General features: G+C 68.4%; 54 protein-coding genes (1 of these 54 only partly in view). 35 read left to right on the top strand and 19 right to left on the bottom strand.

The window, feature by feature from the left end; genetic code table 11:
- Positions 1-1,384: the 3' portion of an NAD(P)/FAD-dependent oxidoreductase gene (locus tag I1A62_RS19555; RefSeq protein WP_192581983.1), read on the top strand. The gene continues 239 nt to the left of window position 1, outside the view; 1,384 of the gene's 1,623 nt are visible here — the last part of the coding sequence; the start codon falls outside the window, past its left edge; its stop codon occupies positions 1,382-1,384.
- A 91-nt stretch (positions 1,385-1,475) separates the two neighbouring features.
- On the opposite strand, the gene I1A62_RS19550 is transcribed toward I1A62_RS19555, so the two are convergent.
- Positions 1,476-1,982, bottom strand: coding sequence for a hypothetical protein (locus tag I1A62_RS19550; protein WP_219459479.1), 507 nt, complete (start codon positions 1,980-1,982; stop codon positions 1,476-1,478).
- A 227-nt stretch (positions 1,983-2,209) separates the two neighbouring features.
- Between I1A62_RS19550 and I1A62_RS19545 the strand changes: the two genes are divergently transcribed.
- The 5 genes from I1A62_RS19545 to I1A62_RS19525 all read left to right on the top strand — a co-directional run bounded on the left by I1A62_RS19545 (position 2,210) and on the right by I1A62_RS19525 (position 7,461).
- The gene (locus I1A62_RS19545; RefSeq protein WP_124393923.1) at positions 2,210-3,370 is read left to right on the top strand and encodes a Rieske 2Fe-2S domain-containing protein; all 1,161 of its coding nucleotides are present in this window, start codon (positions 2,210-2,212) and stop codon (positions 3,368-3,370) included.
- A 28-nt stretch (positions 3,371-3,398) separates the two neighbouring features.
- Positions 3,399-4,580 (top strand): acyl-CoA dehydrogenase family protein, encoded by a 1,182-nt coding sequence (locus tag I1A62_RS19540; RefSeq protein WP_095862312.1) that lies wholly within the window; start codon positions 3,399-3,401, stop codon positions 4,578-4,580.
- A 37-nt stretch (positions 4,581-4,617) separates the two neighbouring features.
- Positions 4,618-5,523: a biphenyl-2,3-diol 1,2-dioxygenase gene (gene bphC / locus I1A62_RS19535; RefSeq protein ID WP_219459478.1), complete on the top strand. Its 906-nt coding sequence runs from the start codon at positions 4,618-4,620 to the stop codon at positions 5,521-5,523.
- A 172-nt stretch (positions 5,524-5,695) separates the two neighbouring features.
- Positions 5,696-6,487 carry an IclR family transcriptional regulator gene (locus I1A62_RS19530; protein WP_219459477.1) on the top strand — a complete coding sequence of 264 codons (792 nt, stop codon included), beginning with the start codon at positions 5,696-5,698 and terminating at the stop codon, positions 6,485-6,487.
- 20 nt (positions 6,488-6,507) lie between these two features.
- Entirely contained in the window at positions 6,508-7,461 is a 954-nt protein-coding gene (locus tag I1A62_RS19525; protein WP_219459476.1) for an alpha/beta hydrolase, read from the top strand.
- On the opposite strand, the gene I1A62_RS19520 is transcribed toward I1A62_RS19525, so the two are convergent.
- On the bottom strand, positions 7,458-8,195 hold the full coding sequence (locus tag I1A62_RS19520; protein ID WP_219459475.1) for a PadR family transcriptional regulator: 738 nt from the start codon (positions 8,193-8,195) through the stop codon (positions 7,458-7,460). The two genes, I1A62_RS19525 and I1A62_RS19520, sit on opposite strands and share 4 nt — an antisense overlap.
- 129 nt (positions 8,196-8,324) lie before the next feature.
- Between I1A62_RS19520 and I1A62_RS19515 the strand changes: the two genes are divergently transcribed.
- The 5 genes from I1A62_RS19515 to I1A62_RS19495 all read left to right on the top strand — a co-directional run bounded on the left by I1A62_RS19515 (position 8,325) and on the right by I1A62_RS19495 (position 12,562).
- Positions 8,325-8,840: a flavin reductase family protein gene (locus tag I1A62_RS19515; protein WP_124393929.1), complete on the top strand. Its 516-nt coding sequence runs from the start codon at positions 8,325-8,327 to the stop codon at positions 8,838-8,840.
- Between the two features lie 144 nt (positions 8,841-8,984).
- Positions 8,985-10,661, top strand: a complete 1,677-nt coding sequence (locus I1A62_RS19510; protein WP_219459474.1) for an FAD-binding protein — start codon at positions 8,985-8,987, stop codon at positions 10,659-10,661.
- A complete protein-coding gene (locus I1A62_RS19505; RefSeq protein WP_005251194.1) occupies positions 10,662-10,916 on the top strand; it encodes a hypothetical protein in 255 nt (84 codons plus the stop codon).
- 12 nt (positions 10,917-10,928) lie between these two features.
- A complete protein-coding gene (locus tag I1A62_RS19500; protein WP_219459473.1) occupies positions 10,929-11,729 on the top strand; it encodes a mycofactocin-coupled SDR family oxidoreductase in 801 nt (266 codons plus the stop codon).
- Positions 11,730-11,731: 2 nt separating this feature from the next.
- Complete coding sequence (locus I1A62_RS19495) at positions 11,732-12,562, top strand: mycofactocin-coupled SDR family oxidoreductase (RefSeq protein ID WP_124393932.1); 831 nt, start codon at positions 11,732-11,734, stop codon at positions 12,560-12,562.
- A gap of 66 nt (positions 12,563-12,628) precedes the next feature.
- Here the strand turns inward: I1A62_RS19495 and I1A62_RS19490 are convergent, their stop codons facing one another.
- The gene (locus I1A62_RS19490; RefSeq protein WP_219459472.1) at positions 12,629-14,128 is read right to left on the bottom strand and encodes an MFS transporter; all 1,500 of its coding nucleotides are present in this window, start codon (positions 14,126-14,128) and stop codon (positions 12,629-12,631) included.
- A gap of 300 nt (positions 14,129-14,428) precedes the next feature.
- On the opposite strand from I1A62_RS19490, the gene I1A62_RS46405 reads away from it, so the two are divergent.
- The 8 genes from I1A62_RS46405 to I1A62_RS19455 all read left to right on the top strand — a co-directional run bounded on the left by I1A62_RS46405 (position 14,429) and on the right by I1A62_RS19455 (position 24,691).
- Entirely contained in the window at positions 14,429-14,554 is a 126-nt protein-coding gene (locus I1A62_RS46405) for a hypothetical protein (RefSeq protein ID WP_257890843.1), read from the top strand.
- Between the two features lie 37 nt (positions 14,555-14,591).
- Positions 14,592-16,436, top strand: a complete 1,845-nt coding sequence (locus I1A62_RS19485) for a glycoside hydrolase family 15 protein (RefSeq protein WP_257890955.1) — start codon at positions 14,592-14,594, stop codon at positions 16,434-16,436.
- Positions 16,433-17,962 (top strand): alpha-amylase family glycosyl hydrolase, encoded by a 1,530-nt coding sequence (locus tag I1A62_RS19480; RefSeq protein WP_219459470.1) that lies wholly within the window; start codon positions 16,433-16,435, stop codon positions 17,960-17,962. Before I1A62_RS19485 ends, I1A62_RS19480 begins: the two co-directional genes overlap by 4 nt.
- Entirely contained in the window at positions 17,959-20,673 is a 2,715-nt protein-coding gene (locus I1A62_RS19475; RefSeq protein WP_219459469.1) for a glucosidase, read from the top strand. The genes I1A62_RS19480 and I1A62_RS19475 overlap by 4 nt, the downstream gene beginning before the upstream one ends.
- A 43-nt stretch (positions 20,674-20,716) precedes the next feature.
- Positions 20,717-21,199, top strand: a complete 483-nt coding sequence (locus I1A62_RS19470) for a nuclear transport factor 2 family protein (protein WP_219461275.1) — start codon at positions 20,717-20,719, stop codon at positions 21,197-21,199.
- Positions 21,199-21,960 (top strand): SDR family NAD(P)-dependent oxidoreductase, encoded by a 762-nt coding sequence (locus I1A62_RS19465; RefSeq protein ID WP_206009561.1) that lies wholly within the window; start codon positions 21,199-21,201, stop codon positions 21,958-21,960. The genes I1A62_RS19470 and I1A62_RS19465 overlap by 1 nt, the downstream gene beginning before the upstream one ends.
- A gap of 272 nt (positions 21,961-22,232) precedes the next feature.
- On the top strand, positions 22,233-23,099 hold the full coding sequence (locus I1A62_RS19460) for a TauD/TfdA family dioxygenase (RefSeq protein WP_087558032.1): 867 nt from the start codon (positions 22,233-22,235) through the stop codon (positions 23,097-23,099).
- Between the two features lie 56 nt (positions 23,100-23,155).
- Positions 23,156-24,691, top strand: a complete 1,536-nt coding sequence (locus I1A62_RS19455; protein WP_124393938.1) for a phospholipase C — start codon at positions 23,156-23,158, stop codon at positions 24,689-24,691.
- A gap of 4 nt (positions 24,692-24,695) precedes the next feature.
- Here the strand turns inward: I1A62_RS19455 and I1A62_RS19450 are convergent, their stop codons facing one another.
- Both I1A62_RS19450 and I1A62_RS19445 read right to left on the bottom strand, forming a co-directional pair.
- On the bottom strand, positions 24,696-25,673 hold the full coding sequence (locus tag I1A62_RS19450; RefSeq protein WP_124393939.1) for a Gfo/Idh/MocA family protein: 978 nt from the start codon (positions 25,671-25,673) through the stop codon (positions 24,696-24,698).
- 109 nt (positions 25,674-25,782) lie between these two features.
- Positions 25,783-27,201: an amino acid permease gene (locus I1A62_RS19445; RefSeq protein WP_219459468.1), complete on the bottom strand. Its 1,419-nt coding sequence runs from the start codon at positions 27,199-27,201 to the stop codon at positions 25,783-25,785.
- Between the two features lie 279 nt (positions 27,202-27,480).
- On the opposite strand from I1A62_RS19445, the gene shiA reads away from it, so the two are divergent.
- Positions 27,481-28,836, top strand: a complete 1,356-nt coding sequence (gene shiA, locus I1A62_RS19440) for a shikimate transporter (RefSeq protein ID WP_124393941.1) — start codon at positions 27,481-27,483, stop codon at positions 28,834-28,836.
- A gap of 25 nt (positions 28,837-28,861) precedes the next feature.
- Positions 28,862-29,740, top strand: a complete 879-nt coding sequence (locus I1A62_RS19435; RefSeq protein ID WP_219459467.1) for a shikimate dehydrogenase — start codon at positions 28,862-28,864, stop codon at positions 29,738-29,740.
- Positions 29,741-29,744: 4 nt separating this feature from the next.
- On the opposite strand, the gene I1A62_RS19430 is transcribed toward I1A62_RS19435, so the two are convergent.
- Positions 29,745-30,524, bottom strand: coding sequence for an IclR family transcriptional regulator C-terminal domain-containing protein (locus I1A62_RS19430; protein WP_219459466.1), 780 nt, complete (start codon positions 30,522-30,524; stop codon positions 29,745-29,747).
- Between the two features lie 42 nt (positions 30,525-30,566).
- Positions 30,567-31,967: a DUF2252 domain-containing protein gene (locus I1A62_RS19425; RefSeq protein ID WP_219459465.1), complete on the bottom strand. Its 1,401-nt coding sequence runs from the start codon at positions 31,965-31,967 to the stop codon at positions 30,567-30,569.
- Positions 31,968-32,129: 162 nt separating this feature from the next.
- On the opposite strand from I1A62_RS19425, the gene I1A62_RS19420 reads away from it, so the two are divergent.
- From I1A62_RS19420 to I1A62_RS19410, 3 genes are all read left to right on the top strand, one after another.
- Positions 32,130-33,206, top strand: coding sequence for a sorbosone dehydrogenase family protein (locus I1A62_RS19420; RefSeq protein WP_219459464.1), 1,077 nt, complete (start codon positions 32,130-32,132; stop codon positions 33,204-33,206).
- Positions 33,207-33,284: 78 nt separating this feature from the next.
- Entirely contained in the window at positions 33,285-33,749 is a 465-nt protein-coding gene (locus tag I1A62_RS19415; protein ID WP_307720204.1) for a hypothetical protein, read from the top strand.
- A complete protein-coding gene (locus I1A62_RS19410) occupies positions 33,722-34,765 on the top strand; it encodes an IS3 family transposase (protein WP_257890617.1) in 1,044 nt (347 codons plus the stop codon). The genes I1A62_RS19415 and I1A62_RS19410 overlap by 28 nt, the downstream gene beginning before the upstream one ends.
- Positions 34,766-34,804: 39 nt before the next feature.
- On the opposite strand, the gene I1A62_RS19405 is transcribed toward I1A62_RS19410, so the two are convergent.
- The gene (locus I1A62_RS19405) at positions 34,805-35,131 is read right to left on the bottom strand and encodes a hypothetical protein (RefSeq protein WP_124393945.1); all 327 of its coding nucleotides are present in this window, start codon (positions 35,129-35,131) and stop codon (positions 34,805-34,807) included.
- Between the two features lie 120 nt (positions 35,132-35,251).
- On the opposite strand from I1A62_RS19405, the gene I1A62_RS19400 reads away from it, so the two are divergent.
- On the top strand, positions 35,252-36,103 hold the full coding sequence (locus tag I1A62_RS19400) for a spermidine synthase (RefSeq protein ID WP_219459463.1): 852 nt from the start codon (positions 35,252-35,254) through the stop codon (positions 36,101-36,103).
- Here the strand turns inward: I1A62_RS19400 and I1A62_RS19395 are convergent.
- From I1A62_RS19395 to I1A62_RS19380, 4 genes are read right to left on the bottom strand one after another with little or no spacing between them, the layout of a single operon-like run.
- Entirely contained in the window at positions 36,100-37,488 is a 1,389-nt protein-coding gene (locus I1A62_RS19395) for a GntP family permease (RefSeq protein ID WP_218270246.1), read from the bottom strand. The genes I1A62_RS19400 and I1A62_RS19395 overlap by 4 nt on opposite strands.
- A 29-nt stretch (positions 37,489-37,517) precedes the next feature.
- Positions 37,518-38,147, bottom strand: a complete 630-nt coding sequence (locus tag I1A62_RS19390) for a bifunctional 4-hydroxy-2-oxoglutarate aldolase/2-dehydro-3-deoxy-phosphogluconate aldolase (protein WP_124393948.1) — start codon at positions 38,145-38,147, stop codon at positions 37,518-37,520.
- Positions 38,144-39,763, bottom strand: coding sequence for an amidohydrolase family protein (locus I1A62_RS19385; RefSeq protein ID WP_124393949.1), 1,620 nt, complete (start codon positions 39,761-39,763; stop codon positions 38,144-38,146). Before I1A62_RS19385 ends, I1A62_RS19390 begins: the two co-directional genes overlap by 4 nt.
- 22 nt (positions 39,764-39,785) lie before the next feature.
- Positions 39,786-41,108 (bottom strand): amino acid deaminase, encoded by a 1,323-nt coding sequence (locus I1A62_RS19380; RefSeq protein WP_219459462.1) that lies wholly within the window; start codon positions 41,106-41,108, stop codon positions 39,786-39,788.
- Positions 41,109-41,329: 221 nt separating this feature from the next.
- Between I1A62_RS19380 and I1A62_RS19375 the strand changes: the two genes are divergently transcribed.
- Genes I1A62_RS19375 through I1A62_RS19365 form a run of 3 tightly spaced genes read left to right on the top strand, consistent with a single transcriptional unit; the run spans position 41,330 to position 43,540 of the window.
- Entirely contained in the window at positions 41,330-42,343 is a 1,014-nt protein-coding gene (locus tag I1A62_RS19375) for a sugar kinase (protein ID WP_219459461.1), read from the top strand.
- Positions 42,340-43,089 (top strand): IclR family transcriptional regulator, encoded by a 750-nt coding sequence (locus tag I1A62_RS19370; RefSeq protein ID WP_219459460.1) that lies wholly within the window; start codon positions 42,340-42,342, stop codon positions 43,087-43,089. Before I1A62_RS19375 ends, I1A62_RS19370 begins: the two co-directional genes overlap by 4 nt.
- 46 nt (positions 43,090-43,135) lie before the next feature.
- Entirely contained in the window at positions 43,136-43,540 is a 405-nt protein-coding gene (locus I1A62_RS19365; protein WP_219459459.1) for a RidA family protein, read from the top strand.
- Positions 43,541-43,544: 4 nt separating this feature from the next.
- On the opposite strand, the gene I1A62_RS19360 is transcribed toward I1A62_RS19365, so the two are convergent.
- A complete protein-coding gene (locus I1A62_RS19360) occupies positions 43,545-44,885 on the bottom strand; it encodes a TrkA family potassium uptake protein (protein ID WP_124393954.1) in 1,341 nt (446 codons plus the stop codon).
- Positions 44,886-45,112: 227 nt separating this feature from the next.
- Between I1A62_RS19360 and I1A62_RS19355 the strand changes: the two genes are divergently transcribed.
- Positions 45,113-45,562, top strand: coding sequence for a PPOX class F420-dependent oxidoreductase (locus I1A62_RS19355; RefSeq protein WP_219459458.1), 450 nt, complete (start codon positions 45,113-45,115; stop codon positions 45,560-45,562).
- A gap of 53 nt (positions 45,563-45,615) precedes the next feature.
- The gene (locus I1A62_RS19350) at positions 45,616-46,098 is read left to right on the top strand and encodes a hypothetical protein (RefSeq protein WP_124393956.1); all 483 of its coding nucleotides are present in this window, start codon (positions 45,616-45,618) and stop codon (positions 46,096-46,098) included.
- An 85-nt stretch (positions 46,099-46,183) separates the two neighbouring features.
- Here the strand turns inward: I1A62_RS19350 and I1A62_RS19345 are convergent, their stop codons facing one another.
- From I1A62_RS19345 to I1A62_RS19320, 6 genes are all read right to left on the bottom strand, one after another.
- The gene (locus I1A62_RS19345) at positions 46,184-46,417 is read right to left on the bottom strand and encodes a hypothetical protein (RefSeq protein WP_219459457.1); all 234 of its coding nucleotides are present in this window, start codon (positions 46,415-46,417) and stop codon (positions 46,184-46,186) included.
- A gap of 110 nt (positions 46,418-46,527) precedes the next feature.
- Positions 46,528-47,283 (bottom strand): AIM24 family protein, encoded by a 756-nt coding sequence (locus I1A62_RS19340; protein WP_087555178.1) that lies wholly within the window; start codon positions 47,281-47,283, stop codon positions 46,528-46,530.
- A complete protein-coding gene (locus I1A62_RS19335; RefSeq protein WP_124393958.1) occupies positions 47,280-47,978 on the bottom strand; it encodes an AIM24 family protein in 699 nt (232 codons plus the stop codon). Before I1A62_RS19335 ends, I1A62_RS19340 begins: the two co-directional genes overlap by 4 nt.
- Positions 47,979-47,983: 5 nt before the next feature.
- Positions 47,984-48,607, bottom strand: coding sequence for an AIM24 family protein (locus I1A62_RS19330; RefSeq protein WP_009475139.1), 624 nt, complete (start codon positions 48,605-48,607; stop codon positions 47,984-47,986).
- 79 nt (positions 48,608-48,686) lie between these two features.
- The gene (locus I1A62_RS19325; RefSeq protein ID WP_219459456.1) at positions 48,687-49,829 is read right to left on the bottom strand and encodes a DUF475 domain-containing protein; all 1,143 of its coding nucleotides are present in this window, start codon (positions 49,827-49,829) and stop codon (positions 48,687-48,689) included.
- A 117-nt stretch (positions 49,830-49,946) separates the two neighbouring features.
- The gene (locus I1A62_RS19320; protein WP_087555181.1) at positions 49,947-50,522 is read right to left on the bottom strand and encodes a TerD family protein; all 576 of its coding nucleotides are present in this window, start codon (positions 50,520-50,522) and stop codon (positions 49,947-49,949) included.
- 258 nt (positions 50,523-50,780) lie between these two features.
- On the opposite strand from I1A62_RS19320, the gene I1A62_RS19315 reads away from it, so the two are divergent.
- The 5 genes from I1A62_RS19315 to I1A62_RS19295 are packed head-to-tail and all read left to right on the top strand — an operon-like array spanning position 50,781 to position 56,402.
- Positions 50,781-51,902 carry a hypothetical protein gene (locus I1A62_RS19315; protein ID WP_219461273.1) on the top strand — a complete coding sequence of 374 codons (1,122 nt, stop codon included), beginning with the start codon at positions 50,781-50,783 and terminating at the stop codon, positions 51,900-51,902.
- A 12-nt stretch (positions 51,903-51,914) separates the two neighbouring features.
- Positions 51,915-53,141, top strand: coding sequence for an HpcH/HpaI aldolase/citrate lyase family protein (locus I1A62_RS19310; RefSeq protein ID WP_219459455.1), 1,227 nt, complete (start codon positions 51,915-51,917; stop codon positions 53,139-53,141).
- Positions 53,138-54,421, top strand: coding sequence for a phosphoribosyltransferase family protein (locus I1A62_RS19305; RefSeq protein ID WP_219459454.1), 1,284 nt, complete (start codon positions 53,138-53,140; stop codon positions 54,419-54,421). The genes I1A62_RS19310 and I1A62_RS19305 overlap by 4 nt, the downstream gene beginning before the upstream one ends.
- Entirely contained in the window at positions 54,418-55,527 is a 1,110-nt protein-coding gene (locus I1A62_RS19300; RefSeq protein WP_219459453.1) for a cysteine protease StiP family protein, read from the top strand. Before I1A62_RS19305 ends, I1A62_RS19300 begins: the two co-directional genes overlap by 4 nt.
- Positions 55,524-56,402 (top strand): HAD family hydrolase, encoded by an 879-nt coding sequence (locus tag I1A62_RS19295; protein ID WP_219459452.1) that lies wholly within the window; start codon positions 55,524-55,526, stop codon positions 56,400-56,402. The genes I1A62_RS19300 and I1A62_RS19295 overlap by 4 nt, the downstream gene beginning before the upstream one ends.
- Positions 56,403-56,438: the final 36 nt, after the last annotated feature.

Raw genomic sequence — 56,438 nt, 5'->3', positions numbered from 1 at the left:
GCCCGAGATCCTGGCGTACATCGATCACGTCGCGGACCGGTTCGACCTCCGCGACCGTTTCCTGTTCGGCACCCGCGTGACGTCCGCGGAACTGGACGAGGAGACGCTGCGGTGGGAGGTGCGCACCGACCGCGGCGACGTCCTGTCCGCCCGGTACTGCGTCTTCGCGACCGGGGCGCTGTCCACCGCGAACATGCCGAACATCCCGGGCCGCGAATCCTTCACGGGCGACACGCATCACACCGGTCACTGGCCGCACCAGGGGGTCGACTTCACCGGCCGGCGGGTCGGGATCATCGGCACCGGTTCCTCGGGCATCCAGTCGATTCCCGAGATCGCCGAGCAGGCCGATCACCTGTACGTGTTCCAGCGCAGCGCCAACTACAGCGTCCCCGCGGGCAACGAGACGTGGGACGACGAGATGCGGCGCGCGATCAAGGCCGGGTACGACGAGCGCAGGCGACTGTCCCGGGAGAGCGGCGGCGGGTCGCCGTACAACGCGCACCCGAAGTCGGCACTGGAGGTGTCCGAGGAGGAACGCCGCGACGCCTACGAGACGCGATGGAAGCTCGGCGGGGTGCTGTTCGCGAAAACCTTTCCGGACCAGACGAAGACCGAGGCCGCGAACGCGACCGCGCGGGAGTTCGCGGAGGAGAAGATCCGCCGCCTCGTCGACGACCCCGCGGTCGCGGACAAGCTGATCCCGAACGATCACCCCATCGGGACCAAGCGGATCGTCACCGACACCCACTATTTCGAAACGTACAACCGGCCGAACGTCACCCTGGTGGATCTGAAGGCGGCGCCGATCGAGTCGATCACCCCGTCGGGGATCACCACCGCCGACGCCGACTACGGCCTCGACACGCTGGTGTTCGCCACCGGATTCGACGCCATGACCGGAGCCCTCGACCGCATGCGGATCGTCGGCCGCGGCGGCGTGTCCCTCGCCGAGTACTGGAGTGAGGGACCGAAAACCTATCTGGGTCTGGGTGTTCCGGGATTCCCGAACCTGTTCGTCGTGACGGGGCCGGGCAGCCCGTCGGTACTGGCGAACATGGTGCTCGGCGCCGAGCAGCACGTCGACTGGATCGCGGACTGCATCGCGCACCTGTGGGAGAAGGACTACGACGCGGTCGAGGCGTCGATCCCGGCCACCGAGCAGTGGGTGGAGCACTGCCGCGACCTTGCCGCGCAGACCCTGTTCCCGCTGGCGAACTCCTGGTACATGGGCGCCAACATTCCGGGCAAACCCCGCGTGTTCATGCCGTACATCGGGGGCTTCGGCGCGTACGGGCGGATCTGCGCCGACGTCGCGGAGGAGGGGTTCCGCGGGTTCGAGTTCAGCCGGTCCCGCACGAGGCTCGCCGACCCGGTGGGGTAGTTGCCCAGACAATGGTCAGCCGCGCAGGCAATTGCCTGCGCGGCTGACCAATTCGTGGGAAACGGGTCGTTCGCGGGATGAGGGGCCGCGCTCAGTCGGGCAGCGCGTACGTGGCCCAGGCCCGGGCGAGCACGTCGCCGTCGAGCGTGCAGGTGACGGTGACGTCGGTCATGCGCACGCCGTCCTGGACGTATGTCTGCTGCAGCGAGGACGTGAACCCCGCCTCGGACGGCACGGCCCGCCGGATGCGGGTGCGGAACCTGCGGAGGTCGCCGGGGAACTGCTCGGCGCACTGGCGCTCGAGTAGTTCTGCCGATCGGTCGTCCGGTGTCGAGGCACCGGTGAAGCTGTTCGTCCAGAATTCGAAGACCAGTTGCTCGTCCCGGTTGCGGAAGCGGACCAGCAGGTCGTGGTCGCCCACCCTGCGGACCTGTGCCGTCAGCGCGTCGTCCGGCGTCCTGCGCGGTCGCAGCAGGAGGAAGTCCTGCTCGACGGCGGCCCCCGGTTCGGGTGCGACGACCACCCCGTCCGGGACGGCGTCGGCGCAGAGCCGGCGGATCTCCGCTGTGCACGGCTGCGAAGAGATGAGTGCGGCCATCGTTCCTCCCAAATCACGGGGTCTGTGCTCCGCACGGTAGTCGCCGCGGCCGGGAAACGGGGGCCGTGGTCCCTGTGATCGGGACGCCGAAAACCCGCCGTGACGGCCGGATACGAAAGCCTCTCGCTCAGTGGGAGAGTCGGGTACCGCTGCGCGCCGCGTGCGCCGACTATGAGCTACACCACACCCCGAGGGTGTTCTTGACGTACAGCGAGGCGGAGGTAGACATGGCGCGCAACAGTGCCGTTGACGGCGACGAAGTCCGGATGATCGAAGTGGGATCGGCACCAACGCGTTTCGCGCGAGGGTGGCACTGCCTGGGTCTGGCGAAGACCTTCAGGGACGGCACCCCGCACCAGATCGACGCGTTCGGCACGTCGCTGGTGGTGTTCGAGACGTCCGACGGCACCCTCAGCGTGCTCGACGCCTACTGCCGCCACATGGGTGGCAACCTGGCGCACGGCACCGTGAAGGGCGACTCCATCGCCTGCCCGTTCCACGACTGGCGGTGGGGCGGCAACGGCAAGTGCACCGGAATCCCGTATGCGCGGCGCGTCCCGCCGCTGGCACGGACCCGGGCCTGGACGACCATCGAGCGCAACGGGCAGCTCTACGTCTGGAACGACCCGCAGGGCAACCCGCCGCCCGCCGACGTGACGATCCCCGAGATCGAGGGATTCGGCTCGTCGGAATGGACCGACTGGACCTGGAATTCGCTGCTCGTCGAGGGTTCGCACTGCCGCGAGATCGTCGACAACGTGGTCGACATGGCGCACTTCTACTACGTCCACTTCTCGTTCCCGCGCTACTTCAAGAACGTCTTCGAAGGGCACGTGGCCACCCAGTACATGCAGTCGACGCCCCGCCACGACATCTCGGTGGGCACCAGCTACGACGACCCCAATTCCACGCTGCGCTCGGACGCGTCGTACTTCGGCCCGTCCTACATGATCGACAAGCTGTGGAGCGAGGCGAACGGCATGATGATCGAGACGGTGCTGATCAACTGCCACTACCCGGTCAGCGCCGATTCGTTCGTCCTGCAGTGGGGCGCCATGGTGAAGAAGCCCGAGGGGCTGTCGGACGAGGTGGCGAACGGCATGGCGGCCCAGTTCGCGGAGGGCGTGGAGCTCGGGTTCAAGCAGGACGTCGACATCTGGCTGAACAAGTCGCGCATCGACAACCCGCTGCTGTCGGAGGAGGACGGGCCGGTGTACCAGCTGCGCCGCTGGTACCAGCAGTTCTACGTCGACGTCGAGGACATCACCGAAGACATGACGAAGCGCTTCGAATTCGAGATCGACACCACCAGGGCGGTGCAGAGCTGGGAGGCGGAGGTTGCCGACAACCTCGCCAACGGCGTCGTGCCGCTCGACACCAACGCCTGAGCCCGCTCGCAAAAGAAGGACACGACAGATGACCCACGAGGTTCTCGACAACATCATGGCGATCGCGGACCAGCTCCGCGATCAGGCGCCCGAGGCCGAGCGGATCGGCCGGCTGCCCGACGACACGGCGAAGAAGCTCCGCGAGGCCGGACCGATCAAGCTGCTCCAGCCCGGCAAGTACGGCGGCCACGAGGCTCACCCGCGCGAGTTCGCGGAGACGGTGATGGCCGCGGCCTCCCTCGACCCGGCAACCGGCTGGGTGTGCGGCATCGTCGGCGTGCACCCCTGGCAGCTGGCGTTCGCCGACCCGAAGGTGCAGGAGGAGGTGTGGGCGGCCGACAACGACACCTGGATGGCCTCGCCGTACGCGCCGACCGGGATCGCGACCCCCGTCGACGGCGGCTACCTGTTCAGCGGACGCTGGCAGTTCTCCTCGGGCACCGATCACTGCGACTGGATCTTCCTCGGCGCGATGCTCGGCGACAAGGACGGCGCCATGGCGCTGCCGCCGAAGATGCTGCACATGATCCTGCCGCGCAGCGACTACGAGATCGTCGAGGACTCGTGGAACGTCGTCGGGCTCAAGGGCACCGGGTCCAAGGACATCATCGTCCGGAACGCCTTCGTCCCCGACTACCGGGTGATGGACGCCGACGAGGTCATGAACGGCACCGCGGTGCAGAAGTTCGGGCGCACCGAGACGCTGTACAACATGCCGTGGTCGACGATGTTCCCGCTCGGGATCTCCTCCGCGGTGGTGGGTATCGCCGAGGGCGCTCTGGCCGCTCACCTCGACTACCAGCGCGACCGCGTCGGAGCGCAGGGCACCGCGATCAAGGACGACCCCTACGTGCTGTTCGCCGTCGGTGAGGCCGCGGCCGACATCAACGCCGCACGTCAGGAACTGCTCGCCAACGTCGACAGGATCTGGGATCTCGTCGAGTCGGGCAAGGAGGTCACGTTCGAGGACCGCGCGGCCGGACGCCGCACCCAGGTGCGAGCGGCGTGGCGGGCGGTTACCGCCGTCGACCAGATCTTCGCCCGCTCCGGTGGCAACGCGCTGCGCATGGACAAGCCCCTGCAGCGGTACTGGCGGGACGCGCACGCCGGCCTGGCGCACGCGATCCACGTGCCGAGCACCGTGTACCACGCATCGGCGCTCAGTTCCCTCGGCCTCGACCCGGCCGACAACCTCAAGTCGATGATCTGACCGCCGTCCGAACACGAAAAAACAAGAAGGACAACACATGACAGACATCAAGGGCCTGGGCTACGTCAAGATCCAGACCAACGACCTGGAGCGGTGGCGCACGTTCGCGTTCGACGTCCTCGGATTCGCCGAGGGGTCGGGCCCGGACGAGGATGCCCTGTACCTGCGCATGGACGAGCGGGCGGCGCGCATCGTGATCGTGCCGGGCGAGACGGACGAGGTGGTCACCATCGGGTGGGAGGTCCGCGATCACGCCGGCCTGGTCCGCGTCCAGGAGGCCGTCGAGGGCGCGGGGATCGCCGTCAAGCCCCTGTCGGTGGAAGAGGCCGACGCGCGCCGCGTCGAGGAGGTGATCACGTTCCAGGATCCGACGGGCGCGACGATCGAAATCTTCCACGGCGCCGTCCTCGACCACAGCCCGGTGGTCACCCCGTTCGGCGCGAAGTTCGTGACCGGGGCGCAGGGCCTCGGCCACGTGGTGCTGCCCGTGATGGACTTCGGCGGGGCGTTCGACTTCTACACCGAGGTGCTCGGCTTCCTGCCCCGCGGAGCGTTCCGCATCCCGGCGCCGCCGGAGTTCGGGCCGATGCGGGTGCGCTTCCTCGGCGTCAACGAGCGGCACCACAGCCTGGCGCTGTGCCCCGCACCGCACGGTGGTGCGCCGGGACTGGTGCACATCATGGTGGAGGTCGACACGCTCGACGCTGTCGGGCAGGCTCTCGACCGCGTCGTCAAGGACGGGTTCTCCGTCTCCTCGACGCTCGGCCGGCACACCAACGACAAGATGGTGTCGTTCTACGTGCGGGCGCCCGGCGGCTGGGACGTCGAGTTCGGCACCGAGGGCATGAAGGTGGACGAGAAGTACTACTCCGCGGAGGAGATCACCGCCGACAGTTACTGGGGACACGACTGGTCGGGGAGTGAGCCGCTGGCGGCGATGTAAGGGGTGTCCGGGCCCGGTGTGCGTATCCACTCGATGCGCGCACCGGGCCTTTCGGCTGTTCGGGGGCTGTGCCACGAAGCACTATTGCAAATAGGTATATGCCTATTTATAGTAAGTGTCGCCAGTCACACAGCGCGGCGCCGCACCGAGCAGCGCCGTTACGGAGGTCCCCATGACGACGACACTCAGCCCCACCCCCACCGCCGGCCTCGATCGCGCCGCCCTTCTCCTCGACGCCTTCGACGGCCCGGGCAGGCTCACGCTCGCGCAGATCGTGCGCCGCACGGGTCTCCCGCGATCCTCCGCGCACCGGATGCTCGAGCGTCTCGTCCAGCTGCGCTGGCTCCGCCGGGAGGGCCGGGACTACGAACTCGGCATGCGGCTGTTCGAACTCGGGTCCCTCGCCGTGCACCAGGACCGCCTGCACCGGGCCGCGCTGCCCTTCCTGCACGAACTGCACCGCCTCACCGGACACGCCGTGCACCTCGCGGTGCTGGAGGGGATCGACGTCGTCTACCTGGAGAAGATCGCCGGACGGTTCGGCGTCGGGCTGCCGTCCCGCGTCGGCGGCCGCCAGCCCGCACACTGCACGAGCGTCGGCAAGGTGCTGCTGGCCCATTCGCCCGAGTCGGTGGTCGACCGCGTCGTCGAGGCCGGTCTGCCCCGCAGCACACGATTCAGCATCGACTCACCGGCCGCGTTCCGCGCCGAGTTGCAGAAGACCCGCGAACGCGGGGCGGCCTACGACCGCGAAGAGGATCTCGTGGGCGTCAGCTGCGTCGCGGTGCCCGTGGGAACCGACGACAACGTGGTGGCGGCCATCTCCGCGTGCGGTCCCAGCAGCCAGATCAAGCTCGACCACCGTCTGACCGCGCCGATTCGCATGTCCGCCAAGGGCACCTGGCGCAATTACATGTCGACCGCGACACCGGCAGGCGGCCGCGCCGACCGCTACTCCGCCTGAAGCGGGACGAAGGAGCACAGATGCCGCTCGACGAGCAGGCCGAGACCATCCTCCGGGGACTCAACGAGAACTTTCCCCGGGTGGAGACCATGACCGGCGCCCAGGCTCGGGCGGCGACGAAGGCCGGACGCACGGCCGTCGCCGATCCCGAGCCGGTCGGTGAGGTGCGCGACCGGGAGATCCCCGGCGGTGCCGGATCGATTGCGGTACGGATCTATTCGCCCGCGGGGAACTCCGCGGGGCCCCTTCCTGTCGTCGTCTTCTTCCACGGCGGCGGGTTCGTGATCTGCGACCTCGACAGCCACGACGGCTTCTGCCGCGCGATGTGCAACGGCATCGGCGCCGTCGTCGTCTCCGTCGACTACCGGCTGGCCCCGGAATCGCAATGGCCCGCCGCGGCGGACGACGCCTACGCCGCGACGTGCTGGGTCGCGCAGCACGCCGGCGAGTTCGGCGCCGATCCCGACCGTCTGCTCGTCGCCGGCGACAGCAGCGGCGGCAACCTCGCGGCCGTCGCCGCGCTGATGGCCCGAGACCGGCAGGGCCCCGCCGTCGCCGGACAGCTCCTGATGTACCCCGTCATCGAACCGGCCTTCGACACCGAGTCCTACGAGGAGTTCGCGGAGGATCACTTCCTCACCCGCGCTGCGATGCAATGGTATTGGGATCAGTACCTGCCGACGCACCGCGAGGTCGCACCCGCCTACGCGGCCCCGGTCCGGGCGGACGACCTCGCCGGGCTCCCGCCCGCGATCGTGATCACCGCCGAACGCGATCCGCTGCGGTACGAGGGGGAGAAGTACGCCGCGGCGCTCGCCGACGCAGGTGTTCCCGTGCAACTCGAGCGGGTCGAGGGAATGTTCCACGGCTTCCTGACGATCGACGCGATGACCGCGGCGCAGCGGGTGCGGGAACGGCTGTGGCCGCAGCTTCGGGACCTGGTGGCCGAACGCGTGCGCACCCCGTCCGACTAGTTCTCCGTCTCGGCCTCGTCGCCGGAGTCCCGCGCCGCCTTCATGGCGGCCTGGTACTCCTGCTGCGCTTCGCGGGAGCGCCGGATCGACGGTGATGCGGTCGGTTTCGGCACACCGGGATGTTCCGGCGTCCCCTCACCGTGGATGCGTTCGACGGCCTCGTCGATGTCGGCGAGCATCTGCTTCGCGAGGTCGCTCTCGGCGGCGTAGTAGCGCTCGGACCACTTGTTGACCATGTGCGCGAACGCCCACGTGGGTTCGACGTCCGAATCGCGGGCGTCGAGCGCGGCCTGCCTGCTCATGCCCTCCACATACGAGATGTGCTCCTTCAGGGCATCTTTGAGCTGCTCCGGCTCGGTGAGGTGACCGAGCCACATGCGCAGCATCACCCCGTGCTTGAGGACGGGTGGATCGATCGGCGCCTCCCGCGCCCAGCTGCGCATGACGGCCATGCCCGCGTCCGTGATCTTGTACAGCCGCTTGGGTTTCACCCGGGCCTCGTCGTCCACGACGGTCCGCGACGTCACGTATCCCGCGTCTTCCAGCTTCTTCAGCTCCGAGTACACCTGACTGAACGACGGGCTCCAATAGAAGAAGCGCACGCTGTACGACGCCCACTTCTTGAGGTCGTAGCCGGACAGTTCCTCGCCGAACGACAGGATGCCGAGTACCGGCCAGCTCGTGGATCGGAGGCCGGCGTACCCGGAGCTCTGGGTGGGGTCGGACGAAGGCATTTCCCGAGCCTATCAACCGTGCGCCGCCGGTCGGGCACGCGAAACCCTGCCGCTGGGCGGGACGGGGCATTTCCCGCGTGCAGGAGCCGCGGCCAGGCTGAACGCAACCCGCCGATCCGAGGAGACACGATGACCCGAACCGAAGAACCCGCGCCTGTGGTGCGCCGCATCGACCCTGCTGACCTCAAGTCGGTGCTCGGGCACTTCTGCACCGGCGTCACGGTGATCACCGCGCACGACGGTGAGAGCCCGCACGGGTTCACGTGCCAGTCCTTCGTGTCGCTGTCGCTGGACCCGCCGTACGTGTCGTTCAGCCCCGCACGGACGTCGACCAGCTGGCCACGGCTGCGGGCGAGCGAGCACCTGTGCGTCAACGTCCTCGCCCACGACCAGCGAGACGTGTGCGGGGCGTTCGCGACCAGCGGCGCCGACAAGTTCGCCGGCGTCGGGTGGTCGCACGCAGGCAACGGCGCCCCCGCGCTGGACGGGGTGCTGGCCCGGGTGCAGGCGACCGTCGAATTCGAGCACGACGCCGGCGACCACACCATCGTCGTCGCGCGCGTGACCGGACTGGACGTGCTGCGGGACGTGCCGCCGCTCCTGGTGTACCGCGGCGGGCTCGGCATCTTCACCGCCGCCACGTAGCCGATCTTTCTCCCGCTCGGCGTCGGTGCCGCTGTCTCCCGCTCCGCGGCGGTGCCGCTGTCTCCCGCTCCGCGGGAAGTGCTGTGGGAATGAGCAATTGACACCGGCAGGATGTGATCGAGACCACTTCGGAAGGTGTGCACGATGAGCGTAGACGAGCAGAACTGGGACCGGGAGGTCGATCTCCTGGTGATCGGCAGCGGTGCGGGCGGCATGACCGCCGCCCTCGCCGGGGCCGAGCGGGGACTCGACACCCTCATCGTCGAAAAGTCCGGCGTGTACGGCGGCTCGACGGCGCTGTCCGGTGGCGCCCTGTGGATTCCCAACTCGCCGATCCTCGTCCGTGAAGGCCGCGCCGACGACCCCGGCGACGTCCGGAAGTACCTGGAGTCGATCGTCGGCGACAGCGTGCCGGCCGAACGCCTCGACGCGTACATCGAGCAGGGCCCGGCGATGATGCAGTTCTTCGAACAGCACTGCCCGCATCTCCGGTTCTCCTGGTGCGAGGACTATTCCGACTACCACCCGGAGAACGTGGGCGGACGGCCGAAGGGGCGGACGGTCGAACCGCTGCCGTTCGACATGAACCAACTCGGCGCCGACCGCGAACAGCAGCGCCCGAACTCCCTCGCCATGCCGGGCGGGCTCTACATGACGTCCACCGAGTTCCGGCACCTCAACATGTTCTTCCGCACCTGGGCCGGCCGCAGGACCGCACTCGGTGTCGGCTGGCGTTCGGTGGTCGCGATGGTGCGGCGCAGGCGGATGGAGACGCTGGGGCAGGCCCTCGTCGGCCGGCTGCGGCTCAGTCTCCAGGAGGCCGGCGTCCCACTGTGGCTGAACTCCCCGCTGAAGGGACTGATCACGGACGAGTCCGGGGCCGTCACCGGCGCGGTCGTCGAGTCCGGAGAACGGGAACTGCGCATCCGCGCCCGCCGCGGCGTCATGATGGCCACCGGCGGATTCGAGCAGAGCGAGGAGATGCGGAAGCGGTACCTGCGGGAGGGCGGCAAGGACAACTACAGTGCCGGCTCGCCCGACAACACCGGCGACGGAATCGTGGCGGGCGAGCAGGTCGGCGCCGCCGTCGACCTGATGGACGACGCCTGGTGGATGCCGTCGTTCCGGCGCCCGGACGGCATCATGCACGTCCTGGTGTCGGAGCGGTCGATCCCGCCGTCGCTGATCGTCGACCAGAACGGCAAGCGGTTCACCAACGAGGCGTCCCCGTACGTGTCGTTCGTCCACGACCAGATCGCCGGCGGGCACGACCCGGTGTGGTTCGTGTTCGATTCGAAGGCCAAGAGCCGCTACCAGTTCGGTGGTGTGATGCCCGGGCAGAAGTTCCCGGCGGAATGGTTCGAGACGGGCCTGATGCTGCGCGCGGAGACCCTCGGGGAACTGGCGCAGCAGATGAGCGTGCCCGCCGACGCGCTGTCCGCGGAGATCACAAGGTTCAACGGGTTCGCCCGGGCGGGCGTCGACGCCGATTTCGGTCGCGGCGACAGCGCGTACGACCGGTACTACGGCGACCCGCGACTGCCCAACCCGACCCTGGACGAGGTGGACAAGGCCCCGTACTACGCGGTGCGGATGGAGGCCGGCGACCTCGGCACCAAGGGCGGACTCGTGTGCAACGAGCACAGCCAGGTGCTGACCGGCAGCGGCGAACCGATCCCCGGGCTGTACGCCACCGGAAACACGTCGGCGTCCGTGATGGGCAACGACTACGCAGGCGCCGGCGCGACGATCGGCCCCGCGATGGTGTTCGGCTGGGTCGGCGCACGGCACGCGGCAGCCACTGCAGAGGCGGTGAGCTGAGTGCTTCCCGTCGAATGCCGGCGCTGCGGTAACGCGGTGCTCGTGGAGAAATACAGCGAGGCGCACACGAGCGTGCAGTGGCTGGGCGACGCCGAGCAGACCTGCCCGGAATTCGCTCTGCGTGCGCAGGAGGGGGAGCACTCGATGTTCGTCCCCACCTGCGGCGCACTGCGCGGCTCGATCGACGACGCGGTGGAGGACGGGCGGGTGGGGCTCTCCCTGCGCAGCTACCCGACCCCCGGCCGCCTGGACTAGAGGGGACAACCGATGTCACGGATGGCAGGCAAGGTCGCCTTCATCACCGGTGCCGGAAACGGCATGGGACGCAGTCACGCGGTCCGGCTCGCGGAGGAGGGCGCCGACGTCGTTGCCGTCGACCTTCCCTCGGCCGCAGCCGATCTCGACGAAACCCGAAGGCTGGTCGTCGAACTCGGCCGCCGGGCCGTCGTGGCCCACGCCGACGTGCGGGACCCGGCGGCGCTGCGGGCGGCCGTCGACGCCGGAGTCGCGGAACTGGGGCCCCTCGACGTCGTCGTCGCGAACGCCGGTGTCTGCGACAACCCCGGCCCAGCCTGGACGATCGACGACGAGATCTGGCACCGATCGCTCGACGTCAACCTCACCGGCGTCTGGAACACGGCGACCGCCGCGGTCCCGGCGATACGGGACGGCGGCGGATCCGTCGTGATCGTCAGTTCGACCGCAGGCATCAAGGCGGTGGCCGGGGCCGCCCACTATTCGGCGTCCAAGACCGCCGTGGTCGGGTTGGCCCGGACCCTCGCGAACGAACTCGGACCGCAGTTCATCCGGGTGAACGTGCTGCACCCCGGTGCCGTCGGCACCCGCATGACCCTGAACCCGGAGACGATGGCACGGTTGCGGCCGGACCTCGAGAACCCCTCCCGCGACGACGTCGTCCCCGTCCTCGCGGCCAACCACGTCCTGCCCGTTCCGTGGCTGGACGCGCGGGACGTCAGCAACGCGCTGCTGTTCCTCGCCTCGGACGAATCGCGATACATGACCGGCACACAACTCGTGGTCGACGCCGGACTGACCCAGAAGGTGTAGAGATGACAGGTCGAGTGAACGGAAGAGTCGTCCTGGTCACCGGTGCCGCGCGCGGGATCGGCCGGGCGCAGGCACTGCGATTCGCGCAGGAGGGCGCGGACGTCGTGGCCGTCGACCTGTGCGGCCCGGTCGGCACTGTGGTGACACCACCCGCGAGCCCGGAGGATCTCGAGGTGACCGCGAAACTGGTCCGGGACACGGGCCGGCGGATCGTGACGGCGCAGGTGGACGTGCGCGACGGAACGGCACTCGCCGACGCGGTGACGGCCGCGGCCGGGGAACTGGGCGGGCTGGACTTCGTGTGCGCCACGGCGGGGATCACGTCCTCGGGTGCTGCGCTGGAACTCGATACGCAGACGTGGCAGACGATGCTCGACGTCAATCTGACGGGGGTGTGGCAGACGTGCAAGGCGGCGGCCCCGCACCTGATCGAGCGGGGCGGCGGGGCGATGATCCTGACGAGTTCCATCGCCGGTCTGCGCGGACTCGTCGGCGTCGCCCATTACACCGCGGCCAAGCACGGGGTGGTGGGCCTGATGCGGTCGCTGGCCAAGGAACTCGCACCGCACCGGGTGCGGGTCAACAGCGTGCATCCCACCAACGTCGACACGGACATGATCCAGAACGACATGGTGCGGCGGGCGTTCCGGCCCGACCTCGAGCACCCAACCCGGGAGGAGTTCGCGGCGGCCGCGGTGACGATGAACATGCTGCCGATTCCGTGGATCGAACCGGTCGACGTGGCCAACGCCGCGCTGTTCCTGGCCTCCGACGAGGCGCGGTACATCACGGCGGTCGCCCTGCCGGTCGACGCGGGCAGCGTCAGCAGATGATTGTCGCGGGCAGCGTCAGTCGGTGACACTCAGTCGCGTCGCCGGCCGAACCGGCGACTGGGTTCGTCACCGACGAGGCGTTCGCCACGGCCGCCGGAACGGAGAACTCACATCCTTGTGGGGCGGATCCGTGAATTCGGTCTGGACCGACGAGATGGCCTGCTGCGCCGGGCCCGACGGCGACCCGGTGCGGGGCAGGAACGTGGCCGCGACGAGCCCGACCAAGCCGACCAACGCCAGGACAACCATGGCGAGCGCGTACGACCGCTCGGGGGTGGAGGTGATTCCGGCGACGAGGACAGTGCCGGCGATCGCGGCGCCGAGGGACGAGCCGAGATTCGACACGCTCCGTGACAGGCCGGAAATTTCGCCCTGCTGGTGCTCGCCGAAGGCCGACTGCACGATGTTGACCGACGGGGTGAGCATGACACCGAGACCCAGTCCGATCAGCAGCAGTCCCGGCGCGAAGGCCCAGACGTTCGGGGTGCCACTCACCAGGGCCAGCAGCACGGTTGTCCCGCCGATCACGACGAGGAAGCCGGCGAGGATCAGGGTGCGCTGCGCGCGCCGCTTCGCGAACCGTTCGGCAGCGAGGGAGGCCGCCAGCAGACCGGCCGTTTCCGCGGTGAAGATGACACCGGTCTCGATCGCGTCGTAGCCGCGCACGACCTGGAGGTAGGCCGCGACCACGAACGACACCCCGGTGAGCAGCAGCCACTGAGTGTTCTGGGTGACCAGGCCCAGATTGGAAGTGCGGTTGCGGAACAGCGCGGTCGACAGCAGCGGGTCCGTGCCGGCGCGTTCCTTGGCCCGCACCGAGCGTAAGAACCACACCAGCACCAGGGCGCCAGCAATGATGAGGGTGATCATCAACCAGGCGTTGTTGTCCGCGGCGAGGATTCCGGTGACGATCAGGACGAGGCCGACCGCCGAGAGGATTGCCCCGCCGGTGTCGAACGGACGTGTGCGGTCCGGCGGTAGCGGATCGGTGATGTTCCGCGCCAGCACCACGATGATCGCGATGACCAGGGCCTGGAACACGAATGCCGCCCGCCAGCTGATCGCCGAGGTGATGAGGCCGCCGATCAGCGGCCCGGCGGCCGCGCCGATGCCTCCCATCGCGCTGATCGCACCGAAGGCGCGGGCTCGCGAGGTGACCTCGGTGAACAACAGCGTGGTGAGGATGTAGACGGGTGGGATCAGCAGGGCCGTGCCCACTCCTTCGAGGATCGAATTGCCGAGGATGAGAATGCCCAGGCCGGGGGCTGCTGCGCTCATCACGGCACCGACTCCGTAGATGACCAGGCCGACGGTGAAACAACGCTTCCGCCCGTACTTGTCGGTCAGCTTGCCGCCGGGGATCATCAGTGCCGCCATCACCAACAGGAAGAGGGTGATCGCAACCTGCACACCTTGCACGCTGGTGTCCAGGTCTTCGCTGATGTCGTTGATCATCACGTTCATGTTGGAGCCGGCGAAGCTGCAGATGAACTGGGCCAGCGCCAGCGGGATCAGAACCCGGCGGAGAGCGGCCGAGCGGTAACCTGCCTCGTTTCGTGGAGCCATCTCGCACCTGTTCCGGGTTGGCGGCCGTGACTTCGTCTCCCGGCGCACAGCCTCATGCAGTGTGCGCCTACGCGTGAATACGCGCCGTGCTCAGGGAATCAGACGTTGAGTGATGGAGTGATGTTACCGCCGGACGAGTTGGTCGGCCAGTGAAAGCGACGCCGGCGGCCCAGCGACCGTTGTTCCCGGGTTCGGCCCCGCAACAATGTTGCGGGGTGGTGAATTCACCTCCATTGCCTACTCGTTCGGAGGACACTTGCCCCGAAGGCCATTTCTCGCTCGTCCTGGGAAGGGAACTCCATGTCCGAGGAGTTGTCGGTCAAACAAGTTGTGGCACAAGGTACCGCGATGGCCCTGGGCCGCGTCGAGGTCGAATCCGGCGGACCTTTCATGAGTGTCGCGACCGTGTCGATGAACACCAAGTAAACAGTACGGCAACTCTTTTCGACCATGCAGGAAACATCTGAGGATGGGGAGATCGGTTATGCGTATCGAGGATTACGGACTCATCGGAGATCTACAGACAGCCGCTCTGGTGGGCCGCGATGGCGCCATCGACTGGCTGTGTCTGCCTCGCTTCGATTCCGCGTCGTGCTTCGCCGCCCTGGTCGGGGACGAACGGCACGGCCGCTGGAGCCTGTCCCCGGTCGGCGAGGCGCGGGTCAGTGCTCGCCGCTACCGTCCGGGGACGCTGGTGCTCGAATCGGATTTCGAGACCGCCGACGGCATGGTGCGCATCATCGACTTCATGCCGCGGCGCGGCGACGGTCCACCCCGGGTGATGCGAATCGTCCAAGGTGTGCGCGGCCGGGTGCCGATGAAGATGGAACTGGTGATTCGCCCCGACTACGGGACCATTGCCCCGTGGGTGGAGCCGGAACCGGACGGAATCCGCGCCACCGCAGGACCGGACGCCTTCCGCCTCTGCACACCCGTGCCCCTGCAGATCAACAAGGGGACGGTCGGCGCCAGGTTCGTCGTCACCGAGGGTGGCCGTGCCCGGTTCGCTCTGTGCTGGCACTCCTCCTTCGAAGACGCGCCGACGATGGAGGACGCCGACTCGGCGCTGGCCCGCACCGAGGCGTGGTGGCGAGAGTGGAGTGGGCGCTGCGTGTACTCGGGCCCCTACCGCGATCAGGTGCTGACCTCCCTGATCGCGCTCAAGGCCATGACCTACGAAAAAACCGGCGGTATGGTCGCCGCGCCCACGACCTCCCTGCCCGAGGACGTCGGGGGAGTGCGCAACTGGGACTACCGCTACTGCTGGCTGCGTGACTCCGCGCTCGCCCTCGAGGCGTTGCTCGCCGCCGGTTACACCGACGAGGCGCTCGCCTTCCGGGATTTCCTCACGCGCGTCGGCACCGGCGATCCGACGAAGATCCAGATCATGTACGGAATCAGCGGGGAGCGGCGCCTCACCGAATTCGAACTCGTCGGCTTCCCCGGCTACGAAGACTCCCAGCCGGTCCGAGTCGGCAACGCGGCATCCGAGCAGTTCCAGCTCGACGTCTACGGCGAGGTCGTCGGCATGCTCTTCGCCGGTGCGGAGATCCTCGGCCGGATCGACCCCCGGCGGTGGCCGCGCTGGCAAAAGCTCATCGAGCACATCGAAACCATTTGGCGCGAACCCGACGACGGCATCTGGGAGACCCGCGGGCCTCGCCGGCATTTCACCCACTCCAAAGTGATGGCCTGGGTGGTCTTCGACCGAGCGGTGCGCCTGGCCGAACGGTTCGAACTCCCTGCCCCCATCGAGCGTTGGAGGCAGGTACGCGACGAAATTCACCGCGACGTCTGCGCCCATGGGTTCGACAGGCAGCGAAACACTTTCACGCAGTATTACGGGTCCGAGGAGCTCGACGCGAGCGTGCTCACCATTCCGCTCGTCGGCTTCCTGCCCGGTTCGGATGCCCGCGTGAGCGGAACGATCGACGCGATCACCCGTGGGCTCGGCCGCGACGGGTTCGTCTCGCGCTACTCGACGGCGCAGACCGACGACGGATTGGCCGGCGACGAAGGGCAGTTCCTGGCATGCTCGTTCTGGTTGGTCAGCGCGCTGGCCTTGAACGGGCGGACCGAACACGCCCGGGCCCTGTTCGAGCGGCTCATTGCCCTGTGCAACGACCTGGGTCTGCTTGCGGAGGAGTACGACGTCCGCCGGCGCCGGCAGGTCGGCAACTTTCCCCAGGCGTTCAGCCATCTCACGCTCATCGGCGCGGCGTATGCCATTGCCGGTGCCGAAGGCGGCGCACAAGTGGCCGATTCCGATCCACTAGGTGTTTCGACGCGCAGGATGACACCGGCATGATCGTGAATGTCGCACACGAGGAAGGCGGGCCCGCGGCTTCGCGCTGGCGGTCGGCGACTCATCCCTTCCTGTACGAGATCAACACCTGGCCGTGGTTGAACCGGTTGAGCACCGACACCGGTCGTCGCATCGACCTCGGGAGCGTGCCCGACGAGCACTGGGACGCCATCGCAGACCTCGGTTTCGACGCGGTGTGGCTGATGGGCGTATGGGAGCGCAGCCCGGCGGGTGTGACCATCGCGTTGGCCGACGGCGAACTCGTCTCCGCCTTCGAGGCGACGCTCGACGACTACACACCGTCCGACGTCGTCGGATCGCCGTACTGCATCCGTGACTACGAGGTCGACTCGAATCTGGGCGGTCGGGCGGGTCTCGCGTCCGCGCGGGCAGCCCTCGCGAGGCGGGGACTCGGCCTGATCCTGGACTTCGTCCCGAACCATGTGGCACCCGACCACCCCTGGACGACAACTCATCCCGAGCGTTTCGTCCAGGGCACCGCGGCGGATCTCCGACACGACGCCATGTCGTTCGTCGATGTCGCCGGCCGGGTGCTGGCCAACGGGCGGGATCCCTACTTCCCGGCGTGGCCCGATGTCGTGCAGCTCAACGCCTTCTCCCCGGACCTGCGGTCGGCGGTGGTGGACACGCTCCGCCGGATCGCAGAGCAGTGCGACGGCGTCCGATGCGATATGGCGATGCTCATGATGAACGACACGTTCGGCCGAACGTGGGGCGCCCGGGCAGGCGACGCTCCCGCCGACGACTACTGGCCGACTGTGATTCCCGCGGTGCGCGAGAGCCATCCGACGTTCCATTTCATCGCCGAAGCGTACTGGGACCTGGAGTGGGCGCTGCAACAGCAGGGTTTCGACTTCTGCTACGACAAGCGCCTCTACGACCGCCTGGTCCAGGGGGATGCCGAGCAGGTGGGCGGCCATCTCCTCGCCGACCGCGACTACCAGGAGAAGCTGGTGCGGTTCATCGAAAATCATGACGAGCCAAGGGCAGCGACGGTATTCGACCCGGCACGGGAGAACGCTGCAGCGGTGGCGACACTCACCCAGACCGGGGCGCGTCTCGTGCACGACGGCCAGATGGAGGGCCGACGCGCACGGCTGCCGGTCTTCCTCGGGCGCTTCCCCACGGAGCCCGTCGACACCGACCGGTCCCTGTTCTACCGCTCGCTGCTGACGGCACTCGGCGACAACACGTTCCGCACCGGCGTGTGGCAGCTGTGTGACCGCTCGGGCAGCCCTGGCAACGACCGCACCGAGGATCTGGTCGCGTGGTGCTGGGACGGCGACCGTCGATGGCTGGTCGTGGTGAACCTGGGCCCCGGCACCGCGATCGGCTACGTGCGCGTGCCGTGGCACGACCTGCGCGGCGTGCCCTGCCGACTCGTCGACCCCACCCACGACGCGGTCTTCGACCGTGCCGGCACCGACCTCTGCGATGGTCTGTACGTCGAGCTCGGTCCGTGGCAGTGGCACCTGTTCCGTATCGACTCCGCAGAGGAGCACACATGAGCAAGCATGCATCCGACGGACGCACCACGGCGGAACACGCCCGCCTCGCCGAGGCCACCGGCCGTGCCGAGGACGACCTGTTCGCGGCGAACCCGTGGTATGAGTGGGGTCCCTACCTGTCGGAGCGGGCGTGGGGCACCGTGCGCGAGGACTACAGCGACAGCGGCGACGCCTGGGAGTATTTCCCCCACGACCACGCCCGTTCACGCGCCTACCGATGGAACGAGGACGGCATGGCCGGGCTGTCCGACATCCACCACGACCTGTGCCTGGCGCTCACGCTGTGGAACGGCGCCGATCCGATCCTCAAGGAACGGATGTTCGGTCTCACGGGCCCGCAGGGCAACCACGGTGAGGACGCCAAGGAGTACTGGTGGTACCTCGAGGGCCTTCCGAGTCACGCACTCCTGCAGTGGCGATACCACTATCCGCAGGCCGAGTTCCCCTATCAGCAGCTGGTCGACGAGAACGCACGCCGCGGCCGCGGCGAATTCGAGTTCGAACTGCTCGACACCGGGGTGTTCGACGACGGTCGCTTCTGGGTCGTCGACGTCACGTACGCGAAGGCCGGTCCCACCGAAGTGCTGGCCCGCATCACTGTCCGGAACCAGGGACCCGAAGTGGCCGACATCGACGTCCTCCCCACGGCATGGTTCCGCAACACGTGGCGTTCGTCCGGGAGCGCCGAGATCCCCGGGCTGTCCCTCGACGGTGACGCCGTCGTCGTCGATCACCCGCGCCTGCGCGGCTATCGGCTCGAGGCGGCCCCCGCGAGCGACGGGACGCGGCCCGAACCCTTGTTCTGCGACAACGAAACCAACACCGCCCGGCTGTTCGGTGCGGCACCGATCACCCCGTTCCCGAAGGACGGCATCAACGACCACATCGTCGCCGGCGCAGACACCGTCAACCCCGACCTACGGGGAACGAAGGCGGCGTGGCGCTATCACCTGACGGTTGCCGCCGGGGAAACCGTGGAGCTGCGACTGCGCCTGTGGCGGCCCGAGCCGACCAGCCCTGCACCACAATCGACGATATGGTCGACGACTGCGTTCGACAACGTCCTCGCCCGCCGGCACGCGGACGCCGACGAGTTCTACCGCACCCTCGCCCCGAGCGACATCGATCCCGAACGCATGCGGATCCTCCGGCAGTCGTGCGCCGGTCTGATCTGGAGCAAGCAGATGTACCCGTATCGGATGACGACCTGGCTCGACGGCGATCCCGCCGAACCGGCTCCACCGCCGGGACACCGCAGCGGTCGCAACACCGGGTGGCGGCACCTCGACTCGTTCGACCTCCTGGCGATGCCCGACCCGTGGGAATACCCCTGGTTCGCCGCGTGGGACCTCGCATTCCACACGGTCCCCTGGGCACATCTCGATCCCGCCTTCGCCAAGTACCAGCTCATCGTGCTGCTCAAAGAGTGGTTCCTCCACCCCAACGGCGCCCTCCCCGCCTACGAATGGAGCTTCGACGACGTGAACCCGCCGGTGCACGCCCTGGCCGCACTGCGGGTATTCCTCATCGACGGCGGTGAGGACGTGGAGTTCCTCGAACGTGTCTTCCAGAAACTCCTGCTCAACTTCACGTGGTGGCTCAACCGCCAGGACCCCGACGGGAACAACCTCATCGGCGGCGGCTTCCTCGGGCTCGACAACATCAGTCCCCTGGACCGCTCCCACCTCCCTCCGGGGGTACGGCTGGAACAGGCTGACGGGACGGGGTGGCTGGCCTATTACTCCGCCGCCATGCTCGTTCTCGCCCTGACGCTGGCCGACGACAACGACGTCTACGAGGACATGGTCGTCAAGTTCCTGGAGCAGTTCGCGTTGATCACGGCGGCGCTCGACGAGTCGGGGCTGTACGACCCGAACGATGGATTCTTCTACGATCGGCTCGTCGACGCCGGTGGTAACGCCACGCCGATCCGGGTGCAGACTCTGGTCGGCGTGATACCGGTCCTGGTAGCTGTGTCTGTTCCCGAGCGCAATTCGGAACGGGCGCAACGGCTGAGCAAGCGCTTCGCTCGTATGGTGCGCGCGAAGGGAACGGGCTCGGATCAGTCGTGGCGGGTGCGGACCGCCGACACCGAGCGCCGACTGCTGCTGTCGCTGCTGACGGAGCAGCAGCTTCGAACCGTGCTCGCGACACTCTTCGACGAGGACGCCTTCCTCTCACCGCACGGGCTGCGCTCGCTGTCCAAGCAGTTCGAGTCGCCATACACCCTGCCGGGCACACCGGACGCGGTGATCGACTACCAGCCGGCCGAGTCCCGCACTTCGATGTACGGCGGCAACTCGAACTGGCGGGGCCCCGTCTGGTTCCCCGTCAACTACCTCGTGATCCGGGCGTTGCTGCAGTACGCACAGTTCTTCGGTGACGACTTCACCATCGACTACCCCACCGGTTCGGGGCGACGCCTCACCCTCCGGCAGGTCGCCGACGACCTAGCCGACCGCCTCGTCGGCATCTGGCTGCCGGACGCCGAAGGGAACCGGCCGGTGAACGGCGGCGAGAAACTACTCCAGACCGACCCCGCATGGAAGTACAACCATCTGTTCTACGAGTACTTCCACGGCGACAACGGTGCCGGTCTCGGCGCGTCCCACCAAACCGGCTGGACTGCGCTTGTGGCCGATCTGATCCTCGACCCGCCCGGTCGTAGCGCATGGATCGTCGGATCCGACGCCAATCCTGCCGATCCGTGATAGAACAGGTGTCAGTTTCGGGGGTGGACGAAGGGTGAATGCCGTGGATCTCGAGGCCGTCGCCGCGATCAGCAGGCTCAAGTACACGTATCTGCGCGCCCTGGACACGAAGTGCTGGGACGAGTTCGCGGACACGCTCCTTCCCGACGCGACCGCGAACTACGGCGAGCATCTCGCGTTCGAGTCGCGGGACGCGCTGGTCGAGTTCATGAAGTCGAATCTGGGGCCGCAGACCATCACCGAGCATCACTGCGGTCATCCGGAGATCGACGTCGACGGCGACACGGCGACGGGGCGGTGGTTCCTGTCCGACACCGTGCTTATTCCGGAACACGACATGGTGCTGCGCGGGGCGGCGTTCTACTCCGACCGCTACGTCCGCGGGCCGGACGGCCGATGGCGGATCGCCCACACCGGCTACGAGCGCACGTACGAGGCGGTGATGTCGCTGGCCGACATTCCCAGCTTCCGGCTGACGGCCAACCGGTGGGCAGCCGACGCACAATCGGACCGAGGGGACTCGTGATGGGGACGCTGGACGGCAAGGTCGCACTGATCACCGGCGCCGGGCAGGGCGTGGGCGCCGGGATGGCGTTCGCGCTGGCCAAGGAAGGTGCGCGGATCGCCGTGGTCGGGCGCACGGAGGCGAAACTCGTCGACACGTGCGCCGCGATCGCCGACTTCGGCGGCGTGGCCGAGCCGATCGTCTGCGACGTCAGCAAACGCGATCAGCTGGGTCCGATGGTCGACCGCGTCGTGGAGGTGTTCGGCGGGATCGACATACTCGTCAACAACGCCAACGCGAGCGCGCTCGGACCGCTTCTGGAGATCACCCCGAAGCTTCTCGACCGCGCGATGGCCGTCGGACCGGTGGCCACCCTGTTCCTCATGCAGCTGTGTTACCCGCACCTGAAGGCGCGCGGCGGCGGCTCGATCATCAACCTCGTCAGCTCATCGGCCGTACGTTGGGACACGAGCGGCTACGGGCTGTACGCGGCCACCAAGGAGGCGATGCGTTCGCTCACCCGGACCGCGGCCAGCGAATGGGGTCCGGACGGCATCCGCGTCAACGCGATTGCGCCGCACGCACTGTCCCCGGGACTGAAGTGGTGGACGGAGACCAATCCGGAGGAGGCTGCCGAGTTCGTGAAGTCGATTCCGCTCGGCCGGATCGGTGATTGCGAACGCGACATCGGGCGCGCCGTCGTCTTCCTCGTCGGTCCCGACGCCGGCTACCTGTCGGGAGCCACCATCCCGCTCGACGGCGGTCAGGCGCGCTGGAGCTGATCGCACGCGATTGGCCCGAGCTTGCTCATTTCCCTCCCATCCGGTAGGAATTGCGTCGTGCATACGACTCACCTGGTGCGACGCCTGACCGTCGACCTGTGCCGTACGTGCGCCAACATCTGTTGTTGCTGATGGCCCCGGCGCGCGCACCGCGTGCTGTCCATTCCTCGGTAGCCGCCGGCATCCGGTAACTCCTCACGCATCCTCCGCGTTCGCAGGTCCGGGCCGGTGCTCCCGTACCCAGGCACGATCCACCTTCGCGGAAAGACATCATGAGCACTGCATTCGAAACCAGGACAGCGTCGCTGACGCTCGACAAGTTCGGCCCCTCGTTCGGGGCCGAGATCATCGGACTGGACGTCGCGTCCGCCACCGACGCCGAGGTGGCCGCGATCCGTTCGGCGCTGACCGAGCACAAGGTGCTGGTCCTGCGGGGCCAGTCGCTCGACGACTCGGGCCACATCGAGTTCGGTCGCCGGCTCGGTCGGCTTACCGCGGGCCACCCCGTCCACGACAGCGGCAACGTGGCCCGGGAGGTGTACGCGCTCGACAGCCAGGACAACGGTTTCGCCGACGTGTGGCACACCGACGTCACGTTCATGAAGCGGCCGCCGCTGGGGTCGATCCTCCGGCCCGTCGTCCTCCCACCGCACGGCGGCGACACCAACTGGGCCGACAGCCAACTGGCGTACGAGTCGCTGTCGCTGCCGATCCGGCAGATGATCGACCAGCTGACCGCGGTCCACGACGGCAACCGCGAATTCGGGTACTACCTCGCGCAGAAGCGCGGCGGCAAGGGAAACATCTGGGACGGTGAGGAAGTCACGGCACTCGTGCCCGTCGAGCATCCCGTCGTGCGGGTGCACCCGGAAACGGGCCGCAAGGGCATCTTCGTGAACCCGGGCTTCACGTCCCACATCGCCGGAGTGTCCGAGGCAGAGAGCCGGGGAATCCTCGACTTCCTGTATGCCCACCTCACCAAACCGGAGCACGTCGTGCGGCACCGCTGGCGCCTCGGCGACCTCGTGCTGTGGGACAACCGCAGCACCGCGCACTACGCCAACCGCGACTACGGAACCCAGCACCGCGTCATGCACCGCATCACGCTGGAAGGCGATGTGCCGGTGGGCCCGCAGTAGGGCAACGTGCGCATTCACCGGGCGGGCGGCGTCCGCAGCGACTAGCGTCACGATCCGTGACCCCGGCATCGGACATCTCACGACGCAAGTTCCTCGCCTCCGCCGCAGCGGCAGGCGGCGCCGCATTCCTCAGTTCGTGGGCGGGCCCGGTGATCGACCGGGCGTACGCGCAGGATCCGGGTGGCAGCGGGTCGCTGAACGACATCGAGCACTTCGTCTACCTCATGCAGGAGAACCGCTCGTTCGACCACTACTACGGCACGCTGTCGGGGGTGCGCGGCTTCGACGACCCGTCGCCGGCGTGGCAGCAGTACGGCTGGACGCCAGGCGTCGGGCCGACGCCGACCGGGTTTCTCAACCCGTTCCGGCTCGACACCACGCAGGGCACGCACCTCGACGGCGAATGCATCAACGACCCCACCCATTCGTGGGGTCCGCAGCACGACGCGTGGAACGGCGGCGCGATGGACCGGTGGATGCCGGTGCACATCGCGCACGAGGGGCCGCTCAACGGTCCCGCCACGATGGGCTACTACACGCGGGCCGACATCCCCGTCCACTACGACCTCGCCGACGCCTTCACGATCTGCGACCACTACTTCTGCTCCGTGCTCGGGCCGACGGACCCGAACCGGCTGTACTGGATGACGGGAACCATCGACCCGGACGGGCTGGCGGGCGGTCCGCTCGTCGAGACACCGACGGTGATCCCGAGGTTCGCCTACTCCTGGCGCACCTATCCGGAGAACCTGCAGGAGGCCGGCGTCACCTGGAAGGTGTACGCCAACAAGGACCTCGGACCGGTGTCGAGTGTCGCGCTCGACGGGATGCTCGGCTGTTTCAAGCAGTACAGCGACCCGAATTCGGAACTCGCCCGCCGCGGACTCGATCCGACGTACCCGAACGACTTCCGGGCCGACGTCGCGAACGGCACCCTGCCCGCGGTGTCCTGGATCGTCCCCAACATCTTCACGTGCGAGCACCCGGCGCTGCCCCCGGCCGCGGGCGCGGTCGGGATCGTCGAGGTGCTCGACATCCTCACGTCCAACCCGGCGATCTGGGAGAAGACGGCGCTGATCATCAGTTACGACGAGAACGGCGGCTTCTTCGACCACGTCACCCCGCCCACACCGCCGCCGGGCACCCCGGGCGAATACCTGACGGTCCCGTTGAACACGGTGTCGGAGAGCGAGAACAATCCGGGTCCGATCGGCCTCGGATTCCGGGTACCGTCGCTGATCATTTCCCCGTACAGTCGCGGCGGCCTCGTCGCGTCCGACACGTTCGACCACACGTCGCAACTGCGACTGCTCGAGAAGCGGTTCGGGGTTCCCGTCCCCAACCTCACCGACTGGCGTCGCGGCGCGGTCGGCGACATGACGTCCGGGTTCGACTTCTCGTCGGCACCGAACGCCGGCGTGCCCGCGATGACCGACCCCGGGCCACGCCTGCAGGCGGCGATCGCCCAGTGCGGGCCCAACGTGGCCGCGGGAACGCTCAACGCCGGTGCGCCCTACCCGGTTCCGCCGAATCAGATGCCCGCGCAGGAGCCGTCGCCGCTGCGGCGACGGCCCAGCGGGCTGATCATGTAGCGCCTCAGAGGCGTACCGCCCGGCCCTCCTCGATCGATTGCAGGATCGCCAGCGCGGCGGTCGCCGAACGCAATCCGTCGTGTCCCGTCGCCACGGGCTGACCGACCCCGCGGACGGCGTCGACGAACGCCCGGATCCCCGGCGCGTACAGGTTGTCGACGGTTTCGAGCGGGACGGCCGTGTCGTGCCCGTCCCGGATCATGCGCAGCGTCCCGGTGGGATCGGGGCGCATGCAGTCGGTGGCGACGAGAGTCCCTGCCGTTCCGTGGATCTCGAATCCGGTGACGCCACCGGGGACCGTGTACGCGTCGTGCAGCGAGAACAGGGTGTTCGTGCCGAGGACGCCGCTCGTCATCACGGCGTCCGCCGGACCGTCACTGAGTCCCTGGCACGCGCCCACCGTCGTGACCGTGGTCGGTTCCATCCCGGTGACGAAGCGGAGCGTGTCGATGTCGTGCACCGCGAGGTCGAGGACGACGCCGCCGCCGACGCCGTCGAGACGCCACCCCCGCAGGGCCTGGCGCAGCAGGATGGCGTTGCTCACGCGCACCGACAGGATGTCGCCGATCGCGCCCTCGGCCAGCAACTTTCGCGCCGCGCGGTGGACGGGATGGGTGCGGAGGTGATGGTTCGTCGCGAACACGACCCCCGCGGATGCGGCCGCGTCGACCATCTTCTGCGCCTGAGTGACGTCGAACGAGAGCGGTTTCTCGCACAGCACGTGCAGGCCCGCGTCGATCGCGGCCATGGCGTGATCGAAGTGCTTGTCGTTGGTGGAGGAGATGTACGCGGCCCGGACGTCGCCGCCCACCGCCACGCGCAGGTCGCCCGTGGCGGACTCGATGTCGTGGGTCCGCCGGTAGTCCTCCGCGCGCGCCGCGTCACCGCTGAGCACCACCGCTGCCGTCTGCCCGCACTCGCGCAGCGCGGGGAGCACGCGGGTGGCCGCGACATTGCTCGCGCCGAGAATCGCCCACCTCATGAGCTTCGGTCCTTCCTCGGGCCGGTGGGTCCGGCCTTCCCTCGGCGGGACTGTACGCCGAGTTCAGTGAGCGCACTACTGTTCGTTATGCGAACGTGCCTGACCGGGATCAGGGGCGGAGGACGTCGACCGTCTCTTCGCCGGAAGTCGAGGGATCCGGCGCCTCGTCGGTGACCTGGCGGGTCCGCTGACGGTAGATCCCGATTCCCACCACCACGACGGCGAGGCCCATCGAGACGTACATCTGGCTCCTGGTCTCCGGCAGCACGAGCATGCCGATGCAGAGCGCGATGATGGCGGCGATGGTGCACCACGTCAGATACGGGAACAGCCACATCTTCAGCGTGAGGTCCGTGCCCTCCGCCTCGAGGCGGCGCCGCATGCGCAGCTGGGACACCGAGATCGCCAGCCACACGAACAGGGCGATCGCGCCCGACGAGTTGACAAGGAACAGGAACACGGTGTCCGGGTACAGGTAGTTCAGTCCCACGGTCAGGAATCCCACGACCGTCGAGACGAGCACGGCCTGGCGCGGGACGCCGGAGGACCCGATCTTCGCCAGCGAGGCCGGGGCATCGCCACGGCGGGAGAGCGAGAAGATCATGCGGCTCGCCGTGTACAGGCCGGAGTTCAGGCAGGACAGCACGGACGTGAGCACGACGACGTCCATGATGTTGCCTGCCGCCGGGATGCCGAACGAATCCATGACCGCGACGTACGGGCTCAGCGCGACGGAGGCGTCGTCCCAGGGGAGAAGCGTCACGACGATGGCGATGGACCCGATGTAGAAGATGAGGATGCGCCACACGACGGACCGCACGGCGTTGCGCACCGCCGCGACGGGGTTCGCGGATTCACCGGCCGCGATGGTGGCGATCTCGGCGCCGAAGAAGGAGAACACGACCACGAGTACCGCCGCGAAGACGGCACCGGCCCCGTTGGGGAAGAACCCGCCGTGACCGGTGAGGTTGGTGAGTCCGGGTGCTTCGACACCGGGGAGGAATCCGCAGATCGCGAGGATGCCGAGTCCCAGGAAGATGACGATCGCCGCGACCTTGATCGACGCGAACCAGAATTCGAACTCGCCGAACGACTTCACGGACGCGATGTTCGTCAGCGTGAGCAGCACCATCAGGATCAGTGCCCAACTCCACTGCGGGACGTCGGGGATCCACCGGTTCATGATGACGGCGCCCGCTGTCGCCTCGATGCCGAGGACGATGATCCAGAACCACGCGTATAGCCAGCCGATGCTGAATCCCGCCCATCGGCCAATCGCCTGGTCCGCGTACGCGGAGAACGAGCCGGTCTCGGGGTTGGCGGTCGACATCTCGCCGAGCATGCGCATCACGAGGATGACGACGATGCCGGCGAGTGCGTAGGCGACCAGAACGCCGGGGCCCGTCTCGCGGATCGCGACCCCGGAGCCCACGAAGAGGCCTGCTCCGATCACCCCCGCGATAGCGATCATCGAGAGGTGCCGCTTCTTCAGCGTGTGCTGAAGCTGCGGATCGGTGGTTCCTGACATGGAGAAATCCCTTCGGCGCTACTCCGGATGTGATGTGCGTCGCTGATTCGAGAAAGTGTGGACGAGTCAGTGCGGCCGCGGAACCGCCGATTCGGTGAATTTGGAGCTGCCGGGATAGACGAAACGGCAGTACCACGCATCTGCCCTGCGGTGACCGCGCATCTGCACTGCCTTGACAAGGCGGAAACGCTATGGCTACCGTCACATTATTCAACCAGCGGACACGCGTTCGGCATACGAACACACTGGGTCCGGCACCAACCTAGACGGGACATCGGAATGAGCGATCACGCCTTCACCCCGGCGGCCGAGAAGCAGGCGCGCAGGGCAGCGCTGAGCAGCTTCGTCGGCGCGGTCATCGACTGGTACGACTTCCTGCTCTACGGACTGGTCGCGGCCCTGGTGTTCAACTCGGAGTTCTTCCCGAACGTCAGCCCGGCGATCGGAACGCTCGCCGCGTTCGCGACGTTCGGCGTCGGATTCCTGTTCCGCCCGCTCGGCGGCGTGGTGTTCGGCCACTACGGCGACCGCATCGGACGCAAGCGGATGCTGATCCTCACTGTGCTGATCATGGGCACGAGCACCGCCCTGATCGGGCTGCTGCCGTCCTTCGCGTCGATCGGCTGGTGGGCGCCTGCCCTGCTCGTCGCGCTGCGCGCCATCCAGGGCTTCGCCGTCGGCGGCGAGTGGGGTGGGGCCGCGCTGATGGCCGTCGAGAGTGCGCCGCCGAAGAAGAAGGCGTTCTACAGCAGCGGCGTGCAGGTCGGATACTCGGTCGGACTCATCCTCGCCACCGGATTCGTCATGCTCATGAGCAACCTGACCACCGAGGACGCGTTCAGCCAGTGGGGTTGGCGTGTTCCGTTCATCGCCAGCGTCGTCCTCGTCGGAATCGGTCTGTGGATCCGCGCCGGAGTCCAGGAGAGCCCCGAATTCGTCGAGAAGGTCGAGAAGGTCGAAGAGGCGAACCCGCAGGAGAAGAAGCGGATCCCGCTCGTCGAGGCACTGCGCAACCACCCGAAAGCGTTCCTCCAGATCATCGGCCTGCGTTTCGCCGAACTGTTCTCCATGTACATCGTCACCACGTTCGCGCTCAGCTACTCCACGCAGGAGTTGGGGATGGAGCGCAACTTCATGCTCAACGTCGGTCTGCTCGTCGGCGCCGTGGGCATCGGCACCATCCCGCTGTTCGCCTGGCTGTCCGACAAGCACGGCCGGCGCCGCGTCTACATCCTCGGCGCGCTGATCGGCGCGGTGTGCGCGTTCCCGTTCTTTATCTTCCTCGAGCACGGATCGATGATCGGCACCGTCATCCTGGCCGTGCTGCTGGTCAACATCTCGCACGACATGGTCGTCAGCGTGCAGCAGCCGCTGTTCACCGAGATGTTCGGGGCGGAGTACCGGTACAGCGGTGCGGGCGTCGGGTACCAGGTGGCCAGCGCGATCGGCGGCGGCTTCACCCCGTTCATCGCGGCGGCCCTCGTCACCGCGAGCGGCGGGTCCTGGCACCTCGTGGCCGTGTACCTGGCAGGCGGCTGCGTCGTCAGCGCCCTGATCGCGTGGCGCCTGCAGCCCGATTCGGCTGCTGACGCGGCGGACGCCGCCACCGCCACGAAGCTCGAGAACGCGCACTGAGCCGGTAGACGAGGAGGCGACGGTCATGGCTGCACAGTCGGTGCTCTGCGGACTCATCGGAGACGGGATCGACGGTTCGTTCTCGCCCACGTTGCACGAGGCCGAAGGGCACGCGCAGGGCATGAACTACGTGTACCGCCTCCTCGACCTCGAGCGTCTGCACGGGGCGGCCGCCACCGTCGAGGGCATCATCGACCTGGCGCGGCAGTGGGGGTTCGACGGGCTCAACGTCACCCACCCCTACAAGCAGCAGGTGATGGCGTACCTCGACGAATTGTCGCCGGACGCCGCGCGACTCGAGGCCGTCAACACCGTGGTGTTCACCGGGGGCCGGGCCGTCGGGCACAACACGGACTGGACCGGGTTCGGCAGCAGCCTGGGCCGTGAACTGCCGGGTGCGAGCCTGGGCCGGGTGGTGCAGATCGGGGCGGGCGGCGCCGGGGTCGCCGTCGCCTACTCGGCGCTGTCCCGGGGCGCCGGGCACCTCACCGTGACGGACGTCGACCGCGGGCGTGCCGAACACTGCCGGGACACGATGCGGAAATTGTTTCCCGGCAGCGTCGTCGACGCCGTCCCGGCGCCGGAGATCGCCGGGCCGCTCGCGGAGGCGTCCGGTCTGATCAACGCCACACCCATCGGCATGATCGGATTCCCCGGCGCCCCCGTGCCCGTGGACCTGCTGCGCCCCGACCTGTGGGTCGCCGACGTGATCTACCGGCCGATCGAGACACCGCTGATCCGGGCGGCCCGCGCGCTCGGGGCACCCACCCTCGGCGGCGCAGGTATGAACGTCTTTCAGGCCGCCGATGCGTTCGAGCTGTTCACCGGTGTCACACCGGATTTCGAGCGCATGTACGCGCACATGCTGACACTCGTCGAGCAACAGTCCCGGCGCGCCGCGTAGACGGTCAGCCCAGCGACAGGTCGGAACCGATGCGCTCCGCCGTCGCGACGAGTTTCGGCACCACCGTCGCCTCGACGTCGGAGCGCGTGTACTGGGTGCCCTGCAGCGAGGAGTTGAGGGCGGCGACCACGGCGCCCGTCCGATCGCGGATGGGAACGGCCGCGCCGCGGATGCCGACCTCGAGTTCGTTCTCCGACATCGACCAGCCGTCGGCGGCGACCTGCGCGACCGCGGTGCGCAGTTGGTCGACGTCGGAGATCGTCTGCGGGGTGAACGACTGGAACGTGGTGGTCTTCAGGTAGTCGTCGAAGGCGTCGGCCGACAGTCCCGCCAGCAGTACCCGCCCCGTGGACGTCGCGTACGCGGGGAACCGCATGCCCACCGTGATGGAGATGCGGATGATCCGGGGTGAGCGGACCCGCGCCACGTACACCACGTCGGGGCCGTCGAGGATGGTGACAGAGATGGTCTCGCCCAGTTCCTTCGCGAGAGCCTCGATGTGCGGATCGGCGACCTGCGGCAGTCGCAGTGCGGCGAGGTACGAGAAACCGAACCGCAGCACCCGGGGCGTGAGCGAGAAGTTGCGGCCGTCGAGACGCAGGAAACCCTTGTCCACCAAGGTGAGCAGAATGCGGCGCGCCGTGGAGCGGGTGATCCCGACGCTCTGCGCCACCTCGCTCAGCGTGCGCTCCCGGTGCTGCTCGTCGAAACATTCGAGGACGCTCAGTCCGCGGTCCAGGGACTCGAGGAAGTACCGTTCACCCGATGCCGGCTGCTCGGCCACCTCAGCAGCCACCTGTTTCGCACACGCCGTCATGGTACCGGTCTACAGACCGGTCTCCGCGGGAAGCCGCCCCGTCTTCACCGCCGCCCGCAGCGCGTCGTAATCCTTCTCGGACTGGTCCGCATACAGTCGGGCCCAGGCGGTGATCGCCAGGTCGAAGGTTTCCCCGTTGCCGAGATATCCCGCGACGAAGGCTGATCCGGGGCTCTGGCTGTGCGCACGGGCGAGCATCGTGCCGCACAGTGCTGCATATTTCATGGACTGCGCCGGTTCCAGGGTCTGCAGGTCGACGGACCCCTTCATGTCGCGGAACTGCCGCAGGTAGAAGTCGCGCCGAAGTCCGTCGTCGCCCTCGACGCCGCGCACCCACCCCAGAAACGGGTCCGACTGCGCCTGGAGGATGCGCTGCGCGCCGACGACCCGGGAACCCTGACCGTTCTTCGCGACCGCACGAATGATCGAGTCCGGTGCGGTCGCGACCTTCCCGTGCGTCTCCAGAACCGACCGCGGTGCTTCCTTGGCCTGCAGGAAGAGCGGCTCGCCGGCCGGCCCCTGCAGCAGCAGCAACCAGCAGCGGGTCCCGACGCTGCCCACACCCACGATGCGCATCGCATAATCGACCACCTCGTACTGCGTCAGCAGCAGTCGAATGTCCGCGCGCAGGGTGTCGAGGTACAGGAGGTACAACTCGGTGATGCGGCCCAGGTCGTACTTCGTCGAATGTCGGATGACGGGGAACTGGTCGACGATGTGGGGCTTGCCGTCCTCCTCCATGGTGGTCAGCTTCCGGAGGACCTGTTCGGACGTCCGTTTGCGTGCCTTCTCGGCGATCGCGCGGATCCGCTGCTTCTGCGCGCGCGGGTCGTGCTCGAGGACGTCCGTCTCCTCCTGGAAGTAGTACCGCTCCGTGGCGGTCAGCTGAAACAGTGCACTCAAAGTGTTGCGGTACGTGCGGACGGCTGCGCCCGTGGCGTCGGCGCACTGCGCCTCGGTGTACGAGTTGGCGCGTCCGTGGATCCACACGCTCGCGGCGAGGCGGCGCACATCCCACTCCCACGGCGCGGGGTAGGATTCGTCGAAGTCGTTGAGGTCGAACAGCATCCGGCGTTCCGGAGAGGCGAACAGCCCGAAGTTGGCGAGGTGCGCGTCGCCCGAGGCGATGACCTGGCAGCCCGTGACCGGTGAGTCGGCGAGATCGTGCGCCATCATCGCGGCCGACCCTCGGTACAGCGCGAACGGTGATTCGAGCATCCGTCCGACCCGGATCGGCACCAGGGTCTGCAGCCGGGTGGTGTTCTGCGCTTCGATCACCGCCACCGGGTCGCGCTCCGGCAGGGCGAATGCGCCCTGCGCTTTGCGGGACAGCGTCTCGCGCGCGGCCTTCCCGGCCGAACGTCGGGCATCGATCACCGTGGTCCTACCGGCTCGGGGAGGCGTGGCCATGGTTCGAGTCTAGGCACCGGACGCCGCCTGCTGCGCAATATTCGAGGGCGAGGGCTGCCGGCCGTCACCTCCCCATGTGAGTGGCATTGCGTGCTCGAAGACGCTTTGCCACTCACCTGGGGGAGTATGGACAGGGTGCGGTCGCGCGACGGGAGGACATCCATGGGACAGCGACTTTTCGCGGCCACTGCGGCACTGGTGGTCGTCGCGTGCGCGGCCTGCCAGTCCGAGGGGAGTTCGGCGCAGGTGTCGACGACCGCAGCTGCCGCCGCGCCGTCCGCGGGCGCGCCCGCCGTCGTCGCGTCCGACCTCGACGTGCCGTGGGGGATAGCGTTTCTGCCGGACGGGACGGCGCTGATCGCGGAACGGGACAGCGGCGCGATCCGGCACCTCCGGGCCGACGGCAGCACCGCCGTGATCGGCGAGGTGCCCGGTGTGTCGGCGCAGGGCGAATCGGGACTGCTGGGCCTGGCCGTCTCGCCCGATTACGCGACGGATCGGACGATCTACGCGTACCTGACCACCGGCGACGACAACCGGGTGGTCTCCCTGAGCTTCGACGGCCGCAGCCTCGGTCAGCCGGTCCCGATCCTCACCGGCATCCCCGCCGGATCGATCCACGACGGCGGTCGGATCGCGTTCGGACCGGACGGCAAGCTGTACGTCGCTACCGGTGAAGCCGGCGACCGGCCGCGCGCCCAGGACCCGTCCTCACTCGGCGGGAAGATCCTGCGCATCGACCCCGACGGATCGATCCCGGCGGACAACCCCACCCCCGGATCGCCCGTGTGGTCGCTCGGACACCGCAACGTGCAGGGCCTCGCGTGGGACGACGCCGACAGGCTGTGGGCCACCGAGTTCGGGGCGAACACCTGGGACGAGCTGAACCTGATCGAACCCGGCGGCAACTACGGATGGCCGGAGGTCGAGGGACGGGCAGGCGAAGCGGGCTTCGTCGACCCGGTGATCCAATGGTCCACCGGCGAGGCGTCCCCGTCCGGTCTCGCGTTCCACGACGGCGCGCTGTGGGTCGCGGCGCTGCGCGGCGAACGACTGTGGCGGATCCCGGTGGGCGCAGACGGCGCGCTCGGTGAACCGGAGTCGCTGTTCGAGGGCGAATACGGGCGACTGCGGACCGTCGTCGCGACACCCGACGGCGCCGTCTGGTTCAGCACCAGCAATCGCGACGGTCGCGGCGATCCGGGGGAGTCCGACGACCAGATACTCGAGCTCCCGTGAGTACTTGTTAACCGCCGGCGCTGGCTGTCAGCATGGTCGTGAGACACCTGGCAGTCAGCGTGGGGAGCGGAGTTCCCTGTGACCGACATCGACAGCTTTCCGATCGGGCGTGGTCCGACGGGTAGGCGTTCGTTTCCGATCGCGTTCCGGATCGAGGTGCTGCGCCGGTGGGACGAGTGCACCGAGCACGGCGCCAAGACGCGCCTGCTGCGTGAGTTGAACCTGAGCAAGAACCACGTCACTGCGTGGCTTCGCGCGCGGGAGAGCGGACAATACACGCAGGCGATGGTCGCCGCGGCAGAGAAGTCGAGGAATTGGATGGACAGTCGGGATCGGGCCGAGCTGGCGCGGCTGCGCCGGGAGAACACACGGCTCAAGGCCCAGGTGGAACAGGCGGAGACCGCCCAGGAGATCCTGGGAAAAGCGTTCGAGCTCTTGCAGGGGATCACCAAGCGCTCGAACGAGGACCCATCTGCGATCCCACCGGCGTTGATGAGCGCGAACGAGTACGCGCAGTGGCTCGAGCGAGAGAAGCTGTCCTGATCGACACCGTCGGGGTGTTGGTCCGGGACGCGGCGATGCCGGTCACCGCGGCGTGCGCCCTGCTCGGTGTGCCGCGGTCGAGTTACTACCGGCGCACCCGCGGTTACCGGCACTACGTTCCGGTCACCGAGCCGGTCCCGCACGTTCAGCGGCGGCAGCCCGCCGCGTTGTCCGACGACGAGCGCGCCCGGATCGTCGAGTTGATCCTGGCCGAGGAGAACACGGATCTGTCTGTGGTGCAGGTGTATTGGCGTTCTTTCGACGCCGGGTTCGTCGCGTGTTCGGAGTCGACGTTCTACCGGGTGGCGCGTGCGCAGAACTTGACCGGGGACCGTCGCCGCACCCGGCGGGCCACGGCCGCGGCCCGCCGGGCACCGGTCGCCCGGGCCGGTCGGGCCGGGCAGTTGTGGTCGTGGGACATCACGATGTTGCACGGTCCCCGCAAGCAGGACAGGTATCTGCTGTACCTGGTGATGGACGTGTTCTCGCGGTTCCCGGTGGCCTGGCGGATCGAGTACGCCGAGGTTCCCGAGTTGGCGGTGCAGATGTTCGCCGAGGCGTTCGAGGCGTTCGGGGTGCCCGAGGTGGTGCATGCCGACAATGGTCCGTCGATGCGCTCACATGCCCTGATCGCCGCCCTCGACGAGGCGGGCGCGTGCCGGACCTACTCACGACCGAGGGTCAGCGATGACAACCCGTTCTCCGAGTCGCTGTTCAAGACCATCAAGTACGACTTGTCGTGCCCGCTTCGGTTCGACGACATCGACCACGCGCGGCGATGGACCGAGACGTTCATGACCCGCTACGCGCTCGAACACCGGCACAGTGCCCTGGGCCGGCACACCCCCGCATCGGTGTTCCTCGGCCTCGACACCGAGGAACACCGCCGCCGACAGCACCGGCTGGACCAGATCTGGGCCGAACACCCCGAACGGTTCCGCGGCCGACCCCTGGCACCACACCCGCCACAACCGACAGGCATCAACATCAACCAGAACCTGTCTCAGACAGGTTGACAACTACCGCCGGCGGTTAACAAGTACTCACGGGGGCGGTCACGTCCAGGGCTGGACCGGCGGCGTGACCCACATGATCTTCTCGTCGCGGTGTGCGGGGGTGGCGGCGGGATGGTCGAGGTGGCGCTGCGCCCACGCCGTCTTCTGATCGAGCAGTTCGACGACGGTGAGCCAGGTTTCCATGGTGCTCGGCGGGTTCGACCCGGCCGCCCGGGCGAGTTTGCGCAGCGTGCCGTCGGTGAGGTCGAGCAGTTCCTGACCGCTGATCCCGCGATCCCACACATACCGCGCGAGTCCCATCGCCTTCTCGCGTCGCCGCTTCGCCGCGCCCTCGGTGTGCGCGAAGTCGACTTCCTGAGGTTCCATCGTCTTCCCTTCTCGTGCGCATCTCCACGGTAGGGCACCCGTGTCGCGGACCGGTATCGTGGGAGGACGATTCTCGCAGCAGACGCGAGCGGGCGGCGCGAGCAGTAGGGAAGACGGACGATGGGCAGGCAGCGCGGCGGTCGGGCTGCCCGGACATCCGACGGGGGTCCGGTGGCCGGCGTGTACCCGATCGACACGGGGACGTGCGAACTCGCCGTGGACAACCTCAACCCGCACGGCTGGGTGCTGAAGGTGAACGGCGTCGAGAGTTCCCACATCGACCTGTCTGACCCCACATATCTCGACTTCGAGTACATGCGGTGGATCGCCGAACTGGTCGCCTCGCACTGGAGCACGGATCGGCGGGTGCGTGCCCTGCACCTCGGGGGCGGCGCCTGCTCGCTCGCCCGACATCTCGCCGCCCGCTATCCGGACGCTCGGCAGGTGGTGGTCGAACTCGACGGCAAGCTCGCCGAACTGGTCCGCGACTGGTTCGACCTGCCGCGGGCCCCGCTCCTGCGACTGCGGGTGGGGGAGGCGCGGGCGGTCACCGAGACGTTGACGGAGTCGAGCCGCGACCTGATCGTCCGCGACGTGTTCGCCGGTGACACGACTCCGGCGTCGTTGACGACGACGGAGTTCACCGGGCACGTGCGGCGGGTGCTGGCACCCGGCGGCATCTACGTGGTGAACTGCGGCGACACCCGCGACCTCGTCCTGGCTCGCCGGGAGGCGGCGACCATCGGCAGCGTGTTCCCGCACACGACGGTGATCGCCGATCCCGCGATGCTGAAGGGACGCCGCTACGGCAACATCGTGATCGCGGGTAGCGACGTGCCGATCGGCGACGACCCCGCCCTCGTCCGCACACTGCTCGGCGGCGGTGTGCCCGCGCATGTGTGGGACGACGGGCAGGTGCGGACGTTCGCCGGAGCGGCGCGGGTGCTGCGCGACGCGGAATCCGGCAGCTAGACGAGCACCCAGATCAGCGAGGCCATCGCGAAGCCGACGATCGAGAGGATGGTTTCGAGCACCGTCCACGTCTTCAGAGTGTCTTTCACCGACATGTTGAAATACCGTGACACGATCCAGAATCCGCCGTCGTTGACGTGGCTGGCGATGATGGAACCGGCCGACACGGCGATGACGATCAGGGCGATCTGCGCGGAGGTGTAGTTCCCCGCGGCGATGGACGGTTCGATGACGCCTGCGGTGGTGACGATGGCGACGGTCGCCGAACCCTGGGCGATGCGCAGTGCGCAGCTGATCAAGTACGCGGACAGGATGACCGGAAGCCCGAGGGCGTCCATCGAATCGGCGAGGGCCTGCCCGACTCCGGTGGCGCGCAGGACCGCCCCGAAGAACGCGCCTGCGCCCACGACGAGCAGGATCATGCCGACCGGTTTCAGTGCGGCCGCGGACATGCCGCCGATCTCCTGCGCGGAGATTCCGCGGCGGATTCCCAGCAGGTACAGCGCCAGCAGGACGGCGATGGTCAACGCGATCGTGGGGGTGCCGAGGAAGATCAGGACCGACAGGGCGGTGCCCTCGTCGAGCACCACGTTGCCGACCGTCGCACCGAGGATCAGCACCATCGGCACGAGGATGATGAACGAGATCAGCCAGAGCGGCGGAGGGTTCAAGTCCGCTTCCTTCTCCTCCGGAATGAACTCGTCCGGCACCTCGATGATCACGCGCTTGCCGATCCAGGTACCCCAGACGACGCCACTGACGAACCAGGCGGGGATACCGCACGCGAGACCCATGATGATGATCCAGCCCATGTCGACGTGCAGCAGACCGGCCGCGGCGACGGGGCCCGGGTGCGGGGGCAGGAACGCGTGCGTCATGGACAGGCCGGCGAGCATCGGCATCGCGTACATCACGAGCGATTTGCCGCCGCGCTTGGCCGCCACGTACACGAGCGGGGCGAGGATGAAGATGCCGATGTCGAAGAAGACGGGGATGCCGAGCACGAGACCGGTAACACCCATCGCCAGCGGTGCGCCCTTGGGCCCGAACAACTTCAGCAGCCGCTCCGTCAGCACGTCGGCGCCACCCGAGCGTTCCATCATCGCGCCGAGGACGGTGCCCAGGCCGATGATGGGGGTTATGTGCCCGAGGATCCCGCCGAAGCCCTTCTCCAGAATGGAGTCGGCCGCCGACGTCGGGGTGCCGACCAGTTCGACCACCGACACTCCCGCGATGAGAGCGACGCCGACGCCGACGACGATCAGCGCGATGAACGGCTCGAGCTTGAGTTTGATGATGAGGACCAGCAGCACGGCGATGGATATCGCTGCGAGAGTGAGGAGTCCGGCTGTGTCGTGCTGCAGCCAGTCGACGAACGACGTCATTGCGTCTCCAGGGAGAAGGGGAAGGGTGCTCAGGCCGAGAGCGCGGTGACGAACGCGCGGGCGCGGTCGGTGATGTCGGTCCAGTTGCCTGCCGCGACGCTGGACGGTGGGACGACGCTGGTGCCCGCGCACACGGCGAGTGCGCCGGCGTCGAGAAACTCGCGGGCGTTGGCATCGTTGATCCCGCCCGACGGCAGGAGTTCCACGCCGGGATACGGGCCGTGCAGGTCGGACAGGTAGCCGGGGCCGAGTCGCTTGGCGGGGAAGATCTTGACCGCGGCGGATCCGAGGTCGACGGCCATCGCAACCTCGGTGGGGGTGAACGCGCCGAGGAAGACGGGAATCGACCGTCCCGTGGCGACTTTCGCGACGTCCGGCCGGATACCGGGGGTGACGAGGAACCGGGCTCCGGCGTCGATCGCGGCCGCGGCCTGATCGCCCGTCATCACGGTCCCGACGCCGAGGATGCTGCCCGCCGCGGCGGCGGCATCGGCGGCGCGGCCGAGGTGATGGAGCACGTCGGGGGTGGTGAACGTCAACTCGACCGTCCGGATTCCGCCCTCGGCGAGTGCGTGGCACAGGTCGGTGGCGTCGGGGATGGTCTCCGCGCGCACCACCGTCAGGACCCGGTCGGCCCGCAGGATGTCGATCTCGGTCATCGGACTGCTCCTCCTTCTGTGCGGCGCAACGCTCTTCCGGCGGTCGCGCCGGTGAGGCGGCCGTCCTCGAGGGCGAGGCGGCCGCGGACGAATACGTGAGAGAAACCGGTCGCAGCCTGACGCGGACGGGCGTAGGTCGCGGTGTCGCCGACCGTGTCCGGATCGAACAGCACCAGATCGGCGGCGTATCCGGGGCGGACGTACCCGCGGTCGACGAGACGCAACCGGGTCGCGGCGCGGCCGCTGAGGTGACCGACGCACTCCTCGAGGGACATCAGGCCGAGGTCGCGGCAGTAGTGCCCGAGGTAGCGTGCGAACGTTCCCCAGCCGCGGGGGTGCGGTTTCGCGCCGACCAGCAGTCCGTCGCTGCCGCCGGTGTGCCGGGGGTGCTGCATGATCGCGCGCACGTTCTCCTCGTGCCCGACGTGCTGCAGGATGCCGCTGCCGAGTTGGTCGCGGACCAGGATGTCGATGCACACGTCGAAGGGGTCGCGGTTCTCCTCGGCGGCGATGTCCGCGACCGTCTTCCCGACGTAGGCGTCGAGTTCCGGGTTCTGCACGCCGCTGATCTCGAGGGTGTGCCACTCGGCGATCACGCCGTGGCAGCCGTCGGATCCGGTGACCTCGAGATGCTCCCGGATGCGTTCGAGCGCAACCGGATCGCGGAGCCGGTCGAGGGTCTGCTCCATGCTGCCCGCCGACGCCCAGCTCGGCAGGATCGCCGACAGCGTGGTGGCGCCGGGGAGATACGGGTAGGTGTCGAGACTGATGTCCGCACCGGCGGATACGGCCGTGTCGAGCAGGGCCAGCAGTTCCGGGGCGCGGCCCTTGTTGGGACCGAAGTTCAGCGTGGCGTGCGCGAGATGCAGTGCGCACCCGGCCCGCGACGTCAGGTCCACCATCTCGGCGTAGGCCTCCATGGCGCCGGCGCCGTACGACCGGTGGTGCGGGGAGAAGTAGCCGCCGTGCTCGGCGACGGTCCGGCACAGTGCCAGCAACTCCTCGTTGTCCGCGTACATCCCCGGCGTGTACGTCAGCCCCGCGGACAACCCGACGGCGCCCTCCACCATGGACTGTGCCACGATCCGCTGCATCTCCTCGATCTCCGACGGCGTCGCGGGGCGATCGTCCCAGCCCACCACCAGCGCCCGGACCACTCCGTGCGGGATGAGATACGCGACGTTGGTGGCGATCCCGCGATCGAGTCTGTCGAGGTACTCGCCCACGCTCCGCCAGGAGAAGTCGAAACCCTCGGGATCGGTGTTCCATCCGGCGATCTTGCGCCGGACCACGGCGAGCACGTCGTCGGTGACGGGTGCGTAGGACAGTCCGTCCTGGCCGAGTACCTCGGTGGTGACCCCCTGGGTGATCCGCGACGGGTGTTCGGGGTTCAGCAGGATCTGCAGGTCCGAGTGGGCGTGCATGTCGATGAATCCGGGCGCGAGTACCAGGCCGTCGGCGTCGATCACACGGTCCGCGGCGGGGAGCGCGGTGGCGGAATGATCTGCCTCGGGCCGGATGTCGGCGATCCGGTCTCCGTCGACGAGCACGTCGGCGCGGTACCGCGGCGCTTCCGACCCGTCGACGACGGTGGCGGAACGGATCAGAGTGGTCATGGTGTGAGTCCTCGGCGGGGGATCAGAAGAAGGTGCGGATCAGGTCGACGACGACGGGGTCGTCGGAGTCGTCCCCGACGACGGGTATCCACCGCCACTTGTCGAACGCGGTGCACGGGTGGGAGAGACCGAGCCGGACGACGTCGCCGACGCGCAGATCGTGTTCGGGCCGTGCGGGATCGAGCCGGAGGAACGCGTGCTGGTCGTTGACTGCGGTCACTTCGGCGCCGACGAGGGGCTGCGGCGCCGCCCCGAGTTGGCCGGCGACGGCCTGCGCGGTGGGGAGTCCTTCGTCGAACGGGACGTCGCGCTTGCCTGCGTCGAGCAGGGCGAGGCCCGGCTCGGGGCGGGACACGACCCGGGCCCACGTGTGCATCGCCGACGTGAGGCGACGCGCCTGCGTGTCTTTGCCGCGGCCGAACGGTGAGATCCCGGTGTAGAAGCCGTCGTCGTGGATGATGTATGCGCCGGCTCGGACCACCACTTTGGTTCTGCCGCCCGCGAGTTCGGCGAGCACCTCGGCGACCACGTCGAAATAGGCACTGCCGCCGGCGGTCACGTAGACGTCCCCGTCCTCCGGGTAGCGCCCCTCGGTCTCGAGCCGGTTATGCAGCTCGGCCATCGACCGGAGGTACGCGCGGACCCGGGCGAGGGACTCCTCGGAGGCGTCGTGTGCGAGGGCGCCCTCGTAACCGGAGACGCCGGCCAACCGCAGTGCGGGGCTCTTCCCGATACGTTCGGCTACTGCCACGGCCTCGGCCACGGAGCGTGCGCCGGTGCGTCCTCCCTCTCCGCCGAGTTCGACGAGCACGGGCAGCGGACGGGCCACCGCAACGTCCGCGAGCGCCGCGGTCATCGCGTCGACCGTCTGCGGGGAGTCGGCCCACATCAGGACTTCGAGTTCCGGGTTCGCGTACATCTGTTCCGCCAGCCACCGCAGCGCGGTCGGGTCGACGAGCGAGTTCGCGATCTGCACCCGGCGCGCGCCGAATCGCACCGCCACCCGCAGCTGACCGAAGTTCGCCAGCGTGATCCCCCACGCGCCGCTGCGGATCTGCCGGTCCCACAGCACCGGGGACATCGTCGTCTTTCCGTGCGGAGCGAGATCGACTCCGTGCGCCTCGCACCAGGCCGCCATCGTGTCGAGGTTGCCGGCGATGGCCGTCTCGTCGAGGACCATCACGGGCGTGCTGAAGGCGGACAGCCTCGGCCGGGTGGCGAGGAACTCGGCCTTGGTGTGGCCGTTCGCCGCGGAGGGGAGGGCTTTGTCCACGTCGGACAGGCGCAGCTCGTCGAGCTCCGCCAAGGCGCCGGAATCGAGTGCATCCGTTCCGCTGATCGTCATCGTCGATCCTGTCGTTCGGGTTCTGTGGGGCTGGCCGACATCAGAAGGAGGGCCGTGAAGTGCTGCGTTGCGCTGTATGCAACGTTGATTGCGTTTTTGCGTCTCCTATGTCTAGCATTGGCCTGGGTCATCGTCAACGGTCCGATGCGGCATGCATCGCCGCGGCGAGGGCTCTCGAAACCCAACCCCCGTGCCGGTCCGAGCAGTCGCAGAGGTAACAAGTGCAGGAATCGACCCCCACCCCCGAGTCCGGTGTCGCGTGCCTCGGTGAAGCGATGGTGCTGGTGGCCCCGGACTCGACACTCCACCTCGCCGGCGCGGAGGCGAACGTCGCCGCGGGTCTCGCCGCGCTCGATGTCCCGGCCGCCTGGGTCGGACGGCTCGGCGACGACGAGTTCGGCACCCTCATCCGCACCGAACTGCAGGCGCGCGGTGTCGACGGCCGTGCGATCGAGGTCGACCCCGAGCGGCCCACCGGTCACTACTCGAAGACCACCGCCCTCGACGAGCACGGCGAGCCGCGGACCGACAGCCTGTACTCCCGAGCGGGTTCGGCGGCGTCGGCCATGGACCCCGGATTTCTCGACAGGCCTGCGGTCGCGGACCTGTTCGGCCGCGCCGCCGTGGTCCACTGCAGCGGAATCACACCGGCCCTGTCCGATTCGTGCCTCGCCCTGATGCGGAGACTGCTCCGCGACCGGCCGGGAATCTCCGGTGTGGTCAGCTTCGACGTCAACTGGCGTGAGCAACTGTGGCCGGACGGCGACCCGCGGATGGTCGTGGAACTGGCGAATCTCGCCGATCTCGTGCTCGTCGGCGCCGACGAGGCCCTGCGTGTGCTGGGTACCGCGGATCCGCACGAGTTGCGGCTGATCCTGCCCGCGCCCGCCACCGTCGTCGTCAAGGACGGAGCGCACCGGGCCCTGGCCGTCGACCGGAGTGGTCGCAGCATCGCCGTTCCCGCGCTCCGCGTCGACGTCGTCGAACCCGTCGGCGCGGGCGACGCGTTCGCCGCCGGATACCTCAGCGGCGTGGTGCGCGGCGAGGATCAGGCGCGCTGCCTGCGCCGCGGGCACATCGGCGCCGCCGCCACCCTCACCGTCGCGGCGGACTCGGCGCCCCCGCCGCCCGCCGCGCTGCTCGACGCGCTGCTGCACTGTTCCGAATCGGACTGGGCGGCAACGAGCGTCACCGCCGACGGTTTCGCCCTCCGAGGAAGTGGAGTGAACGGATGAGTCAGAGTGTCTCCCGCGCCCTGCACCTGCTGGTGCAACTCGGCAACGGCCCCGCCAACCTCGACCAGCTGGCCGAATCGACCGGAGTCCACAAGACCACGGTGCTCCGGCTGCTGCGAACGCTGTCCGACGAGCGGTTCACGTTCCGCGACAACAGTAACCAGTACCACCTCGGATCCCGCATCTTCGAACTCGCCGCACAGGCCACCGATCAGCGGGAAGTCCGGCGCATCGCGTCACCGCACCTCGTCGCGTTCAACCGCGAATACGGGCGCACCACGCACCTTGCGGCGATGGAAGGCGGCGACGTGGTGTACATCGACAAACTCGAATCACACGATCAGATCCGGATGTACTCGCGAATCGGGCTGCGCGCCAATCTCAATTCGACCGCCGTCGCGAAGGTGATCCTCGCCGACCTGCCGGATTCGGAACTGCGGACCGTCGTCGACTCGATGGACTTCTCCTCCCGCACCGCCAACACGATCACGACGCCCGAACGCTACCTCGACGAGATCCGCCTGGTCCGGGAGCAGGGCTGGGCGCACGACCAGGAGGAGAACGAGCCGTCCGTCAACTGCATCGGAGTGCCCATTCGCGGCGCGTCCGGCCGCGTCGTCGCCGCCGTCTCGGTCTCGGTGCCCGACGTCGTCCTCAGCTACGAACGCGTCCTCGACCTGCTCGAACCCCTCCAGGCCGTGGGGGCGCGGATCTCCCGCGACTGCGGATACCGCGCCCAGCCCTGACCGTCCCCCGTCCACCCGAAAAGTAACGACACACAGGAGAACCGATATGTCCGACACCACCGTCATCCGCACCGCAGGCGCCCCCGCCCCCGCGCACACGTTCAGCCAGGGCATCAAGAAGGGCAACATGCTCCAGGTGTCGGGGCAGGGCCCGATGGACCCTGTCACGAACAAGTACATCGCCGAAGGCGACGTGCGCGAGCAGACCCGCCGCACCCTCGAGAACGTCAAGGCGATCCTCGAAGCCGGCGGTGCGAGCGTGGAGGACGTGCTGATGTTCCGGGTCTACCTCACCACCCGGGACGACTTCGCGGCGATGAACGACGTGTACGGCGAGTTCATCGCGGAGAACGTCCCGAGCGGTCAGCTGCCGTGCCGCACCACGGTTTTCGTCGACCTCCCGCACGAGGTCATGCTCGTCGAGATCGACGCGCTTGCAGTGACCGGCTAGGTCGCTACGCGGTGACGAGGTGGCGGCAGCTCATCCGCGGCGACACGGGCAGTTCAGTGAAGACGGGCTCGGACGCGTCCGCGGTCGCCACCTCCAGGTAGAGGTGGCTGCCGTCCGCCACGACGCCCTGCGGGCGCAGGCCGATCAGCTCGGCCACCACGTACGTGGCGCTGAGGCTGGTGACATCGCGGATGATCCCGAGCCGCAGCAGCGACCGCGTCTCCGCGATGGCCTCCTGCTCACCGGCCCGCAGGACCAGTCGCAGTCCGGGGGAGAGGGCCTGCGCGGCCACGGACACGGCGATGTTGTCGAGGTCGTCGGAGCCGACCGCGGCCAGCGCCATTGCGCGGCGCACACCCAGTCGCTCGAGGAGTTCGCGGTCGCCACCGTGGCCCACCACCGTCGGGATGTTCATCGCCCGCACGAGCCTCAGGTTCTTGGCGTGGGGGTCGCGCTCGACGCCCACCACCGCGACCCCGAGCGCCTGCAGTTCCCGGCACAGCCGGAGTCCGACCTGGCCGAGACCGACGACGATGACGTGGCCCGACCGGGGCAGGACCCGGCTGCCGACCAGGCCGACCAGCCGGGGGCCGAGCAGGCGTTCGATGATTCCGGCGGTGAACATGGCGGTGAACACCACGGTGAAGAGCATCGCCACCGACGCGAACACGGCGTAGGCGGGGCTGCCGTGGGTGTCGGCTCCCGGCCCCACCGTGGTCACCACGCGGACCGCTTCGTTGAACGCGTCGAGCGGCGGCACGTGCTGCCCGAGGATCAGCCACAGCCAGTCGGCGAACAGGACGGCGAGGAGTCCGGCGAGCCCACCGAGCAGGATGCGCGTGCCGATGTCGTGCGACCGCAGCAGACCCGTCGCACCGGTCGCCACCGTGTGCCACCAGTTCCGCCGGGGCAGGTCGACGTGCGCACCCTCGAGGTGGCCGTCGACCATCCGGACCGTCAGCATGTCCTCGCCCGCGTGCCGGGCCGCGACGAGTTCGGGGTCCAGGCACGGGCCGGCGAGCGTGGGCGCGGCGAGGTCTGCCGGTGACGTCACCGTGCACTGCGGGAGCAGGTGGGACAGCTGGTCCGCGACCGTGCGGTCGAAGATCGTCACCACCAACGGAATCGACGCCGAGATGTGCGCGGCGGCCAGCGCGTACCGCAGCGCGACGACGTCGTCGCGCACCAGGACCGCCATCCCGCGCGGCTCGTCCGCCATCGCCAGGCGCAGCTCGTCGTCGTCGGGGGCGACGAGATGGCGGACGTCGAAGTCCCTTTCGCGAAGGGATGCACAGACCCGTCGGGCCACGGTGGTTTCGCCGATGACGAGATATGAGTCGTTCACGTGTGGTCCTTCCGGCTCGGGATCACGAGAGCGTACCCGAGAAAAACGGCGGATCCCACACGAGAACGTCTACCAACGAGTAGCCGGAACACGTTATCGGCCAATGAGTTTGCGATACATCCACCCTACTCGTCGGTAGGTGCTCCCCGGATCGCCAGGAGGAGTCCGATCACACCGATCCAGGGAAGAACGGGAACACCTCTTCCGCGTCCGTGGTTGGGTGAGGCATGAGCCTCGATGCGAAAGACGACCGGCGTCCACTTCTCGACCTCGTCGCCACACACAACCGGGCGGTCCTCGCGACGGTCAAACGCGACGGACGACCCCAGTTGTCGAACGTGATCTATGCCTGGGATCCCGGCACGCAGACGGCGCGGGTGTCGGTGACGGCGGATCGGGCCAAGACCCGCAACGCCGCGCGCGACCCCCGGGTGTCGCTGCACGTCAGCGCGACCGACTTCTGGAGTTACGCGGTGGTGGAGGGCGACGCGGAACTGAGCGCGGTGGTGGCGGACCCGCACGACACGGCGGCGGACGAACTCGTCGAGGTGTTCCGGCAGGCGGCGGGGAAAGAGCACGACGACTGGGAAGATTTCCGCCGCGCGATGGTGTCCGAGCGCAGGCAGGTGCTCCGGGTCCGGGCGACGAACGTGTACGGCATGGCCCAGCTGCCCTGAGTGCGCGGAACGTAGCTGTGGCAGCCGATCGGAGCCGGTGGGACGATTGAGTCATGCGCAAGAGGCGGTGGCCGGCGGCACCACCGCCTGCCACGGAGGGAATCGTGGTGCACGGCCCGGTCGAGCTCGTGACGAGCCGCGATGTGACCCTGCGCCTGTCGGAGGTCGTCGCCCATCCGAAGGGCATGCTGCTGCGCATCGAGCTGACGGCGAGAGGCAGATCCGCTGATCTGGCGCGTCACGAGACGCGTCCGCTCGACGATCCCGACGACCCCTCGGCGCGGTGGTCGTATCTTGCGGTGAACGTCCGGGTCGACGACCTGGAGGGCGTCGCCGACGCCCGTCACCCGCATTCGACAGCGACTGCCGCGGCCGCCGACGCGTCCGAATATCACTCCGCGCCGCATTACTGGATCAGCGACTACCCGGAATCGGGGACGATCACGCTGACCGCGGGGTGGAAGGAGATCGGGCTGCTACCGAGAACGCGGACGATCACGCTCGGCCCCAATCCGAGTATGCGGCCCACTCGGTAGCACTAGGCCCGGTAGAAATACGACGGTGCCCTTCGGCGCCGTGGGAGCGTCGAAGGGCACCTTCGTCCTGCGAGGGGAACGCAGATCAGGGCAGGGGAACCCAGGTGCCGAAGAACCAGAATCCGTGCGGGCTCGGCGCCGGCGCCTGCTGCGGCTGCGGAGCGTGCTGCTGCTGCGGCTCCGGCTGCGGTGCCTGCTGTTGCTGGGCGGGGACGGGGTTGTGGCCCACGGGGTCGGCGCTGGCAACGCCGGCTCCGATGCCGAGTGCTGCGAGGGCGATACCACCGGTTGCGACGGCCTTGGTCACGACAGACTTCATGCGGTTCCTCCTGGAACGAATCGGATGCGGCGTCAGGACTTCCTGACACAGATCAGATTGCTCCCCGTCCCTGCCACAACTCTCCGCTCAGCCTGGCAATCTCCTGCATGTCAGCGAGGCTGCTCCGCCAGCTTGGCGGAGATCACCCCGTTGAGTCGCTGCAGACCGCTCGGCGTGATCCCGTGGATCTGGCCCTCGATGCTGCGCACGACATGGGTGTCGCTGAGGACCTTCTCGCTGGACTGGATCAGAACCGTTCCGGCGCCGGTGAAGTCGAACTGCCGTTCCTCGCCGGAGTTGATGCCCATCATGTGGGCGCCGGCCGCGAGGAAGTTGCTGATCCATCCCTGGTCGTAATGGTGGCTCGGGGACGGGCAGTCGGCCCACCCGACGAGGGCCTCGGGGTCGATCCGCAGCGGCGGTTCGGCGAACATCACCGGACCGTTGGACGACGCCAGGAACTTCCCGGTCCCGATGAGTGTCAGGAATCCCGGCACGATGGATTGGTTCAGCGACAGACCCGGTTCGAACGCAAGGAGATTCGATGCCCGGATCGTGAGGTTGCCGTCGTCGAGGTCGTACGAGTTGATGTCGTACCCGCGGTCGCCGATGATCAGTTTCCCGAATCCCTCGGCCACCGCGTAGTCGCCCATGTACAGCGGCGCCGAGAACTGGTTGGCGACCATGTGCAGTGCGGCGCCGTGCAATCCGTGGGTCAGCGCCTGGAACTGCATCTGGCCGTAGTACGCGATCATCGCGCCCTTGCGGATGAACCAGGGCGCGGTGAGGTCGATGCAGAACGCGTAGCTGTTGTCGGGAATGTTGTCGCTGGCGCCGAGCGTCGACGGATTGTGGATGGCGGTCACAGTTTCTCCTCCGAAGCCTGAACGTAGACGATTCCCTGACCGGTGCACTGCAGTTGCATCGCTTCCCCGACGCCGCGACCCATGGCCTCGCGCCAGCCGACGGCGGATTTCAGTTCCACCTGGACGCTCCCGTACGTGCCGACGAACGCGTCGGGGTCGACGAACACCGGATTCGGTCCGCCGACCGGGAGTTCGATGAAGCCGCCGTGCGCGAGCAGGACCGCCGACCCGTACCCGGACAGCTGCGTCGTGAACATGCCGGTGCCGGACAGGGCTCCTGCCGCCGCACCGCGCAGCGCGCCGAGCATGCCGCGCCCGCCACCGCCGCCCTGACTCACCACCGAGACCACCGAACTCTGCAGTCCCGCATTGTGAGCGAGCAGCCGGGACGCCTCGACGCACAGGGCGCCGCCCTGCGACATGTCGACGACGTGCACCTCGAGCCCGGCGTGGCCGTAGTGCACCTCGCCCTGCCCCTGCGCCAGCATCGTGCGTTCGTGCTCGCCCTGCATCATGCGTCCGGCCATCCGGGTGAATCCGCCCATGCCCGCCATCGACTGCGAACCGGGCACCTGGTGCGGCGAGAACTGGACCTGACCGGTGTAGAACAGCATCGCCCCGGTGCGGGCCACCACCCCGCCTGCGGCGCCGACGTCGACCTTGACGACCTTCGAGTTCACCTTCGAGAAGACCATGGGGCTCACCGCTCTGCCGGTTGGATGGAGACGACGCCGTGACCGTCCCATTTGAGGGAGAAGGCCTCACCGTTGCCCTGGCCGACGGCGTTGCGCCACGACACGTCGGTCACGAACGACTGCGTCACCTGCCCGCGCGCCGAGACGAACGCGTCGGGGTCGACCACGAGCGGGTACTGCGGCGACACCTCGAGGTGGATGAGCGGTCCGCCCGCCGACAGCAGGGCCACCTGCCCCTGACCGGAGACGGTCGTGGTGAACAGGCCCTGCCCGCCGACCCCGCCGCGCAGTCCGGTGAACGTGACGTTGGTGTTCAGGTTGCCGCTCAGCGCGAGCAACTGCTGCGATTCCACCTGCAGGGTCTCGTTCGCCAGGTCGACGACCGAGACGTACTGTCCGCCCACCGCGAGGTACACGACACCGTGGCCGGAGCATTCCATCAGCGACAGCGCCTCTCCGGTGGCGCGCCGCTTCATTCCGGCGAGGACACCGTCGCCGCCACCGAAGCCTGCCGACTTGAAACTGACATTGCCCTCGTAGGCGATCATCGAACCCTGAATCGCCCGGATGGTGGTTCCGGCGAGTTGCGCCTCCACCACCTTCTTCGACTTGTCGAGCAGCCGCCCCATGGTGCCCTTTCCAGTGTCGAGCGGCAGTGCCCGTGACCGAGTCACGTGCACTGCCGCTGGATGTGAGTACAGGCAGAACCTAGCCGACGGACACCGACTTCTGCTCGTCCACGTCGTCCGCCGCTTCGCCGACCGTCGCGGCGGCCTTGCGGTTGCGGACGATGCTGGAGATGAACGCGGCGCCGATGAGGGCGACACCGACGAGGCCGGTGACGTTCTCGTTGACGTGGTAGCCGATGGACACGAGCAGGATCACGGCCAGTGCGCCGATGGCCCAGTGGGCGCCGTGCTCGAGGTACACGTAGTCCGAGAGGGTGCCCTTGCGGACCAGGAACACGGTGATGGAACGGACGAACATCGCGCCGACGAAGCCGAGGCCGAGGGCGATGATGATCGGGTCGGACGTGATCGCGAAGGCGCCGATGACACCGTCGAAGGAGAACGACGCGTCGAGGACCTCGAGGTACAGGAACAGGAAGAACCCGGCCTTGCCGGTGGCCTTGGCCAGCGCGCTCGGCCCGCCGGTGGATCCTTCGACGGCGACGCCGTCCTGGTCTTCCTCGGGGGTGTTGAACAGTTCACCGAGACCGTTGACGGCGATGTAGGTGACCATGCCGAGGACGCCGGCGATCATCACCGTGGAGACGGTGTCCTCGGGGGCGATGTAGGCGGCGGTGATCAGCAGCAGGACGCCGGCGAGGATGACGGCCAGCTGGTCGAGCTTGCCTGCGCGGGCGAGGGGCTTCTCCAGCCAGGACAGCCAGGTGATCTCTCGCTCTTCGAGGATGAAGCCGAGGAACAGCATCAGCAGGAACATGCCGCCGAACGCCGCGATCTGCGGGTGCGCGTCGGTGAGCAGGGTTTCGTAGCTGGCGCTGCCGTCGGGGAAGTACGCGGCGCCGTCGGCGGGCGGGTTGAGGGCCAGGTCGAGTGCGGCGACGGGGCCGAGGCCGGAGGCCAGCCAGACGATGACGAGGGGGAAGACCAGGCGCATGCCGAACACCGCGATGACGATGCCGACGGTGAGGAAGATCTTCTGCCAGAAGTCGCTCATGCGGCGCAGGACGGTGGCGTTGATGACGGCGTTGTCGAAGGACAGCGAGATCTCGAGGATCGAGAGGATCAGCACGAGGAGGACGGCCTGGGGGCCTCCGTAAATCGCGGCGATGATGAGGGAGATCACCGTCACGGCGAAGGAGAGACCGAATATTCGCAGAACCACGAAGCGTGGCCTTTCTCTAGTGGGCATGCAGGGTGGTTACTGCAGGGGACGAACACCGGGGGAGGGGGTCACGGCAATGCCGTCACACCCTCCCCCGGCTGGGGAACGAAGCGATCGTCAGACGTTGACGCCGTAGTCGCGGGCGATACCGGCCAGCCCGGACGCGTAGCCCTGGCCGATGGCACGGAACTTCCACTCCGCGCCGTGGCGGTACAGCTCGCCGAAAACCATAGCGGTTTCGGTCGACGCGTCCTCGGACAGGTCGTAGCGGGCGAGCTCGTTGCCGTTGGCCTGGTCGACGACGCGGATGTACGCGTTGCGGACCTGACCGAACGACTGCGAACGGGTCTCGGCGTCGTAGATCGAGACGGGGAACAGGATGCTCTCGATGTTCGCGGGGACCGCCGCCAGGTTGACGTTGATCACCTCGTCGTCGCCCTCGCCCTCACCGGTGGTGTTGTCGCCGATGTGCTCGATCGAGCCGTCGGGGGAGCGCAGGTTGTTGAAGAACACGAAGTGCTGGTCCGACACGACCTTCTTGTCGGCACCCGCACCGATGGCGCTGGCGTCGAGGTCGAAGTCGGTGCCGGTGGTCGAGCGGGCATCCCATCCGAGTCCGACAGCCACCGCGGTCAGGTTCGGCGCCTCCTTCGTGAGAGAAACATTGCCGCCCTTGGTCAAGCTGACGCCCATTCAGGGGTCCTTTCGAGAGGAGGTGGGTGGACCCTCGACAGCTGTCGAAGTTCCGGGTTCGTCGTGCGACACCACGATAATGAATTTGTCCGACTTGTCCCATCCGTCGATCTGTCCACAGGTTTGTGCACAGGCAATTCCGGTCCACTCGGAGTTGTCGCCCCGACCAGTACGATTCAGGGCGTGACGAGCGGATGGGCGGGACGCTTCCGAGGAAGAGCCCGGGGCGACGACTCGGCTCGTCGCGCCCACGACACGATGGTCGCAGCGTTTCTCGATATGGACAACCGGCAGAGCATCGCCGCCGCGGCCGTGGACGCCTCCGCAGAGCTGACCCCGGAACGCGGAATCCGCCGGGCGTGGGAACCGGTCCGCGACGGGTGCTACCAGGCCGCGACGGCGTACCTGGCGGCGGAAGACCAGTTCGAGAATGTGCAGACGCCCGCGGCCACCGCCGCGTACGAGCAGGTGACGCGGCAGCTGGTAGCGGCGACGCAGACCCTCGACGAGTTCTACCGCACACATCGCGGCCACCTCGAGGAGTCGACCGCGATGCTGGCGGCCGTTCCGCAGCTCGCGCAACAGGCGCTGCAGGTCGCGTCCGCGGCGCAGCATCGGGTACAGACCGAGGGCGCCGCCTACGCCGGTTACCCGTCGATGCGCGACCGGGGAGCCGCACTCGACGCCGCGGTCGTGGCGCTGCAGGGTGCCCGCGGCGCCAACCCGGTCCGCGCCGCGGCGGCGCGGGTGCGGGAGGAGTCGGCGGCGCTCGAGAAGGCGCTGGCCGCGGCTCCGTCCAAGGAGCGGGACGCCGCGCACGCCGTGTCGTCGGTGACGACGAGGATCGCCGCGGTGCAGACCCGGGCCGAACGGCTCGCGCCCGCCTACTCCGCGCTGCTCCGCGAATTCAACGCGGCCAGTTCGGCGGATCTCGTCCACAACGACCGCAAGAGCCGCACGCACATCGAGCAGGCGCAGACCGATCTGCAACAGGCACAGAAGGCCCTGACCGCGGGAAACCCCGAGGGGGCGCTGGATCTGACGGCCGCGGCGCGGACCCATCTCGTCGACGCCGAGGCGAACGTCGACGGCGTCACCGATCGTCTGCTGTTGCTGCGGGACGTGCGGGAGAACCCGCGGTCCAAGGAGAACGAGATCAGATTTCGCCTCCGCGACGCCCAGATGTTGGCTGTCAATCGTGGGCTCGTGCGGGAATGGGGGTCGGTCCTGGACGCTCAGCTCGAGCGAATTGACCGAATTGCAGGGACACTGACCGGGCGGCATCCCGACTACTGGGCGTACGTCACCCAGCTCGATGCCGTGTCGGTGTTCATTGCCGAGGTGGTTCAGAAGATGAGAGGACACACAGCGCAGCGATGACACGGGGGGACGATGAGCATTAGCGATGAGGTTCTGACGACGGCGGTGCCGTCCGGTGTGACGACAGCGGTGCGGCATGTGCGGCACTTTCACCACCTCGAGCACGAGACGCACGACCGGCTGTTCCTGCACGCTCCGCAGGCGCTCGGGCCGGACGAGGATCGAACGGTGCTGGCGGTTGCGCTGGGCGCGACGCTGTACGTGCCCGCGAACAGGTCCGACCTGGCGGAGACCATCCTGCGCCGGTCGGCCGACGGGGTCTGCTCGATGGTCCTGGACCTCGAGGACGCCGTGGCCGACGACCAGGTGGAGTCGGCGTTGCTCAACGCCGTCGACGCGCTGGATCTGCTGGCGACCCGTGGTGGCGCGCGGATGCAGCTGTTCGTGCGGGTGCGGGCCGCCGAGGACCTGCGGCGGATCGCCGGCCTCCTGACGACCGGCGTCGAGGTGTTGTCCGGGTTCGTGTTTCCCAAGTTCGGAAGTGCGACGGGCGGCGCGTTCCTCGACGAGCTGGCCGCGGCGTCGAAGCGGCTCGGCAAGCAGTTGTATGCGATGCCGGTGCTCGAATCGCCCGCTCTGGTGCACCGCGAGTCCCGCGACGACGAACTCGCGAAGATCGGCGCACTGCTCGTCGAACACCGCGAGCGGATTCTCGCCGTGCGCATCGGCGCCACCGACATGTGTGCCACATTCGGCATCCGCCGCGACCGCGACCTGACGATCTACGACGTGCGGGTGGTCGCGGACGCGATTGCCGGCATCGTGAACTTCCTGGGCCGCGCCGACGAGACCGGGCACGTCATCACCGGTCCGGTGTGGGAGTACTTCGCCGATCACGAGCGGATGTTCCGGCCGACCCTGCGCGCCACCCCGTTCGAGGAACACGACGAGGTGCGGTTCCGTCAGCAGCTGGTCAGCCGGGACCTGGACGGTCTGCTCCGGGAGATCGCCCTCGACCGCGCCAACGGCATCCAGGGCAAGACGGTCATCCACCCGACGCACGTCGCGGCCGTGCACGCCCTGTCCGCGGTGACGCACGAGGAGTACCACGACGCGCTCGACATTGTCGGCGCCGAGGGCGTCGGCGGCGTCCAGGCGTCGGGGTACCGCAACAAGATGAACGAAATGCGCCCGCACCGCAGCTGGGCCGAGAAGACACTCGTCCGGGCGAAGGTGTTCGGCGTGACCAACGAAGGAATCACGTTCGTGGATCTACTGACCGCACTGGCCGTCCGATGAGTTCACCCACCGCGGTCCGCGCGGTGCCCTGGGCCACGGAGCATCTGGGCTTGACGCTCGCCCACGTTGATTCGAGCTCGGGGCTGACGATCCCCGAACTCGTCGAGCCGGGTCTGCGGCGCAACCCTCGACGCGCCCACCTGCTCGTCTCGACGGTCCTCGGCAAGCACGTGCCCACCGACCCGACTGCGGTGATCGGCGCCGGCGACCGCCTCGGTGATCTGGTCGCCGATGTCCTCGGACCGGATGCGGACCCCGTCGTACTCGGGTTCGCGGAGACCGCAACAGGTCTGGGCCACTGCGTCGCCGCGCGGCTGCGCGCCCGGTGCTACCTGCACTCCACGCGCCGGGACGTCCCCGAGATCGGGACGTCCGCCGGGTTCGAGGAGGGGCACTCGCACGCGACCAGCCATCAGCTGCAGCCGACGTCCGTCGAGTTGTTCGCGGGCGATCGTCCGCTCGTCCTCGTGGACGACGAGATCTCCACGGGCGCTACCGCGGTCGACGCGATCTGCGCGCTGCACCGGCAGAACCCGCGCAGCAGGTACGTCGTGGCGTCGCTCGTCGACATGCGCGACCAGGGCCACCGGGACACCGTCGATGCCGCCGCCGCCGAACTCGGTGTGCAGATCGACAGCGTGAGTCTGGCGTCGGGGCGCACCGAGCTTCCCGATGGGCTGACCGACAGGGTTGGTGCCCTTCCGGATCCCGTGCTCAATCCCATCGGCGCGCGGACCGGGACCGTGGAGCGGGCCGACCTGGCGTGGCCCGCCGCAGTTCCGGAGGGTGGGCGTCACGGCTTCCTGCGGGAAGACACCGAGGAATTCGATGCGGCCGTCGCATCGGCGGCCGCGGCGCTGCGTGATCGGCTCGACCCGCAGCGTCCGGTGATCGTCGTCGGACACGAAGAGTTGATGTACCTTCCGCTGCGCCTCGCGGACACGCTCGCCGCATCCGGTTTCCGGGTTCGATTCCAGACGACGTCCCGGTCGCCCGCCTACGTGCTCGACCAGCCGCGATACCCGCTGCGCCGCGGATTCCGCTTCACCGCCCCCGAGGCCGGGGAAGAACAGCCGCGGTTCGTCTACAACGCGCAGTGGCCGGACGAGGACGCCGTCGTGGTCGCGGTGGTCGACGCCGCCGCCGACACCGACCGGCTCACCGCACGCGGCGGACTCCTCGACGTCCTTACCGCTGCCGGAACGGATGTGCTGCTGGCCGTCGTGTCCGGCGCCGACCCGCGGTCGCTGCGGGCCGCACGCGCGGGAGCGTCGTCGTGACGGCTCCGCTGACCGGCCCGGCGTTCGGTTCGTACGCCGCCGACGAGGTGGGCTGGCTGCTCACAGACCTGTCGCACGTCGACCTCGAGGCCGACGTCGCCGAGCGGGAGCGTCGCATCCAGTCGGGTGCAGCCCACTACGCGGAGACGCTGCCCATCGAGTACCAGCCCGATGCGGAGTACCGCGAACTGTTCGAGAAGGTGCTGCAGGACAGCTCCATTCGACTCGCGCGCGCGGTGGGGACGGTCACCGACCTCGTGCTGGCCGAGCGGGGCTCCGACGTCACCTTCGTGTCCCTGGCGCGCGCCGGAACCCCGGTGGGCGTGCTCATGCGACGCTGGGCGCGGGACGTCCACGGCCTGACGCTGCCGCACTACGCGGTCTCGATCGTCCGCGACCGCGGGATCGACGCCGTCGCGCTCGACTACCTCGCGCGTCACCACGACCCGAAGAACGTGGTCTTCGTCGACGGCTGGACGGGCAAGGGTGCCATCGCCCGCGAGTTGTCGCAGGCACTCTTGGAGTACCGCGAGGCCGGGGGCGCCGAGTTCGACGACGACCTCGCCGTCCTCGCGGATCCCGGGCACTGCGTCCGCACGTTCGGCACCCGCGACGACTTCCTGATCGCGTCGGCGTGCCTGAACTCCACCGTGTCGGGCCTGGTGTCGCGGACCGTCCTCAATGACACGCTGATCGGCCCCGGCGACTTCCACGGCGCCAAGTTCTACGCACACCTCGCGGGCGAGGACGTGTCCAATCACCTCCTCGACTCCGTCAGCGCGTCCTTCGCGGACGTGCGCGAGCACGTCCCCGGCGACGTCGAGGAACTGCTGCGGTCGGACCGGGCACCCACCTGGGACGGCTGGACGTCCGTCGAGGCGGTCCGGGAGCAGTACGGAATCTCGACGGTGAACTTCGTGAAGCCCGGAGTCGGCGAAACCACCCGGGTGCTGCTGCGCCGGGTGCCGTGGCGGGTGCTCGTCCGCGACCTCGACGCCCCCGAGCACGCGCACATCCGGCTACTCGCCGCCGCGCGCTCGGTTCCCGTCGAAGAGGTTCCCGGCCTGGCGTATTCGTGCATGGGCCTGATCAAGGATGTGACATGACCGCGCTGATCGCGACGGACCTCGACCGGACCATGATCTACTCCCGCGCGGCGATGGAACTCGCCGTCACCGAGAGCGACGTGACGTCCGCGGCCGGCGACGACGATCTTCTGTGCGTCGAGGTGTACGACGGCAAACCCCTGTCCTACGTCACGTCGGCCGCCGAGGCCATGCTGCGCACGCTCACCGCGTCCGCCGTGGTCGTGCCCACCACCACTCGCACCGTCGCGCAGTTCGAGCGCATCGACCTGCCGGGGGCGCCGTGGCGGTACGCGATCACCACCAACGGCGGGAACATCCTCGTCGACGGGGTCCCCGATGCGGGCTGGCGGTCGGGCGTCGACGTCGCGATCGCCGACGGCGGTGCGTCGCTGGTGGAGGTCGGGGCCGAGTTGAGCCGCCGGATCGACGACAGCTGGGTCCGGTCGTCCCGGGTGGCCGACGAGTTGTTCTCCTACCTGGTCGTGGACCTCGACGCGATGCCCGAAGGCTTCGTCGAGGAGTGGAACGACTGGTGCGTGGATCGGGGGTGGGGTGCGTCCCGCCAGGGCCGCAAGGTCTACACGATGCCCGACGCGGTGTGCAAGAGCCGTGCCGTCGCGGAGGTCCGTTCCCGGCTCGTCGACGACGGCGTGCTCGCGGCGGAAGCGCCCGTGCTCGCGGCGGGGGACGGGGCGCTCGACGCCAACATGCTCAGTGCCGCCGATGCCGCCATCCGCCCCCGGCACGGCGAACTCGAAACGCTCGACTGGCAGCATCCGACCCTGTCCGTGACCGGAAGCAGCGGGATCGCCGCCGGTGAGGAGATCCTGCGCTGGTTCGCGGACCGCGTCGAGCGGGGTGCGGGGACGACGGCCGCGGGCGCTCTTTTGTAGGTTGTAAGCAAACAGGCCAAACGGGACAAACCCGAC

The organism is Rhodococcus sp. USK10, assembly GCF_019378875.1.
GTDB classification, from domain to species: domain Bacteria; phylum Actinomycetota; class Actinomycetes; order Mycobacteriales; family Mycobacteriaceae; genus Rhodococcus_F; species Rhodococcus_F pseudokoreensis.
This window is presented reverse-complemented; position numbering and strand designations above follow the sequence as displayed.

Excerpts from the sequence above, each read along its gene's own strand:
- I1A62_RS19520 (WP_219459475.1), bottom strand. The coding sequence starts at position 8,195 with ATGCCTTCGTCCGACCCCACCCAGAGCTCCGGGTACGCCGGCCTCCGA.
- I1A62_RS19305 (WP_219459454.1), top strand. The coding sequence starts at position 53,138 with ATGAGTTCACCCACCGCGGTCCGCGCGGTGCCCTGGGCCACGGAGCAT.
- I1A62_RS19540 (WP_095862312.1), top strand. The coding sequence starts at position 3,399 with ATGACCCACGAGGTTCTCGACAACATCATGGCGATCGCGGACCAGCTC.
- I1A62_RS19315 (WP_219461273.1), top strand. The coding sequence starts at position 50,781 with ATGGTCGCAGCGTTTCTCGATATGGACAACCGGCAGAGCATCGCCGCC.
- I1A62_RS46405 (WP_257890843.1), top strand. The coding sequence starts at position 14,429 with ATGTCCGAGGAGTTGTCGGTCAAACAAGTTGTGGCACAAGGTACCGCG.
- I1A62_RS19435 (WP_219459467.1), top strand. The coding sequence starts at position 28,862 with ATGGCTGCACAGTCGGTGCTCTGCGGACTCATCGGAGACGGGATCGAC.
- shiA (WP_124393941.1), top strand. The coding sequence starts at position 27,481 with ATGAGCGATCACGCCTTCACCCCGGCGGCCGAGAAGCAGGCGCGCAGG.
- I1A62_RS19385 (WP_124393949.1), bottom strand. The coding sequence starts at position 39,763 with ATGACCACTCTGATCCGTTCCGCCACCGTCGTCGACGGGTCGGAAGCG.
- I1A62_RS19370 (WP_219459460.1), top strand. The coding sequence starts at position 42,340 with ATGAGTCAGAGTGTCTCCCGCGCCCTGCACCTGCTGGTGCAACTCGGC.
- I1A62_RS19515 (WP_124393929.1), top strand. The coding sequence starts at position 8,325 with ATGACCCGAACCGAAGAACCCGCGCCTGTGGTGCGCCGCATCGACCCT.
- I1A62_RS19545 (WP_124393923.1), top strand. The coding sequence starts at position 2,210 with ATGGCGCGCAACAGTGCCGTTGACGGCGACGAAGTCCGGATGATCGAA.
- I1A62_RS19335 (WP_124393958.1), bottom strand. The coding sequence starts at position 47,978 with ATGGTCTTCTCGAAGGTGAACTCGAAGGTCGTCAAGGTCGACGTCGGC.
- I1A62_RS19450 (WP_124393939.1), bottom strand. The coding sequence starts at position 25,673 with ATGAGGTGGGCGATTCTCGGCGCGAGCAATGTCGCGGCCACCCGCGTG.
- I1A62_RS19405 (WP_124393945.1), bottom strand. The coding sequence starts at position 35,131 with ATGGAACCTCAGGAAGTCGACTTCGCGCACACCGAGGGCGCGGCGAAG.
- I1A62_RS19380 (WP_219459462.1), bottom strand. The coding sequence starts at position 41,108 with ATGACGATCAGCGGAACGGATGCACTCGATTCCGGCGCCTTGGCGGAG.
- I1A62_RS19365 (WP_219459459.1), top strand. The coding sequence starts at position 43,136 with ATGTCCGACACCACCGTCATCCGCACCGCAGGCGCCCCCGCCCCCGCG.
- I1A62_RS19490 (WP_219459472.1), bottom strand. The coding sequence starts at position 14,128 with ATGGCTCCACGAAACGAGGCAGGTTACCGCTCGGCCGCTCTCCGCCGG.
- I1A62_RS19345 (WP_219459457.1), bottom strand. The coding sequence starts at position 46,417 with ATGAAGTCTGTCGTGACCAAGGCCGTCGCAACCGGTGGTATCGCCCTC.
- I1A62_RS19395 (WP_218270246.1), bottom strand. The coding sequence starts at position 37,488 with ATGACGTCGTTCGTCGACTGGCTGCAGCACGACACAGCCGGACTCCTC.
- I1A62_RS19310 (WP_219459455.1), top strand. The coding sequence starts at position 51,915 with ATGAGCATTAGCGATGAGGTTCTGACGACGGCGGTGCCGTCCGGTGTG.
- I1A62_RS19495 (WP_124393932.1), top strand. The coding sequence starts at position 11,732 with ATGACAGGTCGAGTGAACGGAAGAGTCGTCCTGGTCACCGGTGCCGCG.
- I1A62_RS19420 (WP_219459464.1), top strand. The coding sequence starts at position 32,130 with ATGGGACAGCGACTTTTCGCGGCCACTGCGGCACTGGTGGTCGTCGCG.
- I1A62_RS19465 (WP_206009561.1), top strand. The coding sequence starts at position 21,199 with ATGGGGACGCTGGACGGCAAGGTCGCACTGATCACCGGCGCCGGGCAG.
- I1A62_RS19510 (WP_219459474.1), top strand. The coding sequence starts at position 8,985 with ATGAGCGTAGACGAGCAGAACTGGGACCGGGAGGTCGATCTCCTGGTG.
- I1A62_RS19460 (WP_087558032.1), top strand. The coding sequence starts at position 22,233 with ATGAGCACTGCATTCGAAACCAGGACAGCGTCGCTGACGCTCGACAAG.
- bphC (WP_219459478.1), top strand. The coding sequence starts at position 4,618 with ATGACAGACATCAAGGGCCTGGGCTACGTCAAGATCCAGACCAACGAC.
- I1A62_RS19295 (WP_219459452.1), top strand. The coding sequence starts at position 55,524 with ATGACCGCGCTGATCGCGACGGACCTCGACCGGACCATGATCTACTCC.
- I1A62_RS19475 (WP_219459469.1), top strand. The coding sequence starts at position 17,959 with ATGAGCAAGCATGCATCCGACGGACGCACCACGGCGGAACACGCCCGC.
- I1A62_RS19530 (WP_219459477.1), top strand. The coding sequence starts at position 5,696 with ATGACGACGACACTCAGCCCCACCCCCACCGCCGGCCTCGATCGCGCC.
- I1A62_RS19330 (WP_009475139.1), bottom strand. The coding sequence starts at position 48,607 with ATGGGGCGGCTGCTCGACAAGTCGAAGAAGGTGGTGGAGGCGCAACTC.
- I1A62_RS19550 (WP_219459479.1), bottom strand. The coding sequence starts at position 1,982 with ATGGCCGCACTCATCTCTTCGCAGCCGTGCACAGCGGAGATCCGCCGG.
- I1A62_RS19500 (WP_219459473.1), top strand. The coding sequence starts at position 10,929 with ATGTCACGGATGGCAGGCAAGGTCGCCTTCATCACCGGTGCCGGAAAC.
- I1A62_RS19390 (WP_124393948.1), bottom strand. The coding sequence starts at position 38,147 with ATGACCGAGATCGACATCCTGCGGGCCGACCGGGTCCTGACGGTGGTG.
- I1A62_RS19480 (WP_219459470.1), top strand. The coding sequence starts at position 16,433 with ATGATCGTGAATGTCGCACACGAGGAAGGCGGGCCCGCGGCTTCGCGC.
- I1A62_RS19445 (WP_219459468.1), bottom strand. The coding sequence starts at position 27,201 with ATGTCAGGAACCACCGATCCGCAGCTTCAGCACACGCTGAAGAAGCGG.
- I1A62_RS19320 (WP_087555181.1), bottom strand. The coding sequence starts at position 50,522 with ATGGGCGTCAGCTTGACCAAGGGCGGCAATGTTTCTCTCACGAAGGAG.
- I1A62_RS19350 (WP_124393956.1), top strand. The coding sequence starts at position 45,616 with ATGCGCAAGAGGCGGTGGCCGGCGGCACCACCGCCTGCCACGGAGGGA.
- I1A62_RS19355 (WP_219459458.1), top strand. The coding sequence starts at position 45,113 with ATGAGCCTCGATGCGAAAGACGACCGGCGTCCACTTCTCGACCTCGTC.
- I1A62_RS19425 (WP_219459465.1), bottom strand. The coding sequence starts at position 31,967 with ATGGCCACGCCTCCCCGAGCCGGTAGGACCACGGTGATCGATGCCCGA.
- I1A62_RS19400 (WP_219459463.1), top strand. The coding sequence starts at position 35,252 with ATGGGCAGGCAGCGCGGCGGTCGGGCTGCCCGGACATCCGACGGGGGT.
- I1A62_RS19525 (WP_219459476.1), top strand. The coding sequence starts at position 6,508 with ATGCCGCTCGACGAGCAGGCCGAGACCATCCTCCGGGGACTCAACGAG.